Source organism: Enterobacteriaceae endosymbiont of Donacia thalassina, from assembly GCF_012568245.1.
Classification (GTDB): domain Bacteria; phylum Pseudomonadota; class Gammaproteobacteria; order Enterobacterales; family Enterobacteriaceae.
Genome location: NZ_CP046188.1, coordinates 117,575 through 175,245 on the forward strand (window position 1 = coordinate 117,575; position 57,671 = coordinate 175,245).

At 19.5% G+C, this 57,671-nt stretch carries 45 protein-coding genes, 3 tRNA genes and 1 pseudogene (2 of these 49 running past the window's edge); 20 read left to right on the forward strand and 29 right to left on the reverse strand.

The window, feature by feature from the left end; translation table 11 throughout:
- Both hisG and rnhA read right to left on the reverse strand, forming a co-directional pair.
- On the reverse strand, positions 1-590 hold the 5' portion of the coding sequence (hisG, locus tag GJU02_RS00615; RefSeq protein WP_168919170.1) for an ATP phosphoribosyltransferase. 310 nt of this gene lie to the left of the window's left edge; only the first 590 of its 900 coding nucleotides appear in the window; it begins with the start codon at positions 588-590; its stop codon lies beyond the left edge, outside the window.
- A 131-nt stretch (positions 591-721) separates the two neighbouring features.
- Positions 722-1,186, reverse strand: a complete 465-nt coding sequence (rnhA, locus tag GJU02_RS00620; RefSeq protein WP_168919171.1) for a ribonuclease HI — start codon at positions 1,184-1,186, stop codon at positions 722-724.
- Between the two features lie 38 nt (positions 1,187-1,224).
- On the opposite strand from rnhA, the gene dnaQ reads away from it, so the two are divergent.
- On the forward strand, positions 1,225-1,983 hold the full coding sequence (dnaQ, locus tag GJU02_RS00625; RefSeq protein WP_168919172.1) for a DNA polymerase III subunit epsilon: 759 nt from the start codon (positions 1,225-1,227) through the stop codon (positions 1,981-1,983).
- A gap of 28 nt (positions 1,984-2,011) precedes the next feature.
- Positions 2,012-2,085 (forward strand) — tRNA-Asp (locus tag GJU02_RS00630).
- 36 nt (positions 2,086-2,121) lie between these two features.
- On the opposite strand, the gene GJU02_RS00635 is transcribed toward GJU02_RS00630, so the two are convergent.
- The 4 genes from GJU02_RS00635 to tkt form a co-directional block, all read right to left on the reverse strand.
- Entirely contained in the window at positions 2,122-2,955 is an 834-nt protein-coding gene (locus GJU02_RS00635) for a mechanosensitive ion channel domain-containing protein (RefSeq protein WP_168919173.1), read from the reverse strand.
- Positions 2,956-3,019: 64 nt separating this feature from the next.
- On the reverse strand, positions 3,020-4,099 hold the full coding sequence (fbaA, locus tag GJU02_RS00640) for a class II fructose-bisphosphate aldolase (protein WP_168919174.1): 1,080 nt from the start codon (positions 4,097-4,099) through the stop codon (positions 3,020-3,022).
- Between the two features lie 69 nt (positions 4,100-4,168).
- Positions 4,169-5,323, reverse strand: a complete 1,155-nt coding sequence (locus GJU02_RS00645) for a phosphoglycerate kinase (RefSeq protein ID WP_168919175.1) — start codon at positions 5,321-5,323, stop codon at positions 4,169-4,171.
- A gap of 25 nt (positions 5,324-5,348) precedes the next feature.
- Complete coding sequence (gene tkt, locus GJU02_RS00650; protein ID WP_168919176.1) at positions 5,349-7,358, reverse strand: transketolase; 2,010 nt, start codon at positions 7,356-7,358, stop codon at positions 5,349-5,351.
- 190 nt (positions 7,359-7,548) lie between these two features.
- On the opposite strand from tkt, the gene metK reads away from it, so the two are divergent.
- A complete protein-coding gene (metK, locus tag GJU02_RS00655) occupies positions 7,549-8,715 on the forward strand; it encodes a methionine adenosyltransferase (RefSeq protein ID WP_168919177.1) in 1,167 nt (388 codons plus the stop codon).
- Between the two features lie 50 nt (positions 8,716-8,765).
- On the opposite strand, the gene gyrA is transcribed toward metK, so the two are convergent.
- From gyrA to GJU02_RS00670, 3 genes and pseudogenes are all read right to left on the reverse strand, one after another.
- On the reverse strand, positions 8,766-11,303 hold the full coding sequence (gene gyrA / locus GJU02_RS00660) for a DNA gyrase subunit A (protein WP_168919178.1): 2,538 nt from the start codon (positions 11,301-11,303) through the stop codon (positions 8,766-8,768).
- 227 nt (positions 11,304-11,530) lie between these two features.
- A pseudogene (gene mutS / locus GJU02_RS00665) lies at positions 11,531-13,894 on the reverse strand (DNA mismatch repair protein MutS); the annotation flags it as partial.
- A 115-nt stretch (positions 13,895-14,009) separates the two neighbouring features.
- Positions 14,010-14,741: a Bax inhibitor-1/YccA family protein gene (locus GJU02_RS00670; protein ID WP_168919180.1), complete on the reverse strand. Its 732-nt coding sequence runs from the start codon at positions 14,739-14,741 to the stop codon at positions 14,010-14,012.
- 126 nt (positions 14,742-14,867) lie between these two features.
- Between GJU02_RS00670 and rsmH the strand changes: the two genes are divergently transcribed.
- From rsmH to GJU02_RS00710, 8 genes are all read left to right on the forward strand, one after another.
- Positions 14,868-15,797, forward strand: coding sequence for a 16S rRNA (cytosine(1402)-N(4))-methyltransferase RsmH (rsmH, locus tag GJU02_RS00675; RefSeq protein ID WP_211080499.1), 930 nt, complete (start codon positions 14,868-14,870; stop codon positions 15,795-15,797).
- A gap of 52 nt (positions 15,798-15,849) precedes the next feature.
- Positions 15,850-17,349: a UDP-N-acetylmuramoyl-L-alanyl-D-glutamate--2,6-diaminopimelate ligase gene (gene murE, locus GJU02_RS00680; RefSeq protein WP_168919181.1), complete on the forward strand. Its 1,500-nt coding sequence runs from the start codon at positions 15,850-15,852 to the stop codon at positions 17,347-17,349.
- Entirely contained in the window at positions 17,346-18,719 is a 1,374-nt protein-coding gene (locus GJU02_RS00685; protein ID WP_168919182.1) for a UDP-N-acetylmuramoyl-tripeptide--D-alanyl-D-alanine ligase, read from the forward strand. The genes murE and GJU02_RS00685 overlap by 4 nt, the downstream gene beginning before the upstream one ends.
- A complete protein-coding gene (mraY, locus tag GJU02_RS00690) occupies positions 18,710-19,795 on the forward strand; it encodes a phospho-N-acetylmuramoyl-pentapeptide-transferase (protein ID WP_168919183.1) in 1,086 nt (361 codons plus the stop codon). The genes GJU02_RS00685 and mraY overlap by 10 nt, the downstream gene beginning before the upstream one ends.
- 11 nt (positions 19,796-19,806) lie before the next feature.
- Positions 19,807-21,123, forward strand: a complete 1,317-nt coding sequence (gene murD, locus GJU02_RS00695; protein WP_168919184.1) for a UDP-N-acetylmuramoyl-L-alanine--D-glutamate ligase — start codon at positions 19,807-19,809, stop codon at positions 21,121-21,123.
- A 67-nt stretch (positions 21,124-21,190) separates the two neighbouring features.
- Positions 21,191-22,255, forward strand: a complete 1,065-nt coding sequence (gene murG, locus GJU02_RS00700; protein ID WP_168919185.1) for an undecaprenyldiphospho-muramoylpentapeptide beta-N-acetylglucosaminyltransferase — start codon at positions 21,191-21,193, stop codon at positions 22,253-22,255.
- Between the two features lie 27 nt (positions 22,256-22,282).
- On the forward strand, positions 22,283-23,773 hold the full coding sequence (murC, locus tag GJU02_RS00705) for a UDP-N-acetylmuramate--L-alanine ligase (RefSeq protein ID WP_168919186.1): 1,491 nt from the start codon (positions 22,283-22,285) through the stop codon (positions 23,771-23,773).
- A 22-nt stretch (positions 23,774-23,795) separates the two neighbouring features.
- On the forward strand, positions 23,796-24,716 hold the full coding sequence (locus GJU02_RS00710) for a D-alanine--D-alanine ligase (RefSeq protein ID WP_168919187.1): 921 nt from the start codon (positions 23,796-23,798) through the stop codon (positions 24,714-24,716).
- A gap of 11 nt (positions 24,717-24,727) precedes the next feature.
- Here the strand turns inward: GJU02_RS00710 and GJU02_RS00715 are convergent, their stop codons facing one another.
- Positions 24,728-25,198 carry a DUF721 domain-containing protein gene (locus tag GJU02_RS00715; protein WP_168919188.1) on the reverse strand — a complete coding sequence of 157 codons (471 nt, stop codon included), beginning with the start codon at positions 25,196-25,198 and terminating at the stop codon, positions 24,728-24,730.
- A gap of 117 nt (positions 25,199-25,315) precedes the next feature.
- Here GJU02_RS00715 and secA point away from each other — a divergent pair, with 117 nt between their 5' ends.
- Positions 25,316-28,057: a preprotein translocase subunit SecA gene (secA, locus tag GJU02_RS00720; RefSeq protein WP_168919189.1), complete on the forward strand. Its 2,742-nt coding sequence runs from the start codon at positions 25,316-25,318 to the stop codon at positions 28,055-28,057.
- Positions 28,058-28,112: 55 nt separating this feature from the next.
- Here secA and dnaJ read toward each other — a convergent pair whose 3' ends face one another.
- Together dnaJ and dnaK are read right to left on the reverse strand one after the other, a co-directional pair.
- Entirely contained in the window at positions 28,113-29,228 is a 1,116-nt protein-coding gene (dnaJ, locus tag GJU02_RS00725) for a molecular chaperone DnaJ (RefSeq protein WP_168919190.1), read from the reverse strand.
- A gap of 111 nt (positions 29,229-29,339) precedes the next feature.
- Positions 29,340-31,256: a molecular chaperone DnaK gene (dnaK, locus tag GJU02_RS00730; protein WP_168919191.1), complete on the reverse strand. Its 1,917-nt coding sequence runs from the start codon at positions 31,254-31,256 to the stop codon at positions 29,340-29,342.
- A 321-nt stretch (positions 31,257-31,577) separates the two neighbouring features.
- Here dnaK and GJU02_RS00735 point away from each other — a divergent pair, with 321 nt between their 5' ends.
- From GJU02_RS00735 to aroC, 7 genes are all read left to right on the forward strand, one after another.
- Entirely contained in the window at positions 31,578-33,068 is a 1,491-nt protein-coding gene (locus tag GJU02_RS00735) for a leucyl aminopeptidase (protein ID WP_168919192.1), read from the forward strand.
- A 43-nt stretch (positions 33,069-33,111) separates the two neighbouring features.
- The gene (locus GJU02_RS00740) at positions 33,112-35,904 is read left to right on the forward strand and encodes a valine--tRNA ligase (protein ID WP_168919193.1); all 2,793 of its coding nucleotides are present in this window, start codon (positions 33,112-33,114) and stop codon (positions 35,902-35,904) included.
- Between the two features lie 50 nt (positions 35,905-35,954).
- On the forward strand, positions 35,955-36,983 hold the full coding sequence (gene argF / locus GJU02_RS00745; RefSeq protein WP_168919194.1) for an ornithine carbamoyltransferase: 1,029 nt from the start codon (positions 35,955-35,957) through the stop codon (positions 36,981-36,983).
- Between the two features lie 339 nt (positions 36,984-37,322).
- Positions 37,323-38,381 (forward strand): extracellular solute-binding protein, encoded by a 1,059-nt coding sequence (locus GJU02_RS00750; protein ID WP_168919195.1) that lies wholly within the window; start codon positions 37,323-37,325, stop codon positions 38,379-38,381.
- Between the two features lie 112 nt (positions 38,382-38,493).
- A tRNA-Asn gene (locus GJU02_RS00755) sits at positions 38,494-38,566 on the forward strand.
- A gap of 90 nt (positions 38,567-38,656) precedes the next feature.
- The gene (gene prmB / locus GJU02_RS00760) at positions 38,657-39,574 is read left to right on the forward strand and encodes a 50S ribosomal protein L3 N(5)-glutamine methyltransferase (RefSeq protein WP_168919196.1); all 918 of its coding nucleotides are present in this window, start codon (positions 38,657-38,659) and stop codon (positions 39,572-39,574) included.
- Positions 39,575-39,616: 42 nt separating this feature from the next.
- Positions 39,617-40,693: a chorismate synthase gene (aroC, locus tag GJU02_RS00765; RefSeq protein WP_168919197.1), complete on the forward strand. Its 1,077-nt coding sequence runs from the start codon at positions 39,617-39,619 to the stop codon at positions 40,691-40,693.
- Between the two features lie 16 nt (positions 40,694-40,709).
- Here the strand turns inward: aroC and GJU02_RS00770 are convergent, their stop codons facing one another.
- The 6 genes from GJU02_RS00770 to GJU02_RS00795 all read right to left on the reverse strand — a co-directional run bounded on the left by GJU02_RS00770 (position 40,710) and on the right by GJU02_RS00795 (position 45,926).
- A complete protein-coding gene (locus GJU02_RS00770) occupies positions 40,710-41,315 on the reverse strand; it encodes a peroxiredoxin (protein ID WP_168919198.1) in 606 nt (201 codons plus the stop codon).
- A 199-nt stretch (positions 41,316-41,514) separates the two neighbouring features.
- Entirely contained in the window at positions 41,515-42,555 is a 1,041-nt protein-coding gene (locus tag GJU02_RS00775) for a methyltransferase (RefSeq protein WP_168919199.1), read from the reverse strand.
- Position 42,556: 1 nt separating this feature from the next.
- Positions 42,557-43,393, reverse strand: a complete 837-nt coding sequence (locus GJU02_RS00780) for a symmetrical bis(5'-nucleosyl)-tetraphosphatase (protein WP_168919200.1) — start codon at positions 43,391-43,393, stop codon at positions 42,557-42,559.
- Positions 43,394-43,418: 25 nt separating this feature from the next.
- Complete coding sequence (gene apaG / locus GJU02_RS00785) at positions 43,419-43,802, reverse strand: Co2+/Mg2+ efflux protein ApaG (protein WP_168919201.1); 384 nt, start codon at positions 43,800-43,802, stop codon at positions 43,419-43,421.
- A gap of 4 nt (positions 43,803-43,806) precedes the next feature.
- Positions 43,807-44,607 (reverse strand): 16S rRNA (adenine(1518)-N(6)/adenine(1519)-N(6))-dimethyltransferase RsmA, encoded by an 801-nt coding sequence (gene rsmA, locus GJU02_RS00790; protein WP_168919202.1) that lies wholly within the window; start codon positions 44,605-44,607, stop codon positions 43,807-43,809.
- 83 nt (positions 44,608-44,690) lie between these two features.
- Positions 44,691-45,926 carry a peptidylprolyl isomerase gene (locus tag GJU02_RS00795; protein WP_168919203.1) on the reverse strand — a complete coding sequence of 412 codons (1,236 nt, stop codon included), beginning with the start codon at positions 45,924-45,926 and terminating at the stop codon, positions 44,691-44,693.
- A 192-nt stretch (positions 45,927-46,118) separates the two neighbouring features.
- Between GJU02_RS00795 and djlA the strand changes: the two genes are divergently transcribed.
- Entirely contained in the window at positions 46,119-47,003 is an 885-nt protein-coding gene (gene djlA, locus GJU02_RS00800; protein WP_168919204.1) for a co-chaperone DjlA, read from the forward strand.
- Positions 47,004-47,011: 8 nt separating this feature from the next.
- On the opposite strand, the gene acpS is transcribed toward djlA, so the two are convergent.
- From acpS to orn, 11 genes are all read right to left on the reverse strand, one after another.
- Positions 47,012-47,398 carry a holo-ACP synthase gene (gene acpS / locus GJU02_RS00805; protein WP_168919205.1) on the reverse strand — a complete coding sequence of 129 codons (387 nt, stop codon included), beginning with the start codon at positions 47,396-47,398 and terminating at the stop codon, positions 47,012-47,014.
- Positions 47,399-47,439: 41 nt separating this feature from the next.
- The gene (gene era, locus GJU02_RS00810) at positions 47,440-48,267 is read right to left on the reverse strand and encodes a GTPase Era (protein WP_168919206.1); all 828 of its coding nucleotides are present in this window, start codon (positions 48,265-48,267) and stop codon (positions 47,440-47,442) included.
- Positions 48,268-48,298: 31 nt separating this feature from the next.
- Positions 48,299-48,979 (reverse strand): ribonuclease III, encoded by a 681-nt coding sequence (gene rnc, locus GJU02_RS00815; protein ID WP_168919207.1) that lies wholly within the window; start codon positions 48,977-48,979, stop codon positions 48,299-48,301.
- A 57-nt stretch (positions 48,980-49,036) separates the two neighbouring features.
- A complete protein-coding gene (gene lepB / locus GJU02_RS00820) occupies positions 49,037-49,834 on the reverse strand; it encodes a signal peptidase I (protein ID WP_168919208.1) in 798 nt (265 codons plus the stop codon).
- A gap of 152 nt (positions 49,835-49,986) precedes the next feature.
- Positions 49,987-51,777 (reverse strand): translation elongation factor 4, encoded by a 1,791-nt coding sequence (gene lepA, locus GJU02_RS00825; RefSeq protein WP_168919209.1) that lies wholly within the window; start codon positions 51,775-51,777, stop codon positions 49,987-49,989.
- A 54-nt stretch (positions 51,778-51,831) separates the two neighbouring features.
- On the reverse strand, positions 51,832-53,874 hold the full coding sequence (locus tag GJU02_RS00830) for a M3 family metallopeptidase (RefSeq protein ID WP_168919210.1): 2,043 nt from the start codon (positions 53,872-53,874) through the stop codon (positions 51,832-51,834).
- Positions 53,875-53,981: 107 nt separating this feature from the next.
- Entirely contained in the window at positions 53,982-54,737 is a 756-nt protein-coding gene (rlmB, locus tag GJU02_RS00835) for a 23S rRNA (guanosine(2251)-2'-O)-methyltransferase RlmB (RefSeq protein WP_168919211.1), read from the reverse strand.
- A gap of 63 nt (positions 54,738-54,800) precedes the next feature.
- The gene (miaA, locus tag GJU02_RS00840; protein WP_168919212.1) at positions 54,801-55,751 is read right to left on the reverse strand and encodes a tRNA (adenosine(37)-N6)-dimethylallyltransferase MiaA; all 951 of its coding nucleotides are present in this window, start codon (positions 55,749-55,751) and stop codon (positions 54,801-54,803) included.
- 8 nt (positions 55,752-55,759) lie between these two features.
- Entirely contained in the window at positions 55,760-57,466 is a 1,707-nt protein-coding gene (gene mutL / locus GJU02_RS00845; RefSeq protein ID WP_168919213.1) for a DNA mismatch repair endonuclease MutL, read from the reverse strand.
- Positions 57,467-57,512: 46 nt separating this feature from the next.
- A tRNA-Gly gene (locus tag GJU02_RS00850) sits at positions 57,513-57,589 on the reverse strand.
- 74 nt (positions 57,590-57,663) lie between these two features.
- Positions 57,664-57,671, reverse strand: the final stretch of a protein-coding gene (gene orn, locus GJU02_RS00855; protein ID WP_168919214.1) for an oligoribonuclease. Its footprint extends 538 nt past the window's final position; only the last 8 of its 546 coding nucleotides appear in the window; its start codon lies beyond the right edge, outside the window; its stop codon occupies positions 57,664-57,666.

Below are 57,671 nucleotides of genomic sequence, written 5' to 3' on the forward strand. Positions count from 1 at the left end.
TGTATTAAACATGCTTGAGAATTATATATAATTTCTACTTCTTTCATTCCATGTGCTTCTAAAGTAGCTCCAGTTGAAACTAAATCACAAATAGCATCTGATAAACCTAATCTAGGAGCTAATTCTACTGATCCATTTAACATACAAGATTTAAATGTAATATTATTATTATCAAGATATTTTTTTAATAAATTAGGATAAGAAGTAGCAATACAAGAATTTTGCAAAGATTGCAATCCTATATAATTTTTATTAATAGGTATTGCTATTGATAATCTACATATACCAAATTTTAATTTACGTAATATTAAATAATTAGCATGATTTCCTCTTGATAATCTATTTAAAACTTCTTCTTCTAAAACATTTTTACCAATAATTCCTAAATCAACTACTCCTTCCATAATTAATCCCGGAATATCATCATCACGTACTTTTAAAATATCAATTGGCATATTTTCTGCAAAAGCTATTAATTTTTGTTGTTGTAAATTAATTTTAAGACCACAATTCTTTAGTAATTTACTAGATTCATTACTTAACCGACCAGATTTTTGTATAGCTATTCTTAAACGATTATTATCTAGCATATTTTACCTTTTATTTATAAAATTTTAAAATTTTAATTTTTATTTAAAAATTAATTATTTTATTAAACTTAAATAAGTTATAGAAAAATAACAACTATTTTATTAAAATTTTATTCAAAAAATATAAATATTTATTTTTTTATATATCCTAAATCTTCATTTATAGGATTTTTAGCAGAAATACGAGCTAATTTATCACATTTATTATTCATTTTATTATATGAATGACTTTTAATCCATTTCCAATAAATATTATGATTAGATAAAGATAATTCTAATCTTTTCCATAAATCAATATTTTTTACTTTTTTTTTATTATTACGTAACCAATTACATTTTTTCCAATTATACAACCATGTTGTAATACCGTTTTTTAAATATTTACTATCAGTAAATATATAAATATTACAATTTTCTTTTAAAGATTCTAATGCAATAATAGATGCCATTAATTCCATTCTATTATTAGTTGTTAAAAAAAAACCTTTAGTTAAAATTTTTTCATATTTATGATATTGTAATATAGCGGCACAACCTCCTGGTCCAGGATTATATATACAAGAACCATCAGTAAAAATATTTATATTTTTATACATATTATTTTAATAAAATTTATACTATTTATATAACAAATATGAAAAAAATTAATATACGTCAAGTAGTTTTAGATACAGAAACAACAGGAATGAATCTTTATTATCCCTATTATGTAGGACATCGTATTATAGAAATAGGAATTATTGAAATTATTAATCGTAATATTACTAAAAATTATTTTCATACATACATAAATCCTCAAAAAAATATTAGTAAAGAAGCATATAATATACACGGTATCTCTAATAAATTTTTATCAAAAAAACCTATTTTTTCTGATATTTTAGATAATTTTCTTCGTTTTATTAAAGGAGCAGAACTTATCATTCATAATGCTCAATTTGATATTAATTTTTTAAATTATGAATTATCATTAATAAAAAAAAAATTACCTAAAATTGAAGATCTTTGTATAATAAAAGATACATTAAAAATGGCTAGAAATATATTTCCAGGAAAAAGAAATTCATTAAATTCTTTATGTTCCAGATTTAATATTGATACAAGTAAACGTAATTTACATGGAGCTTTATTAGATGCAAAATTATTAGCTCATGTTTTTTTATTTATGACTACAAAACAAAAATCTTTTCAATTAAAATTTTCAAAAGAACAAAATAATATTTTGAATAATGAATTTAAATTTTTATATAAAAATTTGAAAAAAAAATTATTAGTTATAAAAGCTTCTGATAAAGAATTAAAATTACATAAACTAAAATTACATTTAATTAAAAAAACATGTGGTTTTTCTTTATGGCATAATAAAAAAATAAATAAAAGTATTGACGATTAACAATATGATATATAATATAATAAATTATGGTGCGATAGTTCAGTTGGTTAGAATACCGGCTTGTCACGCCGGGGGTCACGGGTTCAAATCCCGTTCGCACCGTGCACCGTGTTGTTTTTTTTAAAAAAATAAAAAATATTAATCATTATTAATCCATAATACACAAGATTCTTTATATAATTCTAAATTATTTTTTAAAATATCAATTAAATCTGAACAAATTTCTTTTTTATTTATAAAATCATTAATCCAAAAAAAAACAGTAAAATTAATAGAATTATTAGTAATTTCATCAACAACAACATTAACAATTGAATTTTTTATTATTTTTTCATTTACTGAAACAGTATCTAATAAAATTTTTTTAACAATATTTATATCTTTTTGTATTAAATTTCGTGCAATACCTAAAGTAATTTTATTTCGATATTCATTAGATTTAGAAAAATTTATTATATTTTCTGTAAGTATTTTCCCATTAGGTACAGAAATAATACTTCCATCAAATGTTTTAAAAAGAGTACAAAAAATTTCAACATTAGTAATTTTACCAGTTACATTACCTATATTAATATAATCTCCTACTTTAAAAATACGGAAAGTAATAATTAATAATCCTGATGCTAGATTGGACAAAGCACTTTGCCAAGCTAAACCTATTACTAATCCTATAGTTCCAAATGCAGCAAAAATTGATGATGTTTTTAATCCTATACTACTTAATGCACTTACTATAACAAATATAGTTAAACTATATTTAAAAATATTTGTAAGAAATCCAGTTGTAATTGGATCTATATTTCTAATAGTAAAAACATTCCTTAAAGTTTTAGTAACAAATTTAACTCCCCATAATCCAAAAAATAAAACCATTCCAGCTAAAACAAAATGTTCACATTGATATAAAATAAAAGATCTATTTTGAAATATCCATAATTTTATAAAATCTAATACACTAGTAAATTTATTCATATTTTAATAATCCATTTTATGAAATAATTTGTATTTTTTTTTATAATTAAAATAATTTATTTTTTTATAATGTATTAATTGCATTTAACTCTTTAAATGTTTTTTCTAATCGTTCCCTTATAGAAATTTGTGATGCTCTAATCCATGATCTAGGATCATAATACTTTTTATTAGGTTTATTAAATCCTTCTGGGTTACCAAGTTGGTGCTGCAAATATTTTTTATTTTTTTTATAATATTTTAATAAACCTTTCCATGTAGCCCATTGTGTATCTGTATCAATATTAACTTTTACAACTCCATATTGTATAGATTTTTGAATATCTGATAATAAAGAACCTGATCCTCCATGAAATACAAAATTTATAGAATTATGTGAAAGATTATGTTTTTTACTAATAAAATCTTGTGAATCCTTCAAAATTTTTGGTAATAATTTTACATGTCCTGTTTGATATACTCCATGCATATTTCCAAAAGAAGCTGCAATAATAAATTGAGAACTAATTAATTTTAATTTTTCATAGGCATAATTTACATCATAAGGATCAGTATATAATAATTTTTTAGTTAAATTACTGTTATCAGTCCCATCTTCTTCTCCACCTGTACATCCTAACTCTATTTCTAGAGTCATTTTCATTTCAGACATTTTTTTTAAATAATAACTAGATATTTTAATATTATCTTTAATAGATTCTCGAGAGAGATCTATCATATGAGATGAAAATAAAGATTTTTTATGTATTAAATAATATTTTTCATTTTCATTTAATAAATGATCTATCCATGATAGTTTATTTTTTGGACAATGATCAGTATGTAAAATAACTGGAATACCATAATATTTAGCAATTTTGTGTACATGTTGAGCTCCAGATATTGCACCAATTACAGAAGCTAATTGTGGATTTATTTTTTGTAATCCTTTACCTGCAATAAAAGAAGCTCCTGAATTAGAAAATTGAATAATAACTGCAGATTTTACTTTTGCTGCAGTTTCTAAAACTATATTAATAGAATCAGTATTTATACAATTAACAGCCGGTAAAGCAAATTTATTTTCTTTTGCTATTTTAAATATAGTTTGTACATCATGACCAACAACAACACCAGGTTTTATATAATTTAAAATTTTAGACATAATATATACTTTACCCTATTAAAAATTTTTATTGTTAGCAATTTTATTATTTTATTATTAAATAAAATATTATGAAATATTTTCTAATATAGATATAACAGGTAATTTATTTTCTTCTATATATTTTAAAAAAGCACCTCCACCTGTAGAAATATAAGAAATTTGATTAAAAGCATTAAATAATTCTACTGCAGCTAAAGTATCTCCTCCTCCTACAATAGAAAAAGCATTACTATGTATAATAGCTTTAATTATAATTTCAGTTCCTTTTCTAAAATTTTTTAATTCAAAAACTCCAATAGGACCATTCCATAATATTGTTTTAGCTTTTTGTAATTCACATTTAATAATATTTATAGTTTTATAACCTATATCAAGAATTTTCTCATTTTTTAATATATTATTAACATTTTTATTTTTAATTAAAGAATTATTAGTAACAGATGTACTAACTATACAATCAATAGGAAGAATTATATTTTTACATTTTTTAATTATTTCTTGCGCTAATAAAATTGAATTAGGTTCATATAATGAATGTCCAATATCATTATTTAATGATAATAATGTATTTGCTATTCCTCCTCCTACAATAACTTTATGTGATAATTTAGATAATTTTTTTAATACATTAAATTTAGTAGATATTTTAGATCCACCTACAATAGAAATTATAGGTTTTTCAGGATTTTTTAGAAATTTATTTAAATTTTTTATTTCATTTATTAATAATAATCCTGCACAAGATTGTTTTGCAAAATTAATAATACCATAAGTTGATGAATGCATACGATGTGAAGTTGCAAATGCATCCATAACAAATATATCACATAAAGATGCATACTGTTTTGATAATTTTTTACTATTACTTTTTTCACCAATATTAAAACGAACATTTTCTAAAAGAAAAATTTCATTTTTTTCAAAATTACATCCATTCAAATATTTTTTTTTTAAAATAACTTTATGTTTTAAAATTTTTTCTAAATATATAGCAATTTTTTTTAAAGAAAATAAAGGATTATATATTCCTTCAGTAGGTCTTCCTAAATGAGAAGCTATAATAATTTTAGCTTTTTTTTCTAAAGCATATTTTATAGTGGGTAATGATAATCTAATTCTAATATCGGAAGTAATATTACCTTTTATATCTAAAGGTACATTTAAATCAGATCTAATTAATAAAATTTTATTGCTAATATCTAAATTTAAAATACTTAACATAAATAATTAATCCTATAATATATAATTAATTATATAATTTTAAAAATTTTTTTATTTTTAAAATAATATTTTCAACAGTAAAACCAAATTTTTGAAATAATTTATTTGCAGGAGCAGAATATCCAAAAGTATTCATACCAATTACAATACCATCTAAACCTACATATTTATACCAAAAATCTTTAGATCCAGCTTCAATAGCTATTCTACATTTAATATGTTTAGGTAATAAATAATTTCGATATTCTTTTGTTTGTTTATCAAATGTATCTGTAGATGGCATTGATATTACTCTAGTTTTATATTTTAACAAAGATAATTTTTTATATACTTCAACAGCTAAAGGCACTTCTGATCCAGTAGCTATTAATATAATTTGAGGATTTTTATCTAAACAATCTTTTAAAATATATGCACCATATGATATATATGATATTTCTTTTTTATTTCTTTTTTGTGTAGGTAAATTTTGTCTTGATAACACTAATATAGTTGGTTTATTTATATTTTCAATACTAATTTTCCATGCTATAGCTGTTTCAATTTTATCACATGGACGCCAAATACTTATATTAGGAATTAATCTTAAACTAGATAATTGTTCTATTGGTTGATGTGTTGGACCATCTTCACCTAAACCTATAGAATCGTGTGTATAAATCATTATATTTCTAATTTTCATTAAAGCAGCCATTCTTATGGCATTACGACAATAATCTGAAAAAACTAAAAAAGTAGCTGTATAAGGAATAAAACCATGGTATAACGAAATACCATTTGCTATTGCCATCATACCAAATTCTCTTACTCCATAATAAATATAATTTCCGTTTTTAAATTTATTAATTGGCTTAGAATTTTTTAAAATAGTTAAATTACTACTAGATAAATCAGCAGAACCTCCTAATAATTCTGGTAATAATTTTGAATATTTTTGTAAAATATATTGTGATGATTCTCTTGTAGAAAAATTAGTATTAGTATTATTTAATTTATAAATAAATTTATTTATTTTATTATTCCAATCTTCAGGAAGAAAATTATTAATTCTTCTTTTTAATTCTTTAGCTAATATAGGAAATTTATTACAATAATTTTTAAACATGTAATTCCATTTAAATTCTTTTATATTACCTATTTCTTTTGCATTCCATTTTTTATAAATATATGATGGAATTTCGAAAGGTTGATAATTCCAATTTAAATTTTTTCGTGTTAAAAGAACTTCTTCTTTACCTAAAGGAGATCCATGTGCAATATTTTTTCCCGATTTATTAGGTGATCCAAAAGCAATAATAGTATTACAAATTAATAAAGAAGGTTTATCTTCTATAGAAGATTTAGCTTTATCAATTGCTTTTTCTATACTTCTGAAATCATGTCCATCTATATCAGATATAACATACCATCCATAAGATTCAAATCTTTTTTTAGTATCATCATTAAACCATCCTTTTATATTACCATCTATAGAAATACCATTATTATCATAAAAAACTATTAATTTTTTTAATTTTAATGTTCCTGCTAAAGAACATACTTCATGTGAAATACCTTCCATTAAACAACCATCACCTAAAAAAACATAAGTATAGTGATTAATAATATTATAATTTAATCTATTAAATTGTGCTGCTAATGTTTTTTCAGCTATAGCTATACCAACAGCATTTGCTAAACCTTGACCTAATGGTCCAGTACTAGTTTCAATATTAGGAGTACATCTAAACTCAGGATGTCCTGGTGTTTTAGAATGTAATTTTCTAAAATTTTTTAAATCAGAAATTGTCAAATCATAGCCAGTTAAATGTAATAAACTATAAATTAACATAACACAATGTCCATTAGATAATATAAATCTATCACGATTAATCCATTTTGGATTATTAGGATTATGATTTAAATAATTACGCCACAATACTTCTGCAATATCAGCCATACCCATTGGTGCGCCAGGATGTCCTGATTTAGAATTTTCTATAGCATCTATACTTAAAAATCGAATAGCATTAGCAAGATTTCTTCTAGAAGGCATAATATAAATTACTCCTAAATTTTTAATAAAATATTTTATAAAAAAATTATTTATATAAAGGAATATATACTTAAAATGTTTTAAAATCTATTTTTTATAAATTTAAAATAAAAATTTTATATATTTTATATTTTTTTAAATATATAATACATAAAATTGAATTTTTTTATAAAAATTATAGGTCATATTAATGACAGATTATTTATTTACTTCAGAATCAGTATCGGAAGGACATCCTGATAAAATAGCAGATCAAATTTCTGATGCTATATTAGATGAGATAATTAAACAAGATATTTATTCACGCGTAGCGTGTGAAACATATATTAAAAATAATATAATATTAATTGGAGGAGAAATAACGACAAAAGCTAAAATAAATATAGAAAAAATTGCTAGAAAAACTATAAAAGAAATAGGATATACAAATCCTAATTCAGCATTTAATGCTAATACATGTACAATATTAAATATTATAAGTAAACAATCAGAAGATATTAGTAAAGGAATATCATCTAATTTAGATAGATATAATCAAGGAGCAGGAGATCAAGGATTTGTATTTGGTTATGCAACAAATGAAACAAATGTTTTTATGCCAGCTCCTATTATATATGCACATAGATTAGTATATCAACAATCATTAATTAGAAAAAAAAAAATTTTATCATGGTTAGAACCGGATGCAAAAAGTCAAATTACTTTTCAATATAAAAATAATAAAATTATTAATATAGATTCTGTAGTTTTATCAACACAAATTTCTAAAGAAATATCATTTAAAAAATTAGAAGAAGCTATTATGGAGGAAATTATTAAACCAGTTTTGCCTAAAATATGGATTAATAAAAAAACAAAATTTTTTATTAATCCATCAGGTCGTTTTATTATAGGAGGTCCTATAAGTGATTGTGGTTTAACTGGAAGAAAAATTATTGTAGATACCTATGGAGGTATGGCAAGACATGGTGGAGGAGCTTTTTCAGGTAAAGATCCTTCGAAAGTAGATAGATCAGCTGCCTATGCAGCACGTTATATAGCAAAAAATATAGTAGCGTCATCTTTAGCTTCACGTTGTGAAATACAAATTGCCTATATTATAGGTATTGCTGAACCAATTTCAATTATGGTAAATACATTTGGAACAGGAAAAGTATCTGATAAAAAAATAACTTCATTTATCCAAAAATTTTTTGATTTAAGACCTTTTAATTTAATTAAAATGTTAGGTTTATTAAAACCAATATATAAAAAAACCGCAGCTTATGGTCATTTTGGTAGAAATATTTTTTCATGGGAAAAAACAAATGAAATATTTAAATTTAAAGATTTTTTAAAATATAATTTTAAAAAATAATACTTTCTTTATTTAATTTTAAAAAAATTTTTAATAATTTATAGAGATTTTTAAATTTTTTGTAATCCTATAACTTTTTCATTTATTTTTGTTTTAATTATAATAACTCCTTTAGTATTTCTCCCTACAACACAAATTTCAGATATATTAATACGTATTAATGTTCCCATATTAGTAATGATAATAATTTGATCATTATCTCTTACTCTAAGAGATCCTATTAATTTTCCATTTCTTTTATTAATTTTCATAGATATAATTCCTTTTGTAGATCTAGATTTTATAGGAAAATTTTTATTATTAGTACATTTTCCATATCCATTCTCTGTTATAGTAAAAATATTTTTTTGAAATTTTTGTTTTATTACTATTAATGATACAACATAATCTTTTCTTTTTTTTAAAAAATTAATACCTTTTACTCCTATTGTATTTCTACCCATAGATTTAATTTGAGATTCATTAAATTTAACTACTTTACCTAAAGAAGAAAATAACATAATTTTATCATTTTTATTAACAATAGATACTCCTATTAAAGAGTCATTTTTTTTTATTTTTATTGCAATAATACCATTAGATCTAGGCTTATTAAATTTATTTAAATTTGTTTTTTTTACCTTCCCTTTTGCAGTAGCCATAATTAAATTAGAATTATTTGTATAATTATTTATCACAAGAAATACATTAATAGTTTCTTCCTTTTTTAAAGGAATAAAATTTATAATAGGTTTCCCTTTTGCATATCTATTAGCTTCAGGTATATCATATACTTTTAACCAATATAAATGTCCTTTATTTGAAAAACATAAAATATTATCATGAGTATCTGCTATTAATATTTTATGTATAAAATCATTATCTTTTAATTTTACAGCTAATTTTCCTTTACCACCTCTATGTTGTATATTATACTCAGTAATTTTTTGATATTTAATATATCCCTGATAAGATAAGGTAATAATAACTTTTTCATGATTAATTAAATCTTTTTTTTGAATTATAGAATTATTCTTATTTAAAATAATTTCGGTCTTTCTATTATCTTTAAATTCTTTTTTTATTAAAGTTAATTCATCATATATTACTTTCATTAAAGATTCATATTTATTAATAATTTTAATTAAATTTGTAATTTTATATATTAAATTCTCGTATTCCATACATAATTTTTTATGTTCTAAATGTGTTAATTTATGTAATTTTAATTCTAAAATAGCTATAATTTGTTTATAACTAAAATGATAATTATCATTAAATTTTATTAAATTAGAATTAGTTAAATAAATATTTAATGTTTTTTTTTCTTGTAAATTAAATATTTCAAATATATTTGGAATTTTCCAAGATTTTAAATAAATTTGTTCTTTTATATTTTCTAAAATTTTAGAAGAACGTATAATTTTTATAATTTCTTTTATATTTAATAAAGCAACTATTAATCCTTCTAATATATGTGCTTTATTACGAGCTTTATTTATTTCATAATGTGTTCTTCTTATTACTATTTCACGTCTATGAGAAATAAATGCTTTAATAATATTTTTTAAAGACATTAATGTAGGTTTGCCTTTATGTAAAGAAACCATTTTTATACTAAAAGTAGTTTGTAAAGGAGTTAATTTATATAAATTATTTAATATTACATTAACAGATATATCTTGTTTAATTCTAATTAAAATTCTTATTCCATCTTTATCTGATTCATCTCTTAAAGTTTTAATACCCTGAATTTTTTTTTCTTTTATTAAATTAGCTATTTTTTCTATTAATTTAGATTTATTTATTTGATAAGGAAGTTCATAAATTATAATTGTTTTATATCTTTTTTCTATATCTTTAAGAATTTTAACCCGTCCTCTAAGAAAAATTTTTCCTTTTCCTGTACTATATGCCTTTTCAATTTCATCAATACCGTAAATAATACCAGAAGTAGGAAAATCAGGTCCAGGAATATAATTCATTAATTCTTTAATAGTAATAGTATTATTATTAATATAAGCCAAACAAGCATTAATTACTTCAGTAATATTATGAGGAGGTATATTAGTTGTCATACCCACTGCTATACCAGATGATCCATTTATTAATAAATTAGGTATTTTTGTTGGCATTATTTCAGGAATTTTTTCTGTACCATCATAATTAGATAAAAAATTTACTGTATTTTTTTCTAAATCATTAATAATTTCCTGAGAAATTTTAGACATTTTAATTTCAGTATAACGCATAGCAGCAGCAGAATCTCCATCAATAGAACCAAAATTACCTTGTCCATTTATTAATGGATATCTTAATGAAAAATCTTGAGCTAATCTTACAATTGTATCATAAACTGCATTATCTCCATGTGGATGATATTTACCTATAACATCTCCTACTATTCTAGCTGATTTTTTATAAGATTTATTCCATGTATTACCTAATATATACATAGCATACAATATACGTCTATGTACTGGTTTTAATCCATCTCTTACATCTGGTAATGCTCTTCCAATTATAACTGACATTGCATAATCTAAATAAGAATTTTTTAATTCTTCTTCGATATTAATTAATTTTATTTCTTTAGCAAAAGAATTCATTTAAATAAATATCCTTTCAACTTAATTTTATAAGTTATATATTTGTTATTTATATTTTTAAATACATAATTTTAATTATTAAATATATAAAATTATAAAAATAAGTGCTAATTAATAACATTAATTTTTATAATTTTATTAAAATTAAAAAATTTATATATTTTATATTTTACATACTATTTTTTTAGTATATTTTAATTTTTTGCATTAAAAATTTTCAATTGTTCAATTTTTTTTTTTGCTTGATTAATAACTTCTTTAGGGATCCCAGCTAAAGCTGCTACAAATAAACCATAATTTTGATTAATAGATCCATTTTTTATTTTGTATAAAAAAACAATAGAATTATTAATTTCTATAGCATCAAAATACATATTCTTTATACATTTATTTTTAATTTTTAAATTTGCTAATTCAATATAATTAGTTGCAAATAAAGTAAGTGATTTAATTTTTTTAGTAATATTTTCTGCACAAGCCCAAGCAATTGCTAGTCCATCATGAGTAGATGTACCTCTGCCAATTTCATCCATTAATACTAAACTTTTTTTTGTTGCATTTCTTAAAATATTTGCAGTTTCTATCATTTCTACCATAAAGGTAGATAAACCAAAAGAAATATTATCTGTAGATCCTATTCTTGTAAAAATTCTATCTATTGGACCTATAATTGCTTTATCCGCAGGAACATAACTACCTATATAAGTCATTAATATTATTAATGCTACTTGTCTCATATAAGTACTTTTACCTCCCATATTAGGACCTGTTATTAATAAGAAATGTTTTTTTTCAGTTAATAATACATTGTTGGATATAAAAGAAGATTTCATAATATTTTCAACAATAGGATGTCTTGAATTAATTAATGATATACCTATTTTTTTACTAATTATAGGACAAGTATAATTTAAAGTAATAGATCTTTCAGCTAAATTACATAATACATCTAATTCTGATAAATATAATGATAATTTTTGTAAATTTTTTAAAAAAGGATTAATATAATCAAATAATTTATTATATAAATATTTTTCTAAATTTAAAAGATGTTCTTTCGAAGAAAAAATATTTTTTTGGTATTTTTGTAACTCTGGGATAGTATATCTATTAAAATTTTTTAAGGTTTGAATTTGAATATATTTATAAGGAAGAATATATTTGTAATTTTTACTTAGTTGAATATAGTATCCATTAATTGTATTATATCCTATTTTTAATTTTTCTATTTTTAATAGATTACGTTCTTTTTCTTCTAAAAAATACAAATATTGACATGAATCTTTTGATGATTCTCTTAATTTATCTAATTCTAAATTATACCCAGTAGCTATAACATTTCCTTCTTTTAAAGAAGAAGCAGGTTTTTTTTTTATAGATTTTTCTAATAACTCTTTTAATGAAAGAAATATTCCTACATTTAAAATTTTAAATTTTATTTCACAATCGTTTATATTTTTAAAAATTTTATGGATTTTAGGTAAATAACTCAATGTTTGTCTTAAAGAAACTAAATCTTCTGGTTTAGCAGTTTTTAAAGCTAATCTTGCAATTATTCTTTCAATATCACCAATTTTTAATAATATTTTTTTAAAATTTAAAAAATATTTTTGTAAAATAGAAATATTATTTTGTCTATTTAAAATAATTTTTGTATCACGTATTGGGTTATTTAACCATCTTTTTAATAAACGACTACCCATAGTAGTAGTTGTATAATCTAATACTTTAATTAAAGTATTGTCTTTATCTCCAGAAATACTATTAATTATTTCTAGATTTTTTCGAGTATTTACATCCATAATAATTTCATTATTATGATTTTCCAAAAAAATATTATTAATATGAGGTAAACATACTCTTTGTGTATCTTTAACATATTGTATTAAACAACCTGCGGCTCTAATCGCTAAAAATGATTTTTCAATACCAAAACTTTTTAAATTTTTTGTTTTAAATTGCATATTTAATTGTTCAACAGCTGTATCTATATCAAATTCCCATAATGGTCTACGTCTAATACAATATTTTTTTTCTATTAAACACATATTTTTAAAATTTTCAGAATATAATAATTCTTTTGGATTTGTTCTTTGTAATTCTCCTGCGATTATATTAATATCTTTATTTTCCATAATTCTAAAATCACCAGAACTAATATTTAGTGTAGCATAACCAAATCCTAATTTTATATCTTGATATATTGATCCTAATAAATTATCAACATTATTATTTAATAAAATATCATCACTAACTGTTCCAGGTGTAATAATACGAACTATTTCTCTATTTAAAATTTTTTTATTAGATGATATTTTTTTTTTATCTTTTTGCTCACAAATAACTATAGATTCTCCTAATTTAATTAATTTTGATAAATAATTTTCTATACTATTTACTGGTACGCCTGCCATTGGGATAGGTTTCCCGTTTAAATTACCTCTTTTAGTTAATACAATATTTAATAATTTTGATGCTTTTTTTGCATCTTCAAAAAACATTTCATAAAAATCTCCTAATCTATAAAATAATAAAATATTAGGATATTGTTTTTTTAATTTAAAATATTGATCCATCATAGGTGTAGACATATTTTATACTTTTAATATTAATTATTTTTTAATTTATATATTTTATTAAAAAAAATTTTTGTATAAGTAATATAATAAAAATTATTAATAATTTTTTATAAAAAAAAAGTAAATATTATTTATCATCATTACTATTATTATTATCAACTAAACGTAACATTATTAAAAATAAATTAACAAAATCTAAATATAACATAAGTGCACCTAAAATAGCATATCTTCTTAAATTATCTTTATCATTTATATTTAAACTAATTTTTTTTGCAATATTTTTTAATTTTTGTGTATCATACGCAATAAGTAATGTAAAAAAAATTACACTAACATAATTAATTACAGACGATATTAAATTATTCTGTAACCAGAAATTTATAAATGAAGCTATTATTATACCAAATATCCCCATTATAATTAGATTACCTAAATAACTTAAATCTTTTTTAGTAAAATACCCCCAAATACACATAGATAAAAAGGTAAATGAAGTAGTTATAAATGCTGTAAAAATTGTATTTTGATTATATATAGAAAATATTCCTGCTGAAGTTAAACCAGTTAAAGATGAATAAAACATAAATAATGCAGTTAATGTTTTTCCAGATAATCTATTTAAAAAATTTGAAATAATAAATACTAATGTAAATTGTAAAAAACATAATCCTAGTAAAAGAAATTTATTATTTAATAAATAATTCACAATTTGTATTGAATTAGATACATACCAAGCAACAAAAGCTGTTAATAATAAGCCGCAAGACATCCATCCATATACTTTTCTAAAGTATGTTTGTATATGAGAACTTTCCTTTTTTAAGGTGGTACTTTTAAAATTTGGATATTCTATCATAATTATACCTTTAAATTTTAACCAAATTTTTTAAAAAAATATTTAAAAAATATATTTTAATTATTTATATATTATATAATATAATATATAAATTATATAGTAATTAATTTAATTATATATCATATAATGAAGCATATACCAGTTTTATTAAAAGAATCTATTGATAGTTTAAATATTAAAAATAATGGAATATATATAGATGCTACTTATGGTTGTGGAGGCCATACAAAATTGATTTTGTCTAAATTAGGTAATTACGGACGAATTTATGCAGTAGATTGTGATTTATCAACAATTTTAAAACATAAAATTGAAGATAGTAGAATTATTTATATTCATGATAATTTTTCAAATTTAAAAGTTATTTTAAAGAATCAAATAGGTAAAATAGATGGGATATTATTTGATTTAGGAATTTCTTCATTTCAATTAAATAATTCTCAAAGAGGTTTTTCTTATATGTCTAATGGTCCATTAGATATGCGTTTAAATCAAAAAAAAGGAATAACAGCTTTTAATTTATTAAAAAATGCAAATGAAAAAAAAATATCTGAAATATTAAAAATATATGGTGAAGAAAAAAATCATAAAAAAATAGCATATAATATAAAAAAATGTATTTTAGATAATAAATTATTTAATACAAAAGATTTATCATATTTAATTTGTTCTATTAATAAAAATAGTAAATTTAAACATCCAGCTAAAAGATCTTTTCAAGCTATAAGAATTTTTTTAAATAAAGAAATAGATGAACTGAAAAAAGTTTTAAATATTACATTAGAGTTATTAAAAAAAGATGGCATTATATCATTGATTAGTTTTCATTCAATAGAAGATAGGATTATTAAATATTTTATGAAAAAAAATAGTATTTTATATAAAAAAAACATTCAGAATAAATTACCTTTAACTGAAAAAGAGATAAATACTTTTTTTTATAAAAAAAAAAAAATAAAATTAAAAATTATTGATAGAATTTTCCCTAACAAAAAAGAAATTTTAAATAATCCAAGAGCAAGAAGTGCAATATTGCGTATTGCAAAAAAAATATAAAAAAATAAAAAATTTTTATTTTAAAAATATTTTACATTAAGGATTTAAATCATTGAATTCTTCTTTACTTAGTTTACAAAAGTTATTACATGGTTATATAAAAAATAATTTAATAAAAAATATTTTCATAAATAAAATGGTTTTAGATAGCAGAAAAATTAAAGGAAAAAATTGTCTTTTTATAGCAATAAAAGGATATAAAAATGACGGTAAAAATTTTATAGAACATGCTATATCAAAAGGTGCTGTTGCTATATTAACTTATTCAGACAATATAATATCATCTTATAGTATTATTTATAAAAATAATATACCTATTATCTATTTACCTAATTTACATAAAAACATTTCATATTTCGCTGGAATATTATATGATCATCCAAGTAAAAAAATACCTGTTATAGGAATTACAGGGACTAATGGAAAAACAAGTATAACTCATTTCTTAATGCAATGGATTAAATTATTAGGAGGTAATCCCGCTATTTTAAGTACCATAGGGAATGGTTTTAGTGGAAAATTAATCCAAACTGATAATACAACAGATTCAGCAATAAAAATACAATATACATTAAAAAAATTTATACAAAAAAAAGCAAATTTTATAATAATGGAAATTTCTTCTCATGGATTAACTCAATTTAGAGTTTCTAATATATTTTTTTCTATTGGAATCTTTACAAATTTAACTAGAGATCATCTCGATTATCATCTTAATATGAATAATTATGAATTATCTAAATGGAAATTTTTTAATAATCATAAAGTAAAAAAAAAAATTATAAATATTGACGATAATATTGGATTAAAATGGTTTAAAAAATTATCTAATGTAATACCAGTTACTACTAAAAATTTTTTATATAAATCAAATATATTTATTCATATAAAAAATATAATTTATTTACCTAATAAAACTATTATTTCATTTAATTCTAGTTGGGGTTCTGGGACAGTTAAAATAAATCTTATAGGAAAATTTAACGTTATAAATATTTTTTTAAGTATGGCAACATTATTAAGTTTAAATTATCCTTTACAAAAATTATTAAAAACTGTATCTAAAATACAATCTGTCAAAGGTCGTATGGAAAAAATATTTTTTAAAAAAAAATATTCAAATATAATTATTGATTATGCTCATAGTCCTGATTCATTAAAAAATGTGTTATTAACCATAAAATTAATTACTCATGGTAAAATATGGTGTATTTTTGGCTGTGGAGGAGAAAGAGATACAGGAAAAAGAAAAATAATGGGTTCTATAGCAACTAAATATGCTGATATTATAATTTTAACAACTGATAATCCTAGAAAAGAAAATATAGATAATATTATTCAAGATATAAAAAAAGGATGTAATCCATTACATAATGTATATATTATTTTAGATCGAATAAAAGCTATTTCTTATGCTATATTTAATTCTTCTAAAGAAGATACTATTTTAGTAGCTGGCAAAGGACATGAAAATTATCAAATTATTGGTAATAAAATTTTACATTATTCAGATTTTAATACTATTCAAAATATATTAAGAAATATCAAATGAATAAACAAATTAGTTTACAAAAAATATCGAAAATAGTTAATGGAATATTAATTGGTAATGATATTAAAATAATAAATTATTCTATAAATAGCAAAAAAATTAAAAAAAATTGTATATTTATTGCTATTTATGGTAAAAATTTTGATGGACATAATTTTATTGAAGAAGCTATCCAAAATGGAGCACTAGCTATATTAGTAAATAAAATTTTTTATATTAACATTCCCCAAATAATAGTATCAAATACTATTTTAGGATTAGGAAAATTAGCTTTATGGAAAAGAAAAGAATTTAAAAATTCTGTAATAGGGATAACAGGTTCATCAGGTAAAACTTCAGTTAAAGAAATGACAGTATCTATATTAAAAAAAAAAAATAAAATTATTTTTACAAAAAAAAATATGAATAATGATATAGGAGTTCCTTTAACATTATTAAATTTAACAAATAAATATAAATATGCAGTAATTGAAATAGGAGGTAATCAAATTAATGATATTTCGTATACCTCTAGTATAGTAAAACCGAATATTGCAATTATTAATAATATATCAGCAGCACATTTAGAAGGATTTAAATCATTAAAAAATATTATTCAATGTAAAAGTCATATTTTTAATTATTTAACCGGTAAAGGAATTGCTATTTTAAATTATGATGATAAAAATCAAAAAGAAATTTTAAGAAAATTTGTTAATAAGAAAAATATTTTAACTTTTTCTTTATATAATAAAAAAGCTAATTTTTTTACACAAAATATAATCATATTGCCAAATAAAATCACATTTATTTTAGTATCTCCTATTGGAAAAATATTAATTCAATTGTTTTTAATAGGTGGAGGAATACATAATATTAGTAATGCAATAGCATCTGCTGCATTATCTTTTGCTTCTGGATGTTCTTTAAAAGAAATATCTAATGGTTTAAAATATTTTAAACCTATTAAAGGAAGAATGTATCCAATTATTATTGATAATAATAAATTAATTATTAATGATACATATAATGCAAATCCTAATTCTGTAAATATAGCTATTAATATTTTAAAAAATTTTAAAGGAATAAAAATCTTAGTGATTGGAGACATGTTAGAATTAGGCACTTATACATTATTTTATCATAAAAAGATAAAAAGTTTAATTTTAAACTCTAATATAGATTATATTTTTAGTATTGGAAAATATAGCAAATATATTACAGAAAATAATGTAAATTCAAAACATTTTTTAAATTCAAAAATTTTAATAAATCAGTTATTTTTAATAATAAAAAAACTAAAAAATTATACAATTTTATTTAAAGGATCACGTAATAATAAAATGGAAATATTAATTAATATTTTATTGGAGAAATTAAAATGTTATTAATATTATTAAAATATTTACAGTATTTTTTTAAAAATTTAAATTTTTTTTTAATAAATTTTAAAATACGTTGTATAATGACATTTTTAACATCTTTTATAATTACTTTTTTTTTAAGTCCATATTTTATTAATTATTTTAATAAAAATAAAATCTCTCAAATTATTCGAAAAGATGGACCAATAACACATTATTCAAAAAATAAAACTCCTACTATGGGAGGATTAATTTTATTATTATCTATTTTATTTTCTGTAATTTTTTGGTCGGACTTATCAAATAAATATATTTTTTTTTCATTATCTATAATGATATTATATTCTCTTATCGGTTTTATTGATGATTATTATAAAATTATTTTAAATAATCCAAAAGGATTATCTCCTTATAAAAAACTTTTTTCCCAATCAATTATTACTATTATTATATTAATATTTATTTATATAAATAATCCAGAAAAATTATATTTACAATTTTTTATCCCTTTTCTTAATAAAATTATAAAATATGACTTAAATTTAATTTTATATTTAATAATTTCTTATTTTATTATTATAGGAATAAGTAATTCTGTAAATTTAACTGATGGATTAGATGGTTTATTGATTATGCCTATAATTTTTATTTCTTTAGGATTATCTATATTATGTTATTTTTCAGGAGATATATTTTTTTCTAAATATTTTAATTTTATTTATATAAAAAATGCAAAAGAATTAATTATTATATGCTTATCTGTTGTTGGTTCTGGTTTAGGATTTTTATGGTATAATACTTATCCGGCTAAAATTTTTATGGGAGATATAGGATCATTATCTTTAGGTTGTGTTATATCTATAATTGCAATACTAATAAGACAAGATTTTTTATTTCTTATAATGTGTGGTTTATTTATATTAGAATCAATTTCTGTAATAATTCAAGTACTTAAATTTAAATATAACAAAAAACGTTTTTTTTTAATGGCTCCTTTACATCATCATTATGAATTAAAAGGGGTTTCAGAACCTTGTATTGTTATTAGATTTTGGATTATTTCATTAATATTAGTATTATTTTCTTTAATTGTAATAATATAAAATTATTTAAAATGAATAAAAAAATACTTATTATAGGATTAGGAATAACAGGTATATCATGTATAAATTTTCTTTTAAAGAAAAATATTATACCCTCTGTTATGGATGTATGTAATTATCCCAAATTCATACAAAAAATACCGTCTTATATTCCATGTCATTTAGGTTCTTTAAAAGAAGATTGGATATTAAATTCACAATTAATAATTTTAAGTCCTGGTATATCAATATTTAATAATATTTTATTAAAAGCAAAAAAAAAAGGTATTGAAATAATAGGAGATATAGAATTATTTGCTCGTTATAATACAACACCAATAATAGCTATTACAGGTACAAATGGTAAAAGTACTGTTACCAATATGATTGGGAAAATTATGAAAAAAAATAATTTTAATGTTAGTATTGGAGGAAATATAGGTTATCCTGTATTAGATTTATTATCTTTTTCAAGAGATTTTTATATTTTAGAAATATCTAGTTTCCAATTAGAAACTATAAAAAAATTTAATATATATATTGCTGTTATTTTAAATATTTCACAAGATCATATGGATCGATATCCTTTAGGTATTAAACAATACCGTGACTTTAAATTACGTATTTATAAAAATGCTTCTATTTGTGTATATAATACTGATGATATATTATCTTATCCTAAATATTTTGATCAAAATAAAAAATATGTAACTTTTGGTAAATTTTCTGGTAAATATACATTATGTTATAACAAGAAAGGAATCTATCTACAAATTAATAATCAAAAAATTTTAAATTTTAATAAAACAAAATTAATTGGTATTCATAATTATTTAAATGCTCTTGCAGTATTAGCAGTAACAGATTTATTAAAAATTTCTAGAAAAATTTCTTTACAAGAAATAAGTAATTATTTAAATATGGATCATATATTACAAATAATACATATAGAAAATGGAGTTACTTGGATTAATGATTCAAAATCTACAAATATTAATAGTACTAAAGCTGCTCTAAATTATTTATATAAAAAAAAAAAAATTTGGTTATTATTAGGAGGATATGACAAAAATTGTGAATTATATTTATTAAAAAAATATTTACAGAAAAAAAATAATATTAATGTATATTGTTTTGGAATATCAAGTAAAAAAATATTATCTATTTATCCTAAAGCAAAAATAGTAAAAACAATATTTCAAGGAGTAGAACAAATAATTAAATTAGTAAAATATGGTGACGTTGTATTATTATCTCCTGCTTGTTCTAGTATAGATCAATTTAAAAATTTTAAACATCGTGGAAAAGAATTTGTAAAAATAGTTAAAAAATTACATAATTCTAAATAATATATTTTTATAAAAAAAAATTATATAATTTAAGATATTTTAATTTTTTTAAAAAATATTTTAAAATATGAAAAAAAAAAAAAAAATTATTATAGTAGCTGGTGGTACAGGTGGACATATTAATCCAGCTTTAAATATAGCATATAAATTAATAAAAAAAGGATGGGAAGTACGTTGGTTAGGAACATTATCTAGAATGGAATCTACGATTATTCCTAAAAAAAATATACATATTTATTTAATAGATTTTTTTAGATTTAAAAATAAAAATATTTTTTCTATAATTATTACTATAATTAAAATAATAATATCAATATATAAATCCATCATAATTTATAAAAAATATAAACCACATTTAGTATTAACAATGGGAAGTTATATCTCAGGACCTAGTGGTTTAGCTGCATGGTTATGTAATATACCATTAATAATACATGAACAGAATAGTATTTCTGGAATAACAAATAAAATTTTATCTAAAATAGCAACAATAAAAATGCAAGCATATCCAAATGTGTTAAATAATGCAATATTAGTAGGAAATCCTATAGATAATAAAATTATTAAATTATCTTTATATAAAAGATCTATTTTAAAAATTCATAAACCAATTCATGTTTTAATTACTGGAGGAAGTCAAGGTTCTACTACAATAAATAAAATAGGGATAAATTTAGCTATAATATTAAAAAATAAAATATCTATTTTACATCAAGTAGGAAAGGGAAATTTAAAAAAAATATATTATGAATATAAAAAAAATAAAATTAATAATCTAATTATAAGAGAATACATAAAAAATATATATCAAGCATATAAATGGGCTGATATAATAATCTGTAGGTCAGGAGCTATGACTGTAACTGAAATTACAGCAATAGGATTGCCTGCTATTTTTATACCATTTCCTCATAAAGATAGACAACAATATTTTAATGCAATAAATTTAGAAAAAATAGGAATAGCTAAAATTTATGAACAACATAATTTAAATATTAATGAAATTGCTGATATTATATTGTCTTTAAATAAAAAAAAAATAATATATATGGCTAAAAAGTCTTATAATTTAGTCATACTAAATTCTACAGAATTAATTTATCAAGAATTAAATAAAATAAAAATTTATTAATTTAATCTTTATACAAGATGACTAAATATGTTTAATAAAAATTGTTTAAATAAAATACCAAAAATGAAAAATATTAATCATATATATTTTATTGGTATTGGTGGATCTGGTATGGGAGGGATTGCAACAATTTTAGCAAAACAGGGATATAAAATTAGTGGTTCAGATATATCTAATAATTTTATTATAAAAAAATTAAATTTATTAAATATAAAAATATATTTAAAACATGATGCTAAAAATATTACAAATAATATAGATCTTGTTGTTATATCTACTGCTATTAAAAAAAATAATCCAGAATTAATTACTGCAAAAAATTTAAATATTATTATAATTAGTAGAGCTCAAATGTTGACAGAATTAATGAGATTCTCTTACGGAATTACTATTACCGGAACTCATGGTAAAACTACAACGACAGCTATGATATATACAATATTTAAATTAGCTATGTTAGATCCTACATTTATTAATGGCGGTATTTTAAAAGATTCTAAAGAATTTGCTTATTTAGGTTCAAGTAAATATTTTATTGCTGAAGCAGATGAAAGTGATAGATCTTTTTTATATTTAAATCCAATTATAAATATAATTACAAATATTGAAAATGAACATTTAGATTTTTATAAAAATAGTATTGAAGTTTTAAAAAAAATATTTTTACAATTTTTAAAAAAAATACCATTTTATGGATGTATAATTGTATGTATAGATAATATTAATAATTATAATTTAATAAAAAAAAATAAAAATATTTTAAAACAAAATATTATTACATATGGATTTCATAAAAATGCTGATTTACAATTATATAATTATCAACAAAATAATTATAAGAGTAGATTTTTTTTATTAGAAAAAAAAAAAAAAAGGTCTTTAGAAATAAATTTAAATATACCTGGATATCATAATGCTTTAAATGCAACAGCTGCTTTTGCAATATCTTCTTATATTGGTTTAAATCATGTAATGATTATAAAATTTTTAAAAAAATTTGTAGGTATTAAAAGAAGATTTGATATTTTAGGTTTTTTGTTTCCTTACAATAAAAAAATATATAAAAAAGATATAATTATTATTGATGATTATGGTCATCATCCTACTGAAATAGATATAACTATAAAAACAGCACGTCAAATATGGAAAAATAGAAAATTAATAATGGTTTTTCAACCTCATCGTTATTCTAGGACTAAAAATCTATTAAATGAATTTATAAAAATATTATCTAAAGTTGATAAATTATTTATTTTAAATGTTTTTTCTGCAGGAGAAAATTTTATTAAAAACGCTAATAGTGAATATTTAGCTCAAAAAATTAAAAAATTAGGAATAATTATTCCTATATTAATTCAATCAAATAATAATTATACTATTATACAAAATATATATTCAAAATTAAAAGGAAATGAAATATTAATTTTTCAAGGAGCAGGAGATATAAATAATATCTCATCATTATTTATGAATAAAAAATTTAGAATAGAAAAAAATCAAATTAACAATAAATACTGAAAATAAATTTTAAATAAAAATTATGTCTAAAAAAATTGCCGTTTTATTTGGAGGTAATTCTCCAGAAAGAGAAATTTCTTTAAAATCTGGTAAAACAATTTTAAATTCTTTAATAAAATTAGGGATAAATGCAATTGGAATAGATCCAATAAGTTTTCCATTATTATACTTAAAAAAATATGGATTTAAAAAAATTTTTATATCTTTACATGGAAAGGGAGGAGAAGATGGTACTATTCAAGGAATATTAGATTATCTAAATATTCCTTATACCGGGAGTAATCTCTTAGCATCTGCAATTACTATAAATAAATTTTTAACAAAAACTATCTGGCATGAATATGGATTACCAGTCATATATCCTCATTTTTTATTAAATAAAAAAGATTTTGTAAAATCAAATTTTTTAAAAATAGAAAAAAAAATTTTAAAATTTAAATTACCTATTTTTATAAAACCTAATTGTAGTGGATCTAGTTTGGGTAGTACGAAAATTGATCATTTAGATGATTTATTTAATGCAATAGAAAAATCTTTTATATATAATGATGATATTTTAATTGAAAAATATATAAAAGGCGAAGAATATACAGTAGGTATTTTAAATGAAAAGATTTTACCTCCAATAAGGATTGAATATCCTAATTCTTTTTATAATTATCAAGCAAAATATTATTTAAATACTACACAATATTTTTGTCCTAGTGGATTAAATAAATATAAAGAAAGAGAATTAAAAAATATAATTTTACATGCATGGAATGCAGTTAAATGTCAAAATTGGGGAAGAATTGATGTTATTTTAGATGAAAATAAAAAATTTCAATTATTAGAAATAAATACTATACCTGGAATGACATCTCACAGTTTATATCCCATGGCTGCTAAAAAAATAGGATTATCTTTTCATGACTTAGTTATAAAAATTTTAAATTTAACTTAATAAAATTCATATTAATCATATGTGATTTTTATAAAATTTTTTATTATACATTTTAATTTTTTAGGACTTTGTTCTGCTATATTTAATAATAAATTAGCACTATATTTACTTAAAATATTTTTTTTTAATTTACATTTATTATTAATAAATGTCTTTTTTAAAAAAAGAGGATTAATTTTAATTTCCATCTTTTTTAAAGATGGAATAATATTTTTTTTTAAATGATATTTAATATTTGATTTTTCCGATAAAAATCTAATCATAGTACTTGCATTATATGTTTCTATAATTAGAATATTATTTTTAAAATTTTGTACATTATATAAATTATGTAATTCTATAGGTAAATATTTTTTAAAAGAATTATTAATTTTTATTAAAAAATCTGTATGTGTATATATTTTATGTAAAATTTTTGTGTAAGATGAATTATTTTTTTTTTGAAAAACTTGATTTATTAATAATAATTTATTATTACGCATAATTTCTCCCTTTTATTATTTTATAAAAAATTGTATATATTTTTTTTACTTTATTAAAATAAATATGAAATAATAATATTTATAATTATACAAATATATTTTATCAAGAGTATTTATATGTTAAAAAAAATTTTTACCAAAATTTTTGGTAGTAATAATGATATTGTTTTAAACCGTATTCAAAAAACAGTAAATATTATTAATAAAATGGAAATAGAATTTGAAAAATTAACTAATTTTGAATTACAAAATAAAACTTTATATTTAAAAGAAAAATTATATAAGAATTTTTCTTTAGAAGATATTTTACCAGAAGCTTTTGCAACAGTAAGAGAAGCTAGTAAAAGAATATTTGGTATGCGTCATTTTGACGTTCAATTAATAGGAGGTATAGTATTAAATAATAATTGTGTAGCTGAAATGAAAACAGGAGAAGGTAAAACTTTAACATCTACATTACCAGCTTATCTTAATGCGCTTACTGGCAAGGGAGTTCATATTGTTACTGTTAATGATTATTTAGCAGAACGTGATGCTATAAATAATAGAATATTATTTGAATTTTTAGGATTAACTGTTGGTATTAATATATCTTCTATGTCATTAAAAGAAAAAAAAAATGCTTATCAAGCAGATATTACTTATGGCACTAATAATGAGTATGGTTTTGATTTTTTAAAAGATAATATGGTTTTAAACTATAATGATAAAGTACAACGTAGTTTACATTATGCTATTATAGATGAAGTTGATTCGATATTAATTGATGAATCTCGTACTCCTTTAATTATTTCTGGAGCTGCTGAAGAAAGTTCCGAACTATATATTAAAATAAATAATATTATACCTAAATTAATTTATCAATCCAAAGAAAATTCTACTTCCTTTAAAGAACAGGGCCATTTTTTTATAGATGAAAAATCTAGGCAAGCATATTTAACTGAACAAGGTTTAATTTATTTAGAAAAAATACTTATAAAAAAAAAAATAATACATAATAAAGAATCTTTATATTCTGATAGTAATATTATTATTTTACATCATATTATTGCTGCTCTAAGAGCACATAAACTTTTTAAAAAAAACGTAGATTATATATTAAAAAATAATAAAGTTATAATAGTTGATGAACATACTGGAAGATTAATGGAAGGAAGAAGGTGGTCAGATGGATTACATCAAGCAATAGAAGCAAAAGAAAATGTAAAAATTAATAATGAAAATCAAACTTTAGCATCTATTACATTTCAAAACTATTTCAGATTATATCCAAAATTATCAGGTATGACAGGTACTGCTATTACAGAAGCTTTTGAATTTAAAGAAATTTATAAATTAGATACAATAGTTGTTCCTACTAATAAACCTATGATTAGAAAGGATTTACCTGATTTAATTTATTTAACTAAAAAAGAAAAAATAAAAGCAATAATTGAAGATATTAAAACTAAACATTCAAAAGGTCAACCTATATTAGTTGGTACTGTTTCTATTAAAAAATCAGAATTAATTTCTCATGAATTAAAAAAAATAGGTATAACTCATAATGTTTTAAATGCTAAATTTCATGCTAGAGAAGCAGAAATTATATCAAAAGCAGGGATAAAATATGCAGTAACAATTGCAACTAATATGGCAGGTAGAGGTACTGATATTGTTTTAGGTGGTATTTTTTTAATAAAAAATAACAAATCTACTTTGGATGAATTAAAAAATTTAAAATTAAAATGGCAAATAAATCATGATGAAGTTGTAAAATTAGGTGGTTTATATGTTATTGGAACTGAACGTCATGAATCAAGAAGAATTGATAATCAGTTAAGAGGTCGTTCTGGAAGACAAGGTGATAAAGGTGTTTCAAGATTTTATTTATCCATGGAAGATTCTTTAATGCGTATTTTTGCTCCTAAAAATATGTTATTTTTAATGAAAAAACTTGGTATGAAATACAATGATTTTATTGAACATCCCTGGATAACAAAAGCTATATCAAAAGCACAAAAAAAAGTAGAAAATTATAATTTCGATATACGTAAACAATTACTTGAATATGATGATGTAATAAATGATCAACGTTTATCAATATATTCACAAAGAAACAAATTATTAAAATCATTAAAGACTGATAAAATAATTAAAAATTTTAGAATTGATGTTTTTAGTAACTTAATAGATAGTTATATAAAATCAGATAATTTTATTAAAGAAAAATGGGATTTAAAAAAAATAAAAATTTATTTTTTTAATGTTTTTAATTTAGAATTACCAGTTGAAAATTGGATAAATATATATAAAGAAAAAAATAAAAAACAAATTAATAAGGATTATTTTTTAAAAAAAATTATTGATTTTGCAGAAAAAAAATATTTAAAAAAAATAAATAATTTAAAAATAAAAAATATAAAAATTTTTGAAAAAAATATTATTTTAAAAATATTAGATAATTTATGGAAAGAACATCTTTGTGCTATAGAATATTTAAAACAAGGAATTCATTTACGAGGTTATGCACAGCAAGATCCTAAACAAGAATATAAAAAAGAATCTTTTAATATGTTTAATATTATGTTAAATACTTTAAAAAAAGAAGTTATTATTACTTTAAGTAAATTAGAAGATGAAATAATAAAAAATTATTATCAATCTATAAACATGTTAGAAAATAATCAAATTATTAATAATGATATTAAAAATATTAATTTAATAACAATAAAAAGAAAATCTGATTCATATATAAATAAAAAAGATAAATATTTAAATAATATAAATTTTTTTAAAAAAAAAATAGGTAGAAATGAAAAATGTCCTTGTTTTTCAGGTAAAAAATATAAATTTTGTCATGGTTTAATAATAAAATAGATTTAATAATAGAGGGTATAAAAAATAAATTTATTTTTTATACCCTCTATTATTATTAATTTTTTATATTATAAAAAAATCTTTTAATATTATTTAAAAATTTTTCTATTTTAGGATTATTTCTATAATTAGAAACACTATTAAAACTTTTATCTAATTGATACAAAATATTTTTTTGTTCATTATTTAAATTAATTGGAGTTTCTACTATTATTTTACATAATAAATCACCGAAATTACCATTTTTTCTAATTGATTTTATCCCTTTATTACGTATTCTCAACATTTTTCCTGTTTGAGTTCCTTCTGGAATTTTTAATTTTACATAACCATTTAATGTAGGTATTTTTATATTACCACCTAATGTAGCTATAATAAAATTAATAGGTAATTCACAATACAAATTATTACCTTCTCTAATAAAAAGAGAATGTTTTTGAATTTTAATTTCTATATATAAATCTCCAGATTGTGCTCCATTTTCACCTGATTCTCCTTCACCACTTAGTCTAATACGATCTCCATTATTAATCCCACTTGGAATTTTTATTGCTAAAGTTTTATAAATTTCTAATTTACCTTTACCTTTACAATAAAAACAAGGATTTTTAATAAAATTTCCTTGACCATGACATCTAGGACATGTTTGTTGAACAGTAAAAAAACCCTGACTCATGTGTATTTGTCCTTGTCCATTACATGTATGACATTTTTGTAATGCTCCTTGAGCACCTGTTCCATGACAATAACTACAATTTTTTAAAATAGGAATTTTTATATTTTTAGTTATACCTTTTATTGCTTCTTCTAATGAAATTTCAATTAAATATTTTAAATCGGAACCTTTTCTAGATCTTTGTTTAGTATGTGAATTACCTCCAAATATATCTCCAAAAACATCTCCAAAAATATCACTAAAATCAGTCGTATTACTTATATTTTCTTGTTCAAAAGCAGAATGTCCATATTGATCATAAGCAGATCTTTTTTTTGAATCACTTAAAATTTCATAAGCTTGTTTTATTTCTTTAAACTTATTTTCAGCATTTTTATTTCCGGGATTACGATCTGGGTGAAATTTTATAGCTAAACGTTTATACGCTCTTTTAATTTCACGATCTTCAGCATTCCTAGTAATACCTAAAATATCATAATAATCTTTTTTTGCCATAATAAATTATTGTCCTAATCTAATCCCATTATTTTATTAATACCGATTATTTATGATAGATAAACGGTACTAACTATAATTTAGTAATTTATATATAAAATTATTAAATAATTATTTTTTTTTATCTTTAACTTCTTCAAATTCAGCATCTACAACTTCATTTTCTTGATTTTTAGTTTTTACATTATTATCTTTTTCTTTATTAATATTTTCGTTGTTATGTGTTAAATTAATCATTTTCTTAGATACTTCAACTAAATTTTGTATTTTTATTTGTATATTATTTTTATCTTCTGTTTTAAGAGATCTATTTAATTCATTAATTGAATTTTGTATTAAAATTTTATCTTCTTCTTTAATTTGATTATTTACTTCTTTAAGTTTTTTTTCAGTATTATGTATAAGTTGATCACCTTCATTACGTATTTTAACTAGTTCTTCAAAAATACGATCAGATTCAGTATTAGCTTCTGCATCCCTTATCATTTTTTCTACTTCTTGTTTATTTAATCCTGATGATGCTTGTATTGTAATTTTTTGTTCTTTACCACTTTTTTTATCTTTTGCAGAAACATGTAAAATACCATCTGCATCTATATCAAAAGTAACCTCTATTTGAGGAATACCTCTAGGAGCAGGACTAATCCCATCTAAATTAAATTGTCCTAAAGATTTATTATCACTTGCTCTTTTACGTTCACCTTGTAAAACATGAATTGTAACAGAAGATTGATTATTTTCAGCTGTTGAAAATACTTGACTATGTTTAGTTGGGATAGTTGTATTTTTATTTATTAATGATGTCATTACCCCACCAATTGTTTCTATACCTAAAGATAATGGAGTTACATCTAATAATAATACATCTTTAACATCTCCTGCTAATACTCCACCTTGCACAGCTGCACCTATAGCTACTGCTTCATCAGGATTAACATCTTTTCTAGGTTCTTTACCAAAGAATGATGATACTTTACTTTGAACCATAGGCATACGAGTTTGTCCACCTACTAAAATAATATCATTTATATCAGAAGCAGATAAATTAGCATCTTTTAAAGCCATTTTTAATGGTTTTATTGATTGATCTATTAAATTTTCTACTAAAGATTCTAATTTAGCTCTTGTTAATTTTATATTTAAATGTTTTGGGCCAGAAGCATTTGCAGTAATATAAGGTAAATTGACATCTGTTTGTTGTGTTGAAGATAATTCAATTTTAGCTTTTTCTGCAGCTTCTTTTAATCTTTGCATTGCTAATGGATCATTTTTTAAATCTATTCCCTGATCTTTTTTAAATTCTGTTACTAAATAATTTATAATACGACTATCAAAATCTTCACCACCTAAATGTGTATCACCATTAGTAGATAATACTTCAAAAGTTTTTTCACCATCTACATCATCTATTTCAATTATAGAAATATCAAAAGTTCCTCCACCTAAATCATATACTGCTATTACACGATTACCTTTTCCTTTATCTAATCCATATGCTAATGCAGCTGCTGTTGGCTCATTTATAATTCTTTTTACTTCTAATCCAGCTATTCTACCCGCATCTTTAGTTGCTTGACGTTGAGCATCATTAAAATAAGCTGGTACTGTAATAACAGCTTCATTTATTTTAATACCTAAAAAATCTTCAGCTGTTTTTTTCATTTTTTTTAAAATTTCAGCTGAGATTTGAGGTGGTGCCATTTTTTTCCCTTTAATATCTATCCATGCATCTCCATTATCAGATTTTATAATTTTATATGGCATTATTTTTATATCACGTTGTACTTCTTTATCATCAAATTTTCGACCAATTAATCTTTTTATAGCAAAAAGAGTATTTTTAGGATTTGTAACAGCTTGACGTTTTGCTGGTTGTCCTACTAAAATTTCTCCATCTTGGGTATAAGCAATTACAGAAGGTGTTGTTCTATCACCTTCAGAATTTTCTAAAACACGAGGTTTATTTCCATCAATAATTGCTACACAAGAATTGGTTGTACCTAAATCAATACCAATTATTTTACCCATATTAATTATTAACTCCTATTTATATACAAATTAATTAATGTTTATAATATAAAATTATTAAATAAATTTTTAATGTTATATTTTATATATATATTATATAAATTATAATCCCTAATGAAGGGGAAATGGGGACACATATTAATGCATCAAGGGGTAATCTAATTTTTTTTTAAAATATAAAAAGATTTTACTTATTTAAAGTATAAATTATTTTTTTTAGAATAAAAATTTATGTTAAATTATAAATTATTTACTACTTTTATTTATAAAAAAATATTATATTTTTAAAATTATTTTTGTTTCTAATCAGGAAATTATAAAATGAAATATATGGCAGAAAAAATAATTTTTTCAAATAAAAATTTATTAGATTGTATAGTAATACCTATATTTGAACAATACAAATTTTCTAAAATTTTAAAAAAAATTAACGATATATCAAATAATTATATATTAAATATTTTAAAAAAAAATAATATTCAAGGGAAAATTAATCAAAATATAATTTTATATCACATTCCTAATTTTTTATGTAATAAATTTGTTATTATAGGTTGCGGTATTGAAAATAAATTAAATAGAGAAAAAAATAAATTAATTATTAATAATGTTATTAATATTTTAAAAAAATATTCTATTAAAGAAATTTATTGGTATTTAACAGATTTAAAAATAAATAATTATACATTATATTGGAATATCAGAGATACAATTGATATTATTGAAAATAATATTTACTCATTTAATAAATTTAAAAAACATAAATTATCTTTTTCATCAAAAATAAAATTTATTATTAATAATAATAATGAAAATATTTATTTTTCTGCTATAGAACATGGAAAAGCTATTAATTTAGGTATAAAAAAAGCTAAAAATATAGCTAATTTACCTCCTAATATATGTACTCCTAAATATTTATCCATTAAAGCGGAAAAATTAAAAAAAAAATATAAAAATATTTCTATTGAAATTATTGATAAAAAAATTATGAAAAAAATAGGTATGAATGCTTATTTATCTGTTAGTAAAGGATCTAAAAATGAACCATTTATATCTATAATAAAATATAATAATAACCATAAATTACAACCTATAGTATTACTAGGTAAGGGTGTTACTTTTGATTCTGGTGGTATATCTTTAAAACCTAGTAAAAATATGGAAGAAATGAAATATGATATGTGTGGTGCCGCTGCTGTATATGGTGTGATATATGCAATTGCTAAATTAAAATTACCTTTAAATATTATTGCTATTTTAGCTAGTAGTGAAAATATGCCTAGTTCTAAAGCATATAGACCTAGTGATGTTATAAAAACAATGTCTGGTCTTACAATTGAAGTTACAAATACAGATGCTGAAGGACGTTTACTTTTATGTGATATATTAACATATATTGAACGATATAATCCTAAATACGTTATTGATATTGCTACTTTAACAGGAGCATGTGTTATTGCATTAGGTAATAATATAAGTGGTTTAATGTCAAATAATATAATATTATCTAAACAAATTATAAAAGCCTCATTAGAAGCAGATGATCGTGTTTGGGAATTACCTATTGATGATATAAAATATTTTAATCAACTTAAATCTAATATTGCTAATTTAATTAATAGTAGTAATGGTATTGCAGGCGCAATAACTGCTGCGTGTTTTTTATCTAAATTTACAAAAAAATATAAATGGGCTCATATAGATATTGCTGGTACAGCTTGGTATTATATAAATCAAAGAGCAATGGCTTCTGGTAGACCTATTAATATGTTATGTCAATTTTTAATTAATCAAATATTTAATCATTAATAATTTTAATATAAATTTTATTTTATATAGGCTATTTTATATTATGGATAAAATATATAATCCAAAAAATTTTGAAAAAAAAATTTATAATTATTGGGAAAATAATAATTTTTTAAAAAATAAATTAGATATTTCAAAAGAATGTTTTTCTATTATGGTGCCACCACCTAATATTACAGGTTATTTACATATAGGACACGCACTACAGTATACTCTTATTGATATTTTAATACGTTATCATCGTATGTTAGGTAAAAATATATTATGTCAAGTAGGAATAGATCATGCAGGTATTGCAACTCAAAATTTAATAGAACAAAAAATTTTTAATGAAACAGGTAAAACAAGAAATAATTACAGCAAAAATTTTTTTTTAAATAATATTTGGAAATGGAAAAAAAAATATTGTGATATTATTTACAATCAAATGAAAAGTTTAGGTTTATCTACAGAATGGGATAAAACAAGATTCACAATGGATAATAAATTTACTAAATCTGTAAGAGATATTTTTATTATTCTTTATAATCAAGGATTAATTTATAAAAAAAAAAGATTAATACATTGGGATTTTAAACTTAAAACAGTAGTTTCAGATTTAGAAGTTGAATATAAAAAAAATAAAACAGACATGTGGTATATAAAATACCATTTTTATGGTAAAATAACAACATTGGATAATAAAAATTATTTAACTATAGCTACTACTAGACCAGAAACATTATTAGCAGATAGTGCAATTGCTATTAATCCATTAGATTCAAGATATAATAATTTAATTGGAAAATTTGTAATAATACCTATTATCAATCGTAAAATTCCTATTATAGCAGATAATTATGCAAAAATAAATAAAGGTACAGGATGTGTTAAAATTAGTCCTGCTCATGATTTTAATGACTATCAAATTGCAATGAAACATAATTTACCTTTAATTAATATTTTTGATTTAAATGGTAATATTTTAGAAAAATGTCAAATTTTCAATAAAAAAGAACAAATTTTAAAATTAAATAATAATATTCCAAAAAATTTACAAAAAATAAATTTTTTACAAGCCAGAAAAATAATCATAAAAAAAATAAAACAGCAAGGATTATTAGATAAATGTGAAATAAAAATAAGATTAATACCTTTTAGTATTCGTAGTAATACAATTATTATTCCTATGTTAACAAATCAATGGTATTTAAATACCAGAATATTATCTAAAAATGCAATAAATGCTGTAAAAAAAAATAAAATTATATTTTTTCCTAAAAAATATGAAAATATGTTTTATTCATGGATGAATAATATTCAAGATTGGTGTATATCACGACAATTATGGTGGGGCCATAAAATACCAGTTTGGTATGATACAAAAAATAATATTTATGTAGGAAAAAATAAAAAAGAAATAAAAAAGAAATATAATTTAGATAAAAATATTTCTTTAAAACAAGATTCTGATGTTTTAGATACATGGTTTTCCTCTAGTTTATGGACTTTTATTACTTTAGATTGGCCTAATAATAAAAATTTTTCATTGTTTCATCCTACTAATGTTATCATTAGTGGTTTTGATATTATTTTTTTTTGGATATCTAGAATGATAATGATGACAATGCATTTTGTTAAAAATAAAGATGGAACATCGCAAATACCTTTTAAAAATATTTTAATGACAGGATTAATAAGAGATAATAAAGGTAATAAAATGTCTAAATCAAAAGGTAATGTTATTAATCCTATAGATTTTATTGAAGGTATTTCTTCTATAAATTTTAAAAAAAATAGTTCTTTTCAAAAAAATAATAAAATTTATGGAGCAGATGCTTTAAGATTTACATTAGCAGCTTTATCATCTACAGGACGAGATATATATTGGGATATGACTAGATTAGAAGGATATCGTAATTTTTGTAATAAAATATGGAATGCAAGTATTTTTATTTTAAAAAATATTAAATTTAATTTTATTAATAAAAAAAAAAGATTATCTTTAATCGATCAATGGATTTGGTCTGAATATTATTTAGTTGTAAAATTTTATATAAAAGCATTAAATGAATATCGTTTTGATCATGCTGCTAATCTTTTATATAATTTTATATGGAACAAATTTTGTGATTGGTATTTGGAATATAGTAAAATAATTTTCCAAGAAAAAAATCAATTAAAATATATTGGAACACATTATACATTATATAATTTATTTGAATCTTTATTAAGATTATCTCATCCAATAATTCCTTTTATTACTGAAATAATATGGCAAAAAATTATTAAAAATAAAAAAAATTTATCTAAAAGTAGTATTATGATACAATCTTTTCCTAAAGTTAATAAATTAGAAATAAATAAAAAAATTATAAGTATTTTTAATACATTTATTAATGTAATTACAATAATTCGTAATCATAAATTAGAAATGAATATAAAACATAGTGAAAAAATAAATTTATATATAAAAGATACAAATAATAAATTTAATATTTTTTTAAAAGATAATATAAATATTTTAAAAAAATTTGTAAATCTTAATAAAATATTTTTTATTACAAATAAAATGAATTTTCCAAAAAAAACATTAATAAATAAAATTAATAATATTGAATTTGCTATTCCATTAAATACTAAAATTATTGACCAAGAAAATTTATTAAATCAAATTAATAAAAAATTAAATACTAATCAAAAAATAATAAATTTTTTATGTAAAAATTTAAAAAATAAAAATTTTTTATCTAAAGCACCTAAAAATATTATCATAAAAAATTTAGAAAAATTAAAAAATTGTAAGATTTTAAAAAAAGAATTATTACAAAAATTTTTTTTAATTAAAAATTTATAATATTTATTATTTTAATATCACTAAACTTTTATAAATAAAGGATTTATATTATGAATTCATTTTATAATAAACATTTTTTAAAATTATCAGATTTTTCAAAAGAAAATCTTTATGAATTAATAAAAATTTCCGAAAAATTAAAATATAAAAAAAAAATTTTTAAAGAAGAAAAAAAATTAGTTGGTAAAAACATCATCCTTATTTTTGAAAAAAATTCAACAAGAACTAGATGTTCTTTTGAAATAGCTTGTTTTGATCAAGGTGCAAATATTACTTATCTAAATACTATAGATAGTCATATTAATGATAAAGAATCTCTAAAAGATTCAGCTAGAATTTTAAGTAAAATGTATGATGGATTAGAATATAGAGGCAAATATCAAAAAAATATAGAAATTCTCGCTAAGTATTCTACAATTCCAGTATGGAATGGATTAACAAATGAACTTCATCCTACTCAAATATTAGCAGATTTATTAACTATAAAAGAAAATATAAAAAATAAAGAAATAGACCAAATTAAATTATCTTATATAGGAGATATAAATAATAATATATCATATAGTTTAATAGAAGCATCTAGTATAATTGGTTTCGAATTATATTTAATTTCTTCACAAAAATTGGAATTAGGTAATAATTTGTATATAAATAATATAATAAAAAAAATGAAAAAAAGTAATAATATTCATATTACTAGTAATTTAAATATAGGTGTAAAAAATGCAGATTTTATTTATACAGATATTTGGTTTTCTATGGGAGAAGAAAAATCATTAGAATTATGGGAAAAAAAGATTAAAAAATTACGTAATTATCAAGTTAATCATTCTCTATTAAAAAAAAGTCACAATAATAATATTAAAGTTATGCACTGTTTACCTTCATTACATTTATATAATCATTATAAAAAATTATTTACTAAAGAAATAATTTCAAAATATAATTTATATAATGGATTAGAAATAACAGATGAAGTTTTTGAATCTAAAAATAGTATTATATTTCAGCAAGCAGAAAATAAAATTCATACAATTAAAGCTATAATAATGACTTCATTATTAAAAGAAGAAATATAAAAAATATTGATAATAATTTTTTTATAAATAAATAAAAAATTTTTATACATAAATACTAAAATATAATTAATAAAAAAATATATTTTTACTAAAAAATTTATTTTTGTAAAATAAATTCATAAAATTTTCTAATAAAATATAATTTTTAAAAAAATTTATAATTTATATTATTATAATAATTTTTAAGAATTAATAAATATTTCAAGTACTAGAAAATATAAAATATATATTGAAAAATAATTTTTTTAAAATTTTAATAAATTATATTTTTAAAAATTAAAATACATTTTCTGTAATCAAAGTATAAGTAATTTAAATATATTTACAAGGTTTAATAAAATGTCTTTATTTTTTAGATTAATACTTATTATTTTTATATTATTCTTCCCAATAACTAAAAAATATTTAAATAATACAAAATCTTATCAAAATACTATTTTTTTTTATAATTGGACAGAATATGTTCCTCAAGAAATTTTAAATGAATTTACAAAAAAAACAGGTATTAAAATTATTTATTCTACATATGAATCGAATGAAAGTATGTATGCTAAATTAAAAACTTATAAAAAACAATCATATGATTTAGTTATACCTTCTACATATTTTGTAGAAAAAATGAAAAATGAAGGTATGATCCAAAAAATAGAAAAAAAAAAAATACCTAATTTTTCTAATCTAGATCCTAGATTTTTAAATAAATCTTTTGATTTAAATAATGAATATTCTATTCCATATATGTGGGGAGCAACAGCTATAGGAATTAATACTAATAAAATAAATCCTAATTCAATAAATAGTTGGAATGATTTATGGAAACCAAAATATTATAAATCTATTTCTTTAATAGATGATGCTAAAGAAATATTTCAAATGTCACTAATAAAATTAGGTTATCCAGGAAATACAAATAATATTCATTATATAGAAAAAGCTTTTATAGATTTAAAAAAATTAATGCCAAATGTAATTTCTTTTAATTCTGATAATCCTGGATATCCTTTTATTGAAGGTTCTGTAAATATAGGAATGATCTGGAATGGATCTGCTTATTCTGTTCAAAAATTAGGAATTCCTCTAAAATTTATTTGGCCTAAAGAAGGAGGTATTTTTTGGATGGATAGTTTTGTTATTCCTAAAAATGCCAAAAATATTCAAGGTGCTTTAAAATTAATTAATTTTTTATTAAGACCTGATATTGCAGCAAAAATAGCTAAAAAAACAGGTTTTTCTACTCCAAATTTAAAAGCAAAAAAATTATTACCATTAGATATGATTCATAATGATATTTTATATCCTAGTGATGAAATAATTAATAAAGGTGTTTGGCAAAATAATATTCATGTTAATATAAGTAAGAAATATGAAATATATTTTCAAAAATTAAAAAATTTATAATTTAAAATTAAAAATGTTTATAAAAAAATAATTAACTTATTTTAAATTTTACAAAAATATAATTTTCTTGACATATATATATTAATTATCATATATTAATAATAATAAAAAATCCTCTGTAGTTCAGTTGGTAGAACGGCGGACTGTTAATCCGTATGTCACTGGTTCGAATCCAGTCAGGGGAGAATTATTAAAAATTTTATATCATAAAATATATTTTTATATTTTTTATATTTAAATTATTTAAAAAATATTTTATATATAGGATATATTTTATGGTCATAAAATTAAAATATTTACTTAATGAAGAAATTATAAATGAACTATTATCTATTCAAGATATAATACGTTGGATTACAAGTTGTTTTAGTATTTCTAATTTATGGTATGGACATGGTAGTGATAATCCATGGGATGAGGCAATAAATTTAGTATTACCTTTATTAGGATTACCTAATTATTTATGGAAAGATATTTATATGTCTAAATTATCTTTTAAAGAACGTAAATTAATTTATCAATTGGTATATAAACGTATAAAAAAAAGAATACCCGTAGTATATTTAACAAAAAAAACTTGGTTTTGTGGTCATGAGTTATATATTGATAATAGAGTATTGATACCTAGATCTCCTATTGCTGAATTAATTAATAATAAATTTAAATCTGTTATTTCCTCTCATAATAAACCTAAATATATATTAGATTTATGTACTGGTAGTGGATGTATAGCTATTGCCTGTGCTTATTTATTTCCTAATGCACATATAGATGCAGTAGATATTTCTTTAGATGCAATTAATGTAGCAGAATATAATATCCAATTACATGGATTAGAACATCGTATTACTCCAATATGTGGAAATTTATTTGATAAATTAAAAAAATCAACTTATGATTTAATTATTACTAATCCTCCATATGTGGATGAAAAAGACATCAAATATTTACCTAAAGAATATTTATATGAACCTAAGATAGGATTATTTTCTAATAATAATGGTATAGCTATTATTGAAGAAATAATATCTAAATCACCTTTTTATCTTAAAAAAGATGGTATTTTAATTTGTGAAGTAGGAGACAAAATGTTAAATATTATAGAAAAATATCCAAAAATATGCTTTCAATGGCTTGATATAAAAAATGGAGGTATAGGAATATTTAAAATAGAAAATTTTAATATTATGTAATATTTTACAAATAATTTTTCCTAAAATTAGGGGTTAATATTTATGTCAGGTAATAGTATCGGTAAATTATTTAAAGTTACAACTTTTGGTGAATCACATGGAAAATCTTTAGGATGTATAATTGATGGTGTTCCTCCAAAAATTCCGTTAAAAATAAAAGATATACAAAAAGATTTAGATAGACGTAAACCAGGACAGTCAAAATATACTTCTCCCCGTAAAGAATTAGATCAAGTTCAAATTTTATCAGGTGTATTTAACAATTTAACAACAGGGACAAGTATTGGATTATTGATAAATAATATGGATATACGATCTAATGATTATAATAATATTAAAAATATTTTTCGTCCTGGGCATGCTGATTATACTTATGAAAAAAAATATGGAATTAGAGATTATAAAGGTGGTGGTCGTGCATCAGCTAGAGAAACAACTATGCGTGTAGCTGCAGGAGCTATTGCAAAAAAATATTTATTAATGAAATATAATTTAAAAATTAAGGGTTATTTATCTCAAATAGGTAATATAATTTGTAAATTTGATAATTGGGAGGAAAGTACTAAAAATCCCTTTTTTTGTCCAAATAAACATCAAATACAAGATTTACAAAATATGATTAATAATTTAAAAAAATCTGGTAATTCTATAGGAGCAAAAATTACTATTATTGTTGAAAATGTCCCAGTTGGTTTAGGAGAACCAGTATTTGATAAATTAGATGCTGAATTAGCTCATGCAATTATGAGTATTAATGCGGTAAAAGGTATCGAAATTGGTGATGGTTTTAATTCCATCAATAAATTAGGAAGTGATTATAGAGATGAAATAAAAAAAAATGGATTTCAAAGTAATAATTCAGGTGGAATTTTAGGTGGAATTAGTACAGGACAAAATATAACTTTAAATTTTGTAGTAAAACCAACTTCAAGTATTTCTATTCCAGGAAAAACAATTAATTTATTAGGTGAAGAAACATATTGTATTACACAAGGACGTCATGATCCTTGTGTAGGAATTAGAGCTGTTCCAATAGGTGAAGCTATGGTTGCAATAACTTTAATGGATCATTTATTACGTTATCGTGCACAATGTATCGATATTATTAATAATAAATAAATTATTTATGTTTAAATTAATATAATTCATTTATATTATTTGATAGATAATGAACAATTCCTTTAGAAGTAGGTGTTATACTTTTTTTCCCTTTTTGCCATTGTGCAGGACATACATCTCCATATTTTTCATTATGTTCTAAAGCATCTACTATACGAATGATCTCATTTATATTTCTTCCAAATTGAAGATCATTTATTAATTGATGTCTTATTATTCTTTGTTTATCTATTAAGAATAATGCTCTTAATGCTATACCTAATTGAGGATGTTCAATACCATAAGATTTTTGTATATTTTTTGTAAGATCAGATATCATTATAAATTTAATATTTCCTATTCCTCCTTTATTAATAGGAGTATTACGCCAAGCTTGGTGTGTAAATTGTGAATCACATGAGATACCTAATATTTTAACATTTCTTTTTTTAAAATTATCAAAATGTTGATTTAAAGATATAATTTCTGTAGGACAAACAAATGTAAAATCTAAAGGCCAAAAAAATAATAAGGTAACTGTATTTTTTGAATATTTATATAAATTAAAATTATCAATAATTGAACCATTAGGTAATACAGCAGAAGTATTAAAATCTGGAGCTTTTTTAGTTACTAAAATCATATTCTTCTCTTAATAATTATTTTATATAAAAAATTATATATTATTTTATATAAAATTTTTATTTATTTATAATATTTTATAAATATTTTTAATATATTTAGAATTAAATATATTTTTAAAAAAAATATCTATTAAAAATTATATTTAATAATTTTATTATTTATGTTTAAAAATATTATTAGTTAAATATAAAAAAAATTTATGTATTTTTTATTCTATATATAGAAAAATTTTTATTTTTAGATAAAATAGAAATTTTCAATCGAAGATTATAAAAAATTTTTTTAAGTGATATAACATTATTAACTACAAATAATAATTCTCCTTTATAATTTATATTTTGTTTTAATTTATTTAACATTTGATAAATAAAATTTGATGAAAAATTTAAATTTGAATGAATAGGAGGATTAGATATAATTAAATCAAATTTTTCTTTAAGATTAGAATAAATATTACTAGGAAATACATTAATATTTTTTATTAAATTTTTATTTAATGTTTTTTTAGTTGAATAAATTGCTTTTGCATCTATATCAACAGCATATATTGAATATTTTTTTTTATATTTTTTAAAATTATTATTTATAATAACTGAAATAATTCCAGAACCACAACCTAAATCTAATATTTTACCTTTTATAAATATATTATTAATGGTAGAAATTAATAATTTACTCCCACTATCAACTTTATTTCTACCAAATACTCCAGGTAAACTATATATTTGATAATTATTATAATAATAATAATTCCAATAGTTATTTATATTAAAAAAAACTTTTTTTTTTAAAAAACCATGAAAAATAATATGTTTTCTTGCATTAATAATTTTTTTTAAATTAATTACTTCTAATTCTTTTATATCATTAATTTTTTTAATACCACTATTATTAGAACCAATAATAAATATTTCAACTTGTAAAGATAATAATGATAAAATATTATTTAGTATAAATAATGATTCTTGTTTATTTTTTAACCAAAAAAATATAAGAATATTAAAATTATATTTTTGATATTTATCATCCATTAATCCATAATATAAATAATTATTATCTATTTTTTTTTTTAACCAAATATAATAATCATAATTATGAGTATTTATAAAACTTATGAAAGTATTTAAATATATAGGTATTTTATCATTAATATTTCCAGCAAAAATAACTTTTTTGTTTAAAAATTTATTTTTGAATAAGCGAATAAAATATTTATTTATTGATGATAATGTATACATTTTAAATTATACAATTTATACTGTAAAATTGTTTTTTTTCCCATGAATAAATAGTTAATTTATTACCCCAACAACAACCAGTATCTAATCCTATTATATTTTTTGTAGTATAATTTCCTCCTTGTAAATCAGACCAATGACCAAAAAATATTGTATATTGATTATATAAGATATTTGGAATCCAAAACCATGGTTTTAATATTTTAGAATTTAAATTATTAGGAGCTTTTTTAGTAAACAGCTCTAATGTACCATCTAAATAACAATATCTCATTTTAGTTAATGCATTAAGAATATAATTAAATCGATTAAAACCAAATAATGTATTTTTTTTCCAATCATTTATTTGATATTTTTCATTATTTATATAATTTAAAAAAAAATTATTATTTTTTCCAGATATAATATTTTTTGCTTCATCAGAAGCAGATAGTATAGTTTCAATATTATCCCATTGGGGTGGAATTCCTGCATGTGACATTAAAATTTTTTTATTTTTATCATATTGTACTAAAGGTTGATATTTTAACCAAGTATTTACGATAAATACTATTTTTTTATCTTTTAGTAAATTTAAAATTTTTTTATCATTAATATTATGATTTTTAGGATTTAAGATTAGAAATATTAAATATAAATCATGATTTCCTAAAACTAATTTTATAGATTTTTTAATAGAATATAAAAAATATAAAATTTTTATAGAATCTGGACCTCTTGCTATAAGATCTCCTGTAATCCATAATATATCATTTTGATAATTAAAATTAATTTTTTTTAATAAGGAAATAAATTCATTATAGTAACCATGAATATCTCCAATAAAATAAGTATTCATATTGTTATATTTTTTATAAATTAATTTAGTGAATATAAGTTTTAATTGCTAACCTAAAAATAGGAATTTCTACATGATAAACATGATTATTTTCATCTATTATAATATAATGTCCTTCTAAAATACCAATAGGAGTTTCTAAAATTGCTCCATTAGTATGATGAAAATTATTTCCCGGTGCAATATATGGGTTTTTATTTATAACTCCTTCCCCATATATTTGAATTTTTTTACCATTACCATTAGTTATACTCCAATAACGACTAATTAATTGTAAAATTTTTTTTCCTAAATTATAAATAGTAATTGTATAAGTAAAAACATAACGATTAACTGTAGGTATTGATTGTGATGGTATATAAATACCGTTTGTTTTTATATAAACTTGAGATAATAATAATGATTTCATAAGTTTATAACCTTTTATTATTTAATTCTAACCAATTAGCTAATTGACAATATTCTAGAATTGAAACATCTTCAGCACGAATTTTATAATCAATACCCAAATAATTTAGTTCTTCTATAGAAAATAGATTTACTAAACTATTTCGTAAAATTTTTCTTCTCATACTAAAAGCTTGTTTTATAATTTTTTTTAAAAAAAAAATATTATTTAAATTATAAGGATTATTAATATAAGGTCTCATAGAGACCATATTAGAAATAATTTTTGGCTTAGGAAAAAAAGAATTTGCTTTAATTTCTATTAAAGATTTTATTTTACAAAATAATTGCGTTATTATACTTAAACAACCATAATTTTTTCCTCCAGGTAAAGCAGTTAAACAATTTACTACTTCTTTTTGCATAATAAAATTCATATCTTTAATATTATTTAAATATTTAAATAAATAAAAAATTATTGTAATAGAAATATTATACGGTAAACTACCAAATATACGTATTCTTTTTTTATATTTTTGTGTTAAAATTAAAAAATTAAAATTTAATATATTATTTAATATAATATTAACATTTGAATTTGCTAAAATTTTATTTTGTTTTAAAATATTAACAAAATTTTTATCTATTTCAATAATAGAGAGATTTTTATTATATTTAGTAATTGGGATAGTTAATGCTCCTAAACCAGGACCAATTTCTAACATAATTTGATAATATTTTGGATTAATAAAAGATATAATTTGTTTAATAATTTCTTTATTAACTAATATATGTTGACCATATTTTTTTTTTAAAATAATTTTCATATTATTAATAGATAATATTTTTTATAAAAATATATTATTATTTTATAATATAAATAATAATATTATAAATAATATTTTTATTATTAGTTTATTATCTTTATAAATATTTTTTTAGAATATTCATCAAGAAAAATATTGACTTCTTTTTCTATTTTTTCTTGTAAGAGAATTTCATATGCTTTTTTTTTTAAAAATAATTTATTACTTTTAATATTATTTTGACTTAATAATTGTATTATAAAAAAACTATCAGATTCTTGAATAGGTATACTAAATTCATTAATTTTTAATTTTTTTATAATTTTTCTAAATTTTAAAGAGAAATTATTTAATAGCATCCAATTTTTATTGTCTCCAAATCTAATTGCTAATATATCATCAGAAAATAATTGAACTGCTTTTTTAAAAGTAATTTTTTTTTTTATAAGATTAAAATATATATTTTTTATTTTTTTATTAAAATCTTTATTACTTAAATTATTTTTTTTTATATAAATAAATCTTAATAAAACTTTTTCATTATCTATTTTTTTTTTTATAAAAATATTATTTATTTTTAAAATTAATAATTTTGAATCTAAATATATTGGTCCAATTATATCTTTTTTTTTAGCATTATCTAAATAATTAATAATATTTTTTGGTAATTGATCTTCTTTTTTATTTTTTAAAAAAGATTTTGTTATCTTAAAATAAGAAACAAATTTTTTTTCATTATATTTTTTAAAATTGTTACTTAATTTTTCTTTTTTTAAAATATTTATTAATTGATTTAACAGAAAAATTTTTTTATTAAATTTATCTTTTAAAGGATTTTTATTAATTAAAAAATAAAATAAAGTAATATCATATATTTTATTTGTTTTTAATTTTAAATATAATTGATTCGTTAATGAATCAATTTCTTCATCATAAATATTAATATTTTCTAATAAAAATTTACTTTTTAATACATTAATTAATATAACATTTTTAAAAATTTGATAAAATTTTGTATAATTAATATTATGTAATAAAAAATTTTTTTTTAATAAATTTTCATCAATATTATTTGATATATATATTTCTAAGATAAGTTCATTAAAATCTTCTTCTGATAAAAAGAAACCATTATTTTTTATTATTTGTAAAAAAATAAAATATTTTATTATATCTTTCATATTTTTAATATCTAAAAATGTAGATAGTATTGAATATTTACTATTATTAATTTTTTTTGTAAGAGATAAAATTTCATCTATTTTATTTTTTAAAATTATATCATTATTTATAATTATTTTGATATTATTAATATTTTGTATAGCCATACATTGAGACATATTGAATAAACAAAAATATAATATTATAATATAAATTATTTTTTTAATTATCATTATAATAGTCCTATTAGTAATTAATTAAATATTATTAAGTAATTATTACTAAAATAATATTTATTATTGTAAATTTATATAATAATTAATTATTATAGACAATTAAAATATCATTTAAATATATTTATTGAGGAATATATGTTTTCTTATTTACAATTATTATTATTTTTAATAAATTTTATTATTAATTATTATATAAGTTCTAATTTATTAAATATAATAATAATTATATTAATTAGTTATATAATTAATAAAATAATTAAATTTTATAATAAAAAATATAATTTTAATTATATAAATAGTAGTAGTATACGGAAAGTATTTATTCAAACTAATTTTGAAATTATGGGTTATATAAGTAAATCAAAAGGTTTTGTTAGTAATAATGATATAAATTTTGTAATTAAATTAACTAAAAAAATGAATTTAAATAATAAAGAAATAATTTCTATAAAAAAAGCATTTAAAAATGGTAAAAACCCAAATTATCCTTTAACTTATAAATTAAATAATTTAAATTATTTAATTTATAAAAATAGAAAATTAATAAATAAATTTTTAGAAATTCAAATTGAATTATCTTTTATAAATAATTTTTTACATACTAAAACTAAAAAAATATTAAACATTATATTTCAAGAATTGAATATATCATTAAATGATATATTATATATAATAAATAAATTAAAATTTAATAATAAATTTATTAATGAAAAAGATTTATTTTATAATAATTATTTTAATAATAAAAATAGAACAGAAGATTATTATTATAAAAAATATAATAATTTTCAAAATAAAAATAATTATAAAACAGAATTAGATAAATCTTATAAATTATTAGGAATTAATTATAATGATAATTTATTAACTATCAAAAGAGCATATCATAAATTAATTAGTAAATATCATCCAGATAAACTAATTTCAAAAGGTTATTCATCTAAACAATTAGAAAAAGCAAAAATAAAAACACAAAATATACATAAAGCATATAATATAATTAAAAAACATATAACATAAATAAAATTTTATTTTTTTTCAATTATAACTATTGCACAAACATATTTTTTTTCATCTGAAAATGAAATATGGATATTATATTTATAAACTATTTTTTTTAAAAACTTTAATGCTTTATTATTAAATTTTAATTTTGGTTTTCCTGTCATGTAATAAGATAATTCTATTTGATTAAAAAATATACCATTCGTAAATCCAGAACTTAAAGCTTTTACAGCAGCTTCTTTTACTGAAAAATACTTTGCTAAGGTTTTAACTTTATTATTATTTTTTTTATATATAGATAATTCATACTTAGTAAGTATTTTATATGCAAAACGTTCACCAAAACGAATAAAAGTTTTTTTAATTCTATTCATTTCTACTATATCAATACCAATACCAATAATTTTCATATTTATAATTTTAATTATAATAAAATTCTTTTATAAATTAACTATTTTATTTTTATCCATAAATTTAAATTTATTTTTTTTTTCAAAAATTTTTCTATATTTTTTTTTGATCTAGATTTAATTAATTTTATTTTTATACCATTTTTACCTATTATTATTTTTTTTTGATTTATATTTTTTACTAATAAAAAAATATTAATTTTATTTAATAAATTTTTTAATTTTTTTATATAATTTACTTTAATATTTATTAAATAGGGTAATTCTTTATGAAGATATTTAATAATACTTTCTCTTATAATTTCTTTAAAAATAAATTCTTTTGTTTGATTAGTAATATAATTACTAGGATAATGATGTTTTTTTTTAGGTAATTTTTTACAAATAAAATTATTAATATCATTAGTATATAATTTATATTTAGCTGAAATCATAAATAAAGAAATAAAATTTATTTTCTTTTTAAGAAAATTTATATAAGGTAATAAAATATTTTTATTATTAATTTGATCAATTTTATTGATAATTAAAATTATTGGTATAGTTATTTTATTTAAAATTTTTACAAATTTTTTTTCTATATAATTCCATCTATTTCTATCTAAAATAAAAAAAATATAATTATATTTATTATTTTTTAGAGAATTTAGAATTTTATTATTATAAAATATATTTCCTGGAGTATCAATATATTCTATTTGATAAGAATTTTTATTATAGATTCCTATAATATTAGAATTAGTAGTATTAATTTTATGAGAAATTATAGATATTTTTTCTCCTATTAAAGTATTTAATAAAGTAGATTTTCCTGCATTAGATCTTCCTATTATTAAAATACTACCATAATATTTAGATATTATTTTCACATAAATTACCTTAATTATAAATATTAATAAATTATTCTAGACCAAGTTTTTTTAAAGCTTTTTCTGCAGCTGATTGTTCAGCTTTACGACGACTTGATCCAATTCCTATAATTGTTGTTGATATTCCACTAATTTTACATTGTATTGTAAATTTTTGATTATGCACTTCACCATTTATTTGTATTATAAAATAATAAGGTAACGGAAGATGTGATCTTTGTAAATATTCTTGTAATCTTGTCTTAGGATCTTTTTGATTATTACCGGGTAATATTCTTTTTAATCTAAATTGATACCAAAATAAAATAATTTTTTCTACAACTTTTATATTACTATCTAAACAAATACTTCCAATTAAAGCTTCCATTGTATCAGCAAGTATAGATTCTCTATTATACCCCCCATTTTTAAATTCACCAGGACCTAAAAATAAATATTCACCTAATTTAAATTCTCTTGCAATACTTGCTAATGTATTACCTCTAACTAAGGTTGCACGCATACGACTCATATTTCCTTCATTTACATCAGGAAATTTATTATATAATGCTTTAGCTATAATATAGCTTAAAATAGAATCTCCTAAAAATTCTAATCTTTCGTTATGTTTACTACTTGCGCTTCTATGTGTTAAAGCTTGGTATAATAAATCTTGATGATTAAAAATATAACCTAATCTTTTCTGTAATTGACTAATCATAATAAAATTCACATAATTGTATTTTTAATCTATTATATATTATATAAAATAAGTAATATTTTGAATAAATTAATTAACTTTATGTATTCGATTAAATCTAATTTTAAAAAACCATGAATTTGGTTCTTTTTCAATATTTAACCAAATTAATACAGCTTTTCCTAATAGATATTTTTCATGAACAAAACCCCAATATCTACTATCGAAACTATAATCACGATTATCACCCATAACAAAATAACATTTATTCGGAACTACCCAAGTATATAGTTGTATATTTTTTTGGTTATATATATTTAATGTTTCATTTTCTAATTCAGGTATAAATAAAATTTTATGTGATAATCTATTTATATATTCTGTATATTGGAAAAATCTTAATTTACCAAAATTATGATATTTTTTTGAATTTTTAAAAATTTTAATAAAAACTCTTTTAGATATATTTTTGTAAGTTTGAATAAATTTACTTTTTTCAAGTTTTTTATATTTAAAAATATTTTGTTTTACATATTTATTATTATATAATGTTATTTGTTTATTTTTATAATTATAAACAATAATATCTCCTGGTAAACCAATAATTCTTTTAATATAATTTATTTTAATATTTTTAGGATATTTAAAAACAACTACATCACCTCTTTTAGGTAATTTATTTTTAATAATAATTTTATTATTTAAAGGATTTTTAATGCCGTAAATAAATTTATTTACTAAAATAAAATCCCCTACGAATAATGTAGGCAACATAGAACTTGATGGTATATAAAAAGGTTCATATATAAATGAACGAATTATAAAAATTAATAATATTATAGGTAATAATGAAACTATTTGTTTTATCCAATATTTTTTTTTTAACATATATTTTATATAGTAAAAATTAAATATATTATATTTTTATATAAATAATTTAAAATTTTATTTTATAAATAATTATATATATTTAATTTTATATTTAAAAATTTTTAAAATAATAATATATATTACTATTTATATTTTATTTTAGAAATAAATTATTTAGTTATCTTTGATATAGCTAAAAAAATTGAAGATGGTAATGAAACATTACCAATATTTTTCATTCTTTTCTTACCTTCTTTTTGTTTTTGAATTAATTTTTTTTTTCGACTAATATCGCCTCCATAACATTTAGCGATAACATTTTTACGTAATTGTTTAATATTTGCACTAGAGATAATTTTTTTTCCTACTGTAGCTTGAATTACAATATCAAATTGTTGTCTTGGAATTAATTTTTTGATTTTATCTACTAATATACGACTATAAGAATAAATTTTACTTTTATAAGTAATTGTGGTTAATGCATCGACACATTTTTTATTAATTAAAATATTAACACAAATTAAATCAGATTTTTTGAATTTTAAAAAATTATAATCTAAAGAACCATATCCTTTTGTGACAGATTTTAATTTATCAAAAAAATTTATAATTACTTCAATCATAGGTATTTCATAAATTAATATTACTTGATTTTTATGATAAATTATATCTTTTTGTACACCATTTTTAGTAATACATAATTGAATAACTTTACCTATATATTTAATAGGAAAAATAATTTTACATTTTAAAATAGGTTCTCTTATTTCTTTAATTAAATAAGATAAAGGAAATTTAGATGGATTATCTATATATAAAATATCTTTATTAATTGTTACTATTTCATATTTGACAGAAGGTATAGTAGTAATTATATTTATATTATATTCTTTTAATAAACGTTGTTGTATAATTTCCATATGTAATAAACCTAAAAAACCACATCGATATCCATATCCTAATATTTCTGAATTTTCTGGTTCAAAGAATAAAGCAGAATCGTTTAAACTTAACTTTTTTAATGCATTACTAAAAGTTTGATATTCATCTGATACTATTGGAAATAAACCAGCAAAAACTTTAGGAATACTTTTTTTAAATCCAGGTAATATTATGCTAGAAGGATTTATATATGATGTAATAGTTGCTCCTACTGGAACTTCATTTATATTTTTTATTCCTAAAACTATCCAACCAACATCGCCACATTTTAATGTATTTAAATTTATTTTTTTAGGAGTAAAAATACCTATTTTTTCTACAAAATATTTTTTTTTTGTATTTAAAACAATTATTTTCATTCCTTTAGAAATTTTACCATTTTTGATACAAATTAAAACTATAACCCCTAAATAATTATCAAACCATGAATCGATAATCAGTGCTTGTAAAAAAGTATTAATATTTCCTATTGGTGAAGGAATTTTTTTAATTAAATTTTCTATTATTTCTCGAACTCCTAATCCAGTTTTAGCAGAACATTGAAGAATTTTTTTAGATTTAATACCAATAATTTCTTTTATATCTTTTTTAATTTTTTTAGTATTTGCAGTTAATAAATCAATTTTATTAATAACTGGTAATACTATTAATCCCATTTTTATAGCAATATTACAGTTAGATAAAGTTTGTGCTTCTATTCCTTGTGAAGCATCTATTAATAATAATGCTCCTTCACATGCGGCTAAAGATCTAGAAACTTCATAAGAAAAATCAACATGTCCTGGAGTATCAATAAAATTTAATTTATAAAAACCATTATTTTTTGACTTATAATTTAAAGAAACACTTTGCGCTTTTATTGTAATTCCTCTTTCTCTTTCTAAATCCATACTATCTAATACTTGTGATGTCATTTCTCTTTTAGATAATCCACCACAAATTTCAATTAATCTATCTGCAAATGTTGATTTACCATGATCAATATGTGCAATAATTGAAAAATTTCTTATATTTTTCATAAAATAATATTTTAAACCTATAAATATAGAAAAAATTTTTTATAAAATAATTAATTATATTTTAATTCCTCTTTGTATAAGTAAAGATTTAATATTTAATGATTTACCCCTAAATTTTTTAAATAAAACAAGAGGTTCTTCAGAACTTCCTAAAGATAAAAAATTATTTAAAAATTTTTTTCCGATATTTAGATTAAATAATCCATTTTTTTTAAAATATAAAAAAGAATCTGCAGCTAATTGTTCTGCCCATAAATAACTATAATATCCTGCAGCATATTCTCCACCAAATATATGATTAAATGTGTTAGTATATTTATACCAAATAGGAATAGGAGATATTGTTATTAAATTTTTTCTTATTTCTTTTATTAAATCTGAAATTTGATTATTTTTTTTTAAATTAAATTCATTATGAATTCTTATATCAAATAAACTTAATTCTATTTGACGCATAAGAGATAAAGCCGAATTATATTTTTTAGATGAAATTAATTTATCCATTATATTTATTGGGATATTATTTTTTTTTTTATAATGTTGAGAAATTAATTTTAAAGATTCAGATTCCCAACACCAATATTCCATAAATTGACTAGGAAATTCTACAATATCTAATGGTATTCCATTAATTCCTGAAATATTTACTATATTTATTTTTGATGTAATATGATGTAAAGCATGTCCAAATTCATGAAATAAAGTTAAAACTTCATTATGATTAAGTAAAAAAATTTTATTAATAGAAGGTGTAAAATTACAATTAACATAAGCTATTGGATATTGTAGTATCCTATTTTTTTTTAATATTCTTGATTGACATATATCCATCCAAGCACCACTTCTTTTTTCTGAACGAATATATAAATCAAAATAAATACTACCACATAATTGATTATTAGAATCAAAAATATCAAAAAAAATAACATTTTTATTCCAAACTGGTACTTTTCTTTCTTTAAAAATTAAACCATATATTTTATTAACAATATTAAACATACCCTTCATGACAATATTAATTGGAAAATAATGACGAATAATATTGTCATTTATTCCATATAAATAGAATTTATATTTTTCAGAAAAAAAGGGTATATCCCACGGATTAATATTTATTAAGTTATATTTTTGTTTAATAAAATTTTTTAAATTTAAAACTTCTTTTTTTGCTTGTTTTTTAGATAATTTTATTAACTTATATAAAAAAGAAAGAACTTTATTAATATTTTTTGCAGATTTCAATACTAAAGATTGTTCAGAATAAGAATTATATCCTAATAATTTTGATAATTGTGAACGTAATGATAATTCTTTTATTATAATTGGTTCATTATTAAATTTAGATGAATTAAAATCAAAAGAAGATGCCCTTTTATTATACATATAAAATATTTTTTTTCTTAAAATATTATTTTTAGTAAATGTTATTATTGCTGAATAAATAGGGGCATCTAAGGTAATTAGATAACCTTTTTTATTTTTCAATAAAGCATTTTCATGCATAATATTCATTATATGATTAGGTACACCATTTAATTCTTCTTTATTTAAAATATTTATTTCTAATTTCTGAGTACTATCAAAAATATTATTATTAAAATTATTTTGTAATTTTAATATATTTGTTATTATTTGTGAATATTTTTTTTTCTTTTCTTGAGATAATAAAATTCCTGAAAATCTAAAATCAAGAATTATATCATTAATAGATTTAATTTTTAATTTATCAAAATTTAAATTATTTTGATTATTTTGCACTTCTATATAAGCATTATATAATTGTATATTCTGTTTAATCCATATATTATAATTATTTATCATTTGAATAATATTTTCATAATTTTTTCTTATTTTGTTATTATTACAAACATAATTTAAATGATTTACAGGTGAAAAAATACGATATAAATTTTCATCTAATTCTAATATTTTTTGGCAGAAATTTTCCCAATTATAATTATTTTTATATTTATTTAAAATTTCATTAATTTTTTTTTTAGAATTTTCAATTGTAATTTTAACTGCAGGAATCATACAATCATTAGTTATTTGATCAAAAGGAGGTAATAGGAAATCAGATAATAAAGGATTATTCATAATAAATTTCCAATTTATATTAAAAAATATGATTAAAAAATTAAAATAATTATTAAATAATTAATTTTTTTAAAAAATTTTATTATACTATTATTAATAGTAAAAAATTAATTTTTTACATTAAAAATGTAATTTTGTCTAGTTATTTCAAACAAACAGATTCCAGTAGCTACAGAAACATTTAAAGAATTTAAATTATTAAACATAGGTATTGAAATTAATAAATCACAATTTTTTTTAATAGTGGATCTTATTCCCTTATCTTCAGATCCCATAATTAAACATATTGGATATATTAATTTACTATTATAAATAATATTACTTGTTTCATTATTATCTGCTCCAATAATTTTTATTTTATAAATTTTTAATATATTAATAGTATTTTTTAAATTTTTTACAAAAATTATAGGTATATATTCTGATGTTCCACAAGATATTTTTTTTACTATAGAATTTATTTTAACAGAATGATGTTTAGGTAAAATAATTATATTAACATTAAATGCAACAGCACTTCTAATACATGCTCCTAAATTATGGATATCAGTAATACGATCTAAAATAAGAATAAATATATTTTTTGATTTTTTTATAATTTTTAAAATATCTTTTTCATTTAAAGATTTTGATATATTTATTACTCCCATTATCCCTTGATGGACACTATTATTAGTTTTTTTATCTAACCATTTTTTATTTACTTTATACACATTTATATTATATTTATTTATATAATAAAATAATTCTTTTATTTTATTAGATTTTTTTTTACTATTTAAAATAAATATTTCTCTAAAACAAAAAGGATTTTTTTTTAAAATATTAATAATAGTATGTATACCGAAAATAATATCTTTCATATTAATTAATAATTATTATTGATAAATTAAATATATCATAAAAAAAAATTTTAATTAATTTAATTAATTTAATTTTTTTTTAATAAATTTTACAATATAATCATAAGCATCATAAATATGATGACTATCAAACCAATATATATTTTTCCAATAACGTAACCAAGTTAATTGTTTTTTTGCTAAATGACGTGTTGCAATAGTAGTTTGCTGTATCATTTCTTTATAATTAATTTTATTTAAAATATATAAAAACATTTGTTTATATCCAATGCAACGAATGGCAGGAAAATTAATTTTTAAATATTTTTTTTGAATAAGTTCTCTTACTTCTTCTTCAAAACCTAATTCTAACATTTTAAAAATTCTATTTTCTATATTTTTATATAATAATTCTCTATTATAATAAGTTAATCCAAATTGATATATTTTATAAGGAATTTTAATACTTGGAATTTTTTGTAATTCACTCAAAGTTTTTCCTGTTAAAAAAAATATTTCTAAAGCTCTTAAATTTCTTTGTATATCATTACAATGAATTCTATTTGCAGATACAATATCAATTGTTTTTAACATATCATGATAAGATTTAAATGATTTATTTTTTATTTTATTTGTAATTATTTCACGTATTTTAAAATTAGATGCAGGTAATGAAGGGGAAATAGTATTAATTAATTTTTTGTAATAAAACATACTTCCTCCAACTAATAATGGAATTTTTCCTCTTTTAATAATTTTATCCATAATAATTAAAACATCATTATAAAATTCCATAACTGAATATGATTCATATGGTTCTTTAATATCAATTAACCAATGTTTTTCATAAAAAAAATCATTTTTTTTTGGTTTATCTGTTCCTATATCTAATTTTTTATAAATTAAAGAAGAATCTACACTAATTAATTCAATAGGTAATTTTTTTGCTAATCGATTTGCTAAATAAGTTTTTTTAGATGCTGTAGTTCCCATTAAAAAAATAGCCATTGGTAATTTTTTATTTTTTTTAGTCATATTATAAATTAAATATTTATTATACAAAATAATTTTTTTATTGAAATATTTTTATTTTCTAATTTTAATAATTCTAATTCCATTAATAAATTTATAATTTTAGAAGGATCCCATAATGTATATATATTAATTATATAATTAATTATCCATTTTTCTATTTCATTTAAAGAAATTTTCTTTATATTAAAAAAAAATTTTAATAAATTTAAAAAAAAATCTTTTATATCATAAAATGATAAAAATATAGGTACACATAATATGTGAATAATATTTTTATTATTTAATTTAAAATTAAATCCTAACTTTTTTAAAAAAACTTTAACTTTATATAAAATGAAGCTTTCTTTTTCATTTATTATTATTTTAATATTAGTTTTTACACTACTTATAATATTTTTATCTTTTAAATAAAATTTAAATTTTATTTTTAATAATAAAAAAATCATTTTTTTTATTAAAATAGAATATAAAAAATTTTTTTTTTCAATAATAATATAAGTATTTTTTAAAATTGTTAAAAATTTACCAAAATTTTTAAAATTAAAAACTGGTATATTATTTAAATATACTAGTTTTTTTTTTTTTACATTATCAAACAATATTTGATTTGTAATTGAAAGTTTATTTTTAATAAAATGTTTTTCTAAAATTTGCAAATTTAATTGATTTTTTTTATTATTTTCTTTTAAATCCGTATTTTGATTTACAAAATTATTCTTTAATAATAATTTTGTAATATTTTTAAATATAAAATTATATATTTTTTGTATATTGTAAAAAGATATATTTTTTTTTTGAGGATGTATATTTATATCAATTTGATTAGGTTCTATTCTCAAAAAAAATATAAAAGAAAAATTATAATTATTATTAAATTGACCATATATTATTTCTTTAATAATACGATAAATAAAATTTGAACATACTATACGATTATTAACATAAAAATATTTAAATAAAGTATTTGCCAAATTATTTTTTTTTGATAAATATATCCATCCATATAATTTTACTTTTTTATAAGTAGAATTTATTTCTAATGAATTTTTTAAAAAGTTATTGCCACAAATAACTTTTATTCTATTTAAATAAGAAAAATTATCAGTTACTTTTTTAAAATTATAAATTATTTTATTATTATATTTAAATTGAATACCTATTCCAAATTTCATTAAAATAATTTTTTTAATAATATTTTTAATATAAATAAATTCTATTCTTTCATTAGCGAGATATAATCTTCTTGCAGGGAAATTATAAAAAAGATCAGATAAAATTATAGTTGTTCCTATAGGATGAGAAATAGGTTTTAAATAAATTACTTTTTCATTAAAACCTTCTGTATATAATTGCCAGGCAAATTGTTGTTTTAAAGTTTTAGATGTAATAGTCATTCTAGATATCGCTTTTATACTAGTTAAAGCCTCTCCTCTAAAACCAAAACTTTTAAATGTATCTAAATCATTTAAATTACTTATTTTACTTGTTGCATATTTCTTAATACATAAGACTAAATTTTTTTTATTCATTCCTATCCCATTATCATTTATATAAATATATTTTATACCTCCATTTTTTATACATAAATTTATTTGTGATGCTTTAGCATCAATACTATTTTCAATTAATTCTTTAATTACATTAGCTGGTCGATCTATTACTTCTCCTGCAGCTATTCTTTTTATAACATCTTTAGGTAAGATTTTAATAGACATTATATATAATATTAATAAAAAAATTTTTGTTAATATATATTTTATATGGAGCGGGAAACGAGATTCGAACTCGCGACCCCAACCATGGCAAGGTTGTGCTCTACCATACTGAGCTATTCCCGCTAAATATAATTATAAATAATTTATTTTATAATATGAAATTTAACTTTTATTTGTCAATATATTTTAAATATTATTTATTTAT

Coding starts and splice junctions, on each gene's coding strand:
- rnhA (WP_168919171.1), bottom strand. CDS start 1,186: ATGTATAAAAATATAAATATTTTTACTGATGGTTCTTGTATATATAAT.
- dnaQ (WP_168919172.1), top strand. CDS start 1,225: ATGAAAAAAATTAATATACGTCAAGTAGTTTTAGATACAGAAACAACA.
- GJU02_RS00635 (WP_168919173.1), bottom strand. CDS start 2,955: ATGAATAAATTTACTAGTGTATTAGATTTTATAAAATTATGGATATTT.
- fbaA (WP_168919174.1), bottom strand. CDS start 4,099: ATGTCTAAAATTTTAAATTATATAAAACCTGGTGTTGTTGTTGGTCAT.
- GJU02_RS00645 (WP_168919175.1), bottom strand. CDS start 5,323: ATGTTAAGTATTTTAAATTTAGATATTAGCAATAAAATTTTATTAATT.
- tkt (WP_168919176.1), bottom strand. CDS start 7,358: ATGCCTTCTAGAAGAAATCTTGCTAATGCTATTCGATTTTTAAGTATA.
- metK (WP_168919177.1), top strand. CDS start 7,549: ATGACAGATTATTTATTTACTTCAGAATCAGTATCGGAAGGACATCCT.
- gyrA (WP_168919178.1), bottom strand. CDS start 11,303: ATGAATTCTTTTGCTAAAGAAATAAAATTAATTAATATCGAAGAAGAA.
- GJU02_RS00670 (WP_168919180.1), bottom strand. CDS start 14,741: ATGATAGAATATCCAAATTTTAAAAGTACCACCTTAAAAAAGGAAAGT.
- rsmH (WP_211080499.1), top strand. CDS start 14,868: ATGAAGCATATACCAGTTTTATTAAAAGAATCTATTGATAGTTTAAAT.
- GJU02_RS00685 (WP_168919182.1), top strand. CDS start 17,346: ATGAATAAACAAATTAGTTTACAAAAAATATCGAAAATAGTTAATGGA.
- mraY (WP_168919183.1), top strand. CDS start 18,710: ATGTTATTAATATTATTAAAATATTTACAGTATTTTTTTAAAAATTTA.
- murD (WP_168919184.1), top strand. CDS start 19,807: ATGAATAAAAAAATACTTATTATAGGATTAGGAATAACAGGTATATCA.
- murG (WP_168919185.1), top strand. CDS start 21,191: ATGAAAAAAAAAAAAAAAATTATTATAGTAGCTGGTGGTACAGGTGGA.
- murC (WP_168919186.1), top strand. CDS start 22,283: ATGTTTAATAAAAATTGTTTAAATAAAATACCAAAAATGAAAAATATT.
- GJU02_RS00710 (WP_168919187.1), top strand. CDS start 23,796: ATGTCTAAAAAAATTGCCGTTTTATTTGGAGGTAATTCTCCAGAAAGA.
- GJU02_RS00715 (WP_168919188.1), bottom strand. CDS start 25,198: ATGCGTAATAATAAATTATTATTAATAAATCAAGTTTTTCAAAAAAAA.
- secA (WP_168919189.1), top strand. CDS start 25,316: ATGTTAAAAAAAATTTTTACCAAAATTTTTGGTAGTAATAATGATATT.
- dnaJ (WP_168919190.1), bottom strand. CDS start 29,228: ATGGCAAAAAAAGATTATTATGATATTTTAGGTATTACTAGGAATGCT.
- dnaK (WP_168919191.1), bottom strand. CDS start 31,256: ATGGGTAAAATAATTGGTATTGATTTAGGTACAACCAATTCTTGTGTA.
- GJU02_RS00735 (WP_168919192.1), top strand. CDS start 31,578: ATGAAATATATGGCAGAAAAAATAATTTTTTCAAATAAAAATTTATTA.
- GJU02_RS00740 (WP_168919193.1), top strand. CDS start 33,112: ATGGATAAAATATATAATCCAAAAAATTTTGAAAAAAAAATTTATAAT.
- argF (WP_168919194.1), top strand. CDS start 35,955: ATGAATTCATTTTATAATAAACATTTTTTAAAATTATCAGATTTTTCA.
- GJU02_RS00750 (WP_168919195.1), top strand. CDS start 37,323: ATGTCTTTATTTTTTAGATTAATACTTATTATTTTTATATTATTCTTC.
- prmB (WP_168919196.1), top strand. CDS start 38,657: ATGGTCATAAAATTAAAATATTTACTTAATGAAGAAATTATAAATGAA.
- aroC (WP_168919197.1), top strand. CDS start 39,617: ATGTCAGGTAATAGTATCGGTAAATTATTTAAAGTTACAACTTTTGGT.
- GJU02_RS00770 (WP_168919198.1), bottom strand. CDS start 41,315: ATGATTTTAGTAACTAAAAAAGCTCCAGATTTTAATACTTCTGCTGTA.
- GJU02_RS00775 (WP_168919199.1), bottom strand. CDS start 42,555: ATGTATACATTATCATCAATAAATAAATATTTTATTCGCTTATTCAAA.
- GJU02_RS00780 (WP_168919200.1), bottom strand. CDS start 43,393: ATGAATACTTATTTTATTGGAGATATTCATGGTTACTATAATGAATTT.
- apaG (WP_168919201.1), bottom strand. CDS start 43,802: ATGAAATCATTATTATTATCTCAAGTTTATATAAAAACAAACGGTATT.
- rsmA (WP_168919202.1), bottom strand. CDS start 44,607: ATGAAAATTATTTTAAAAAAAAAATATGGTCAACATATATTAGTTAAT.
- GJU02_RS00795 (WP_168919203.1), bottom strand. CDS start 45,926: ATGTCTCAATGTATGGCTATACAAAATATTAATAATATCAAAATAATT.
- djlA (WP_168919204.1), top strand. CDS start 46,119: ATGTTTTCTTATTTACAATTATTATTATTTTTAATAAATTTTATTATT.
- acpS (WP_168919205.1), bottom strand. CDS start 47,398: ATGAAAATTATTGGTATTGGTATTGATATAGTAGAAATGAATAGAATT.
- lepB (WP_168919208.1), bottom strand. CDS start 49,834: ATGTTAAAAAAAAAATATTGGATAAAACAAATAGTTTCATTATTACCT.
- lepA (WP_168919209.1), bottom strand. CDS start 51,777: ATGAAAAATATAAGAAATTTTTCAATTATTGCACATATTGATCATGGT.
- GJU02_RS00830 (WP_168919210.1), bottom strand. CDS start 53,874: ATGAATAATCCTTTATTATCTGATTTCCTATTACCTCCTTTTGATCAA.
- rlmB (WP_168919211.1), bottom strand. CDS start 54,737: ATGAAAGATATTATTTTCGGTATACATACTATTATTAATATTTTAAAA.
- miaA (WP_168919212.1), bottom strand. CDS start 55,751: ATGACTAAAAAAAATAAAAAATTACCAATGGCTATTTTTTTAATGGGA.
- mutL (WP_168919213.1), bottom strand. CDS start 57,466: ATGTCTATTAAAATCTTACCTAAAGATGTTATAAAAAGAATAGCTGCA.